This window comes from Streptomyces sp. NPDC086777 (genome assembly GCF_040702065.1).
GTDB lineage: Bacteria > Actinomycetota > Actinomycetes > Streptomycetales > Streptomycetaceae > Streptomyces.
Map to the genome: position 1 here is coordinate 4,870 of NZ_JBFBJI010000055.1, position 48,501 is coordinate 53,370.

Genomic DNA, 48,501 nt, shown 5'->3' on the forward strand with positions numbered 1-48,501 from the left:
CACATAGGAACCGTGAACGCCTCCCGGGACCTGGACGTCATCCGCCAGGCGCTCGGCGACAAGAAACTGAACTACCTGGGTTTCTCACGCGTGCCCGGGGAACCGGCCCCCTCGTGTGTGCCGCCGTGCGTCCTACTGGCCGAAGCCGTAGGCGAACAGGTGGTCGGTGCCGGTCTGGCCGGTCACCGGCAGCGTCACCGACGCCACCTGCTTGGACGGGTCCAGCGCGACCTTCGTCGCGAAGACGTAGGTCTTCACGCCGTCGCGGCCGCCGCTCCCGGTGTTCCGGTAGCCGGTGGTCACGGCCGTCGTGTCACCCGGCAGCGGCTTGCTCGGCCCGCCGTTGAGCGTCCAGTCGGAGAAGCCGACCGTCGCCCGGGAGGTGGTCCCGTCGGTGTAGGTGACGGTCAGGGTGCCCGAGACCCCGCTGCCGTCGGTCGGGGCGTTGACCGCGGAGCCCAGCAGGCCCAGTGACGACCCCGAGGTCCCGGCCGGCATCGGGATCGTCTGCCCGGCCATCTCCAGGTTGTCGAGCTGCCCGGACGTCGCCGTCGGCCAGGTGTAGGAGATTCCGTCCACCGTGAGGGTGGAGCCGCTGCTGACGCCGGCCGCCGACAGCGCGTTCTGCGAGTAGGCCCAGCCGCCGCCGTCGAACCCGCCCGAGTAGGTGGAGCCGTCGGGGTAGATGCCCTCGTTGGTGTTGTACGGCCACAGCGCACCGGCCTTGGCCACCGCCACCCGCAGGCTCGCCCCGGACAGTGCCGTACCCGTGCCGTGGTCGGTCAGGGCGAAGGTGACCGGGTAGGTCCCCTCCGTCGCGCCGGCCGTGACGTGCACCTTGGCCTCCGCGCTGCCCGAGGCGGGCACCGTCAGTGAGCCGGAGGCGGTGTCCAGGGTGACGCCGGAGGGCGCGGTCGCCGTCCAGTCGACCGTGACGGCCTTGCTGCCGAGGTTGGTCAGGTCGAGGGTGGCGTTGTCGCCCGCGCCCGGCTGGAGGACCAGGCCGTTGCTGGGACCGGTCGCCGCCAGCACCCGGCCGCCGCCCGTGGTGTCCGACGGCGGCACCGCCGACGGGCCGGACGCCCAGGAGGTGTTCGGCCGGCTGCCGAGCGTGTAGTCGAGCGTGCCCGCGCCCTTGAACTGCGGGAGCGACAGCCAGGAGGTGTTCCAGGCCTTGCCCTTGACGTTCAGGGACTGCACGTACGGCGCGTCGGGCGCGGCCTGCGGCGCGTTGATCCGGACCGTCCTGCCGTTGCCGAGGGTCACCTGGGCGGCCGGGAACGCCGGGCTGCCGAGCACCAGCGTGTCGGTGCCCGGGGTCTCCGGGTACATGCCGAGCTCGGACCAGACGTACCAGGAGCTCATGGCGCCGAGGTCGTCGTTGCCGAAGGAGCCGACCGGGGCGTTGAAGTAGAGGCCCTGCTGGGCCGTGCGGACGGCCGCCTGGGTCTTCCAGGGCTCACCGGTGTAGTTGTACTCCCAGGGGATCTCGACGCTGGGCTCGTTGCTCAGGTCGGCGTCGGTGCCGCCGGGGCTGGTGATGTCGTCGAGGAGGCTGTCCAGGTAGGACGAGTACGCCTTGGTGCCGCCGCGGGCCTGGATGAGCTGTTGCAGGTTGAAGGGGACCATGGGGGTGTACTGGGCGGAGGTGCCCTCCACGAAGCCGTTGGAGGTGCCCGGGGTGAAGCCGCCGGCGAACTGGCCGTTCTTGTTCTTGGCCTGCATGTAGCCGGTCTGCGGGTTGAAGACGTTCATCCAGTCCTGGGCGCGGGTGGCGAACTTGGTGTAGACGTCCGTCCTGCCGAGCGACTTCGCGAAGGCGGCGAGGGCGTAGTCGGCGCTGTCGTACTCCAGCTGGGTGGAGACCGGGCCGTAGAAGTTGCAGCAGTTGTAGTCGTTCTCGTCGAGCGGGAGGTAGCCCTTGGCGTCCCGCACGGACTCGCCGGGGCGGTCGTTGTTCGGGACGGTGGCCTCGTGCTGGAGGGCGGCGAGGGCCTTGGCCGTGTCGAAGTCGGTGGCGCCGAAGGCGTACGCGTCGGCGATGATGCCGGCGGCCGGGTCGCCGACCATCACGTAGCTCTCGCCGTTGTTCGAGGCCCACTTGGGCAGCAGGCCCGTCTGGTCGTAGCCGTTGAGCATCGAGGTGACGACGTCACTGGCGACCTTGGGCTCGACCAGGGCCATCAGCTGGGTCTGGGAGCGGTAGGTGTCCCAGCCCGAGTAGTTGGCGTACTGGGCCTGCTGGCCCTTGGCCAGCTTGTGGACCTGGTTGTCCATGCCCATGTACTGGCCGTTGGCGTCGGAGAAGACGTTCGGGTGCAGCAGGGCGTGGTAGAGCGCGGTGTAGAACTGCGTCTGCTGGTCGGCGGATCCGCCGCCCACCTCGATCTTCTTCAGCACCGCGTTCCAGGCGTCGTGGTTGGCCTTCTCGACGGCGCCGACGTTCCAGTTCTTGATCTCGGTGGTGAGGTTGGCCGCCGCGTTGGCGTCGCTCGTGTACGAGATGCCGACCTTCGCCGTGACCGTGGTGTTCGCGGAGGTGTCGAAGGTCAGGTACATGCCGTTGGCGCCGGTCGTGGGCGGCTGGGCGGCCCGGGCGGCCTTCGACAGCCGGGACGCCGGACCGGCGCTCGGTGCTGCGGAGGCCGTGGCGGAAGCCTTGGCAGTGCTCCCGTGAATCGTCGGGGCCGGCTTCGCCGGGACGGTGAAGTGCTTCTCCTTCAGCGGCTTCGACGTGGACTTCTGCGGGGTCTGGCCGACCTTGCCCGCCTTCAGCGACTTCGCGTCGGGGGTGATGGTGGAGCCGACCCAGGTGCCGCTCGCGGCGAACGGCCGGTCGAACTTGATGTCGAAGTGCAGCGTGTACCGGTTGCCCGCGCCGCAGAAGTGGCCGCTGTCGATCGCTCCGCTGATCTCCTTGCCGTTCACCACCTGGACGCGGGTCCCGTCCACCTGGGTGGCGCCCCCGCTGAGCTTGAACAGCAGGTTGGCCTGCTGTCCCGCCGGGAAGGTGAAGGTGCCGATCCCGGCGCGGGTGGTGTCGGTCAGCTCGGTCTTCACGCCGCTCGCGTCGGTGACCTTGTACGACCCGACGGCGGCCTGCTCGTCGGTGTGGCTGAAGCCGACGGAGGTGCCGCCGAGGTCGCCCGAGAGCGCGCCGGTCACCGGCAGCACGGGCAGGTCGCCGGCGACCGGGCAGCCCGGTCCCGAGACGTGGGTGAGGCTGAAGCCGGAGATCTTCTTGTCGGCGTACTCGTAGCCGCCGCCGTCGGGGCGGTTCGGCGTCGTGTCGGGGCCCCACTGCACCATGCCGGCCGGCATGTCGGGGCCGGGGAAGGTGTCCACCGCACCGGAGGTGCCGATGAGGGGGTTGACGAGGGACGCGGGGTCCGTCACGAGGGCGGGCGCCTTGGCACTCGCGGCCACGGCGTTTCCCGTCGCCGTGAGCGGCAGGGCCGCCATGCCCAGGACGCAGGCCACGGCGAGGCGCCTGCGCAATCCCGCTCGGGTGGAGGGTGGAGCGGCTGAACGTCGGGGTCTCACCATCGGTTGCCTCCGCAGCAGTTCGTGCTTCGCACATCAGGTGTCGGCGCGCCGAGAAACACCGGAATGCCGGCGACAGGCAACGAACCCGGTCGCCCCCACGGCGGCCTGACAACGTTGCCATGCACGAGAGTTGAGTGAAACGCCTGCGCTTGCGGGATGTCAACGAGGCCAACAGGACTTTCTGGGTGCGAAGTTCACCGAGAGGCGTGTGCCGGGCCCGATGCCGGTGTCGCTTGCGGGAGTTACGGCCCCCGGGCAACGCCCCTACAGCCCCCGGGTGACCAGGCTGAGCGCGTCGGCGAGCTGTTCGCGGTGCCGGCGCAGCGCCTCGGGGGTGACGCCCTCCGCGGCCACGGCGCGGGCCAGGTCGTCGGTGGCCACCTTGAGGACCGCGCTCATGGTGGCGGCCCGCATCCGCACGTCGAGCGGGCCCGCGGCCCCGCCCGCACGTTCGGCGAGCACGTCGGCGAACGTGTCCTCGGCACGCTCCCGGAGCACCAGGTAGACGGCCCGCAGCGCGGGCTCGTCGTGGGTCAGCCGGACCACGGTGAGCACCGCCTCGGCGTCCCCGCCGGACGACGCGTCGAGCGCGGGCTGGTACGCGGTGCGCAGGTGCTCGGTGAGGTCGACGCCGGGCGGCCAGGCGTGCAGGACGGCCTGGAAGGCCGCGATCGACTGGGTGAGCAGCGGCTCCACACAGCTCTCCTTGCCGGGGAAGTGGCGCCACAGCGTGCGCTCCGAGACGCCGGCCGCCCGCGCGATCTGCTCGCCGGAGGTGGCGGCAACTCCTTGCGCGGCGAACAGCCGGACCGCGTGCCGGGAGATGTCCAGGCGCTGCCGCTGCCGTTGCCGGTCGCTCACCGGGGGCCGTCCCCGGCGGGGCGCCATCTGGCCGCTGTCCACCGTCACGTCCTCCATCGGGCGATCCAACCACGCCGAGGCCGCGGGTCGACTGGCCGAAAACATTATTGGCAGTGACTGACAATAAAATGTTACGGTCGACGTGCCGGAAGATCGCGTTCCGAGGTCCAGGAGGAGGACCATGAACGGTGCCGCCGAGCGTTCCCGACTTCCCTTCGCACGGCCGAACGTGCTCGATCTCGCACCCCTCTACGAGGTGCTGCGCCGGGAGGCGCCGATCACGCCGGTCACCACACCGGCCGGGGATCCGGCCTGGCTGGTCACCCGTTTCGAGGAGGTCCGCGACCTCCTCGGCGACAAGCGGCTGGGCCGCTCCCATCCCGAACCGGAGCGGGCGTCCCGCATCACGAGCGCCGCGGTGCAGGAGGGCCCCTCGGGCAACTACGCCACCGAGGAGGCCGACCACACCCGGATGCGCCGGCTGCTGACCCCGGCCTTCTCCGCCCGGCGCATGGTGATGCTCTCCGATCACGTGCGGCAGCTGGTGGACGGCTGCATCGACCGGCTGCTCGCCGAGCGGGCCGCCGCCCCCGACGGGGTGGTCGACCTGCATGCCGGGCTGGCCTTCCCGGTGCCCGTCGCGGTCATCTGCCGGCTGCTCGGCGCGCCCGAGACCGACCGCGAGTACTTCGCCTCGCTGTCGGAGCGGATGGCCGACCACGCCATCGGCGACGAGGCCGAGCGAGCCCGGGACGAGTTCAACGACTACATGGCCACGCTCGCCGAGGCCAAACGCGCCCGGCCGGGCGAGGACGTCATCTCCGACCTGGTGCGCGCCCAGAGCGCCGACGCGGACTTCGACTACTCGGAGATGATCCGGCTCTGCGTCGGGCTGCTGTTCGCCGGGCACGAGACGACCGTCAACCGCATCGGCCTCGGTACGCTCTTCCTGCTCACCCGGCCCGACCAGTGGCGGGCGCTGACCGCCGACCCGGCCGGCCGCGTCAACGTCACCGTCGAGGAGATCATGCGCCTGGGCGCGCCCGGTGACCTCGGTCTGCTGCGCTACGCCCACACCGACGTCGACGTCGCCGGCGTCACCATCCGCACCGGCGACGCCGTGATCCTCTCCATCAACTCGGCCAACCGCGACGCGTCCGTCTACACCGACGCCGAGACCTTCGACCCCGACCGTCCGGAACGCAACCACCTCGGATTCGGCCACGGCCCGCACTTCTGCATCGGGGCGAGCCTGGCCCGCACCGAGCTGCGCATCGTCTTCGCCGCCCTGGCCGAGCGCCTGCCCGGTCTGCGGCTCGCCAAGGACGTCGACGACCTCGCGCTGCGCACCACCCTCACCGGCGGGGTCCGCGAGCTGCCCGTGACCTGGTGAGGACTCCGCCCGGACAGGGGTGTGGCCACGGGCCGGCCGCCGGGCCGGGCCGCGGCCGCCGGGTCACCCCTCGTCGCGCAGCCGGGCCGCGAGGGTGGTCAGGGGTTCCGTCTCCTCGGTGTGGCCCACGGCGGTGAGCCGGGCGACCGCCCCGTCGATCCGGGCGAGGGCGGGCTCGGGGCGCTCCAGGTAGAGGCCCTCCACGACGGCGGCGAGCCGGACGCACTCGGCCCACTCGCCGACGTGCTCCCTGTCGTGGGACTCCGCTTCGGGTTCGCCGAGCAGGGTGAGGGCCTTGTCCAACGCGGTCAGGGCGGTCTCGTACTCGCGGGCGTAGGCATTGACCCGGCCGTGTTCGTAGGCGAGGGCGCTGTCCAGGTCGCGGCCCTTGGCCCGGTACCCCGAGGCGCGGGCCTCGTCGGCGATCCGGCCCGCCTCGGCGAGCAGGGCCAGCGCGTCGGGCAGGCCCTCGGCTCCCTGGTGCTGGGCCTGCAGGCGGGCGAGTTCGCGCAGGCAGCTGCTGAGCTGCTCGTAGCGCGGGGTCCGGGCGTGCGCGGCGAGGGCCTGGTCCGCGGCCTCGCGGGCGCGGCCGAACGCGCCGGACTCGGCCAGGATCATGGCGGTCTCCGCGGCGATCATGGCGTGGCTCCCGGGGTCGTCGTCCCAGCCGGCCGACTCGGCCGCGAGGGCGGCGTACTCCGCGGCGGCGGCCTTGAGGTCCTCCCCCGCGTGCAGTGCGCGGGCGCGGTTCAGGCGCAGCTGGGCGACGAGCCGGTCGTCCACCTCCCCGGCGGCGATGTCCGGTTCGGCCAGCAGGGAGTCGAGCAGCGCGATGCAGTCCTCGACTCGGCCCAGGTCGAGGCTGAGCTGGGCCGCGTTGCTGTAGGTGCAGAACGCGTCCGTCCGGCTGCCGCGGCGCAGTTCCAGCTCCGCGGAGCGGGTCAGGTGCCGCAGCGCCTCGTCGGGACGGCCCAGGCGCATGGACGCCTCGGCCAGATCGCTGTGGAGGCGGGCGATGCCGCCGGCGTTGGACGGCCAGTCGGCTGCCTGTCGCAGGCCCTCGGTCAGGTCCGCGTGCGCGGCCCGCGGGTCCTTGAGGCCGAGCTGGATCCGGCCGCGCAGGGCGAGCGTGCGGGGCAGGTGCCAGGCCGGACCGGCGGCCTTCAGCAGGTCGAGCAGGGCGTCGATCTCCGCGATCGCGGCGGGCAGGTCGCCGGAGACGGCGTACGTGCTGGCCCGCAGCAGCCGGGCACCGGAGACCTGTCCGGTGATGTCGTGCCGGGTGGCGAAGGCGAGCAGCAGGTCCACCTCGGCGAGGACCGGCGCGACGTGCTCCTCGTCCCTCGACGCCTGCAGCCGCATGCCGAGCGCGGTCGCCCGCAGCCGCAGCAGCCGCGCCTCCTGGTAGGGGGCGAGACCGGCCGCCTCCTCGTGCAGCCGGACGAGGGCCGCGTGGGCGGCGGTCAGCGCGGCGGCCTGCGCCTCGGGACCGTCGCCGTGCTCCCCGGGCAGCCCGCCCGCCGGCAGCAGCGCGCAGGCGCGGGCGAGCGCGGCGTGGCCCGGTGCCCCGGCCTCGTCGTACCGGTCCGCCGCCGCCTCGTACAGGGCGGCCGCCGCGTCGAACTCCTCCTTCTCGCCCGCCCGGCCCGCCTCGTCCGCCAGCAGGTCCGCACGCAGCCGTGCCGGCGGTCCCGCGGCCGGGTCGTCGGGGTGGGCGTAGCCGGGGGCGGCCACGAGGGTGCGCAGCCGGTCCCAGCAGGCCGCCGCGTCCGGATGTCCCTCCTCGTCCAGCTGCCGTGCCCGGACGATGAGTTCGGTCAGCGACTCGGGCACGGCGTCGGCCGGGCGGGCGGGGGCGGCCGCCGGGGCCACGTCGTCGAGGCCGCGGGTGCGCAGGGTCAGTTCGAGTGCGTCGAGGAGCGGGGCGCGGTCGAGGCGGGTCCGCCGCCGGTCGGCGTGGGCCGTGGTGCCGTTGCGGGCGTCGAAGCGGGCGGCGAGGTCGTCGGCACGGCCGCGCACCTCGGCGCGCAGGGCGGCCACCGTCCAGGTGCGGCCCGGGTATCCGGCGGCGGGCAGCTCGCCGTGGCCGAGGGATTCGACGCGCTGGAGGAGGACCTCGACGCCGGTGAGGAAGCCGAGCAGGTCCAGCGGCGAGTCGACCTCGTCGAACAGGTTCCGGTTCTCCGCGAGGAGTTCCAGGCCGCGTGCCTCGTTGCCGGTGAGCGCGCAGAACTCCAGGTGGCGGCCGACCTCGCCGGACATCGAGGGGTTGCGACGGCAGGCGCGGTAGCCGGTGAGGTGCAGGGCGCGGGCCCGGTCGGCGGCGCCGGTGCGCAGCAGGGGGAGCAGTGCGTACGAGACGGAGCGGGCGGGCTCCTCCTGGCAGGACTCCTTCCCGTCCAGGACGGGCTCCCAGGTGCGCAGCGACCGCTCGTCGTCGCCGGCGTCGAGGTGGTACAGGGCACGCTCGCAGATCTCGCAGGCCTCGCAGTCGCTGAGCTGGGTACGGGTGCGCCCCGCCCACAGTTCGTAGGCGAGGTCGGTGTCCTCGCCGACGTGGGCGGCCATCCGGTAGGCCTGGGCGTAGCAGGGCTGGAGTTCGAGACCGGCCTTCTCGTAGCGGTCGCGCATCTCGGTCAGCCACTGGCGCAGACTGGTCAGGGGGACCTCGGGCAGCGCGATCAGGGCGTTCGCCACCCACTTGAACCGCCAGAACAGCATGTGCCGCAGCCGCTCGTCGAAGACGTCGGGCTGCTCGTCGAAGAGGGTCAGCAGACGGGCGAAGACGACGGGCGACTTACGCGGTTCGGAGCCGTAGGTGTAGGCCTCCTGCAGTTCGAGGAGGGCGTGGACGAGCGGCCGGGGTTCCGCGAACTGCTCGGCGGCCTCGGCCAGTTCCTCGGCCGTGACGGTGCGGGTACGGCCGTAGGGGCGCCGGTCGTTCTCCTGGAGCGCCTGGTAGAGCTCGTCCGTGTTCTGGGGATTCCGGGAAGTGGGTGCGGTCGGCATCGTCAGCTGTCCTTGCGGAGGGCGTGGGCGAGGAGATCGAGGAAGGAGCGGTTGATGAGGCTCGACTCGGCGGGCCTGAGCGGGCGCCGGGACAGCATCGCGGCCTGCCCGTAGAGGGCTTCGGCGCTGGTCCGGGCCAGTTCGGGCTCGTCGATGGAGACCGCGGTGCGGACCAGCGGGTTGAGCTGGTTGAGGATCAGCTGGGCGCGCGGGGCCTCCTGGCGCAGGTGGCCGAGGATGTCGCCCCACACGCCGCCCTGCTGCTCGCGGGCGAGCTGGGAGCGGGTGCGCTCGTGCCGGGCCTCTCGGCTGTCGAGGAGGAGGGCGGGGGCGGAGGCGGGCTGGAAGGTGCGCAGGGCGACGTCGCAGTCGAAGACGACGAGGGCGTCGCGGGCCTGCGCGAGGTAGGCCGCGGCGGCGAGCTCCGTCTCCCGGTCGACGGGGTCCAGGTGGGCGGTGAGGGTGCCCGGGTCGAGGTCGGCGACGGCGATCTCGGGCCTGATCTCCGGCAGCCGGTGGACGAGTTCGCGGTCGTAGGTGTACCCGCCGTTGACGACACCGAGCCCGGCGGCCCCGGCGATCGCCGCTACCTGCCGGAACTCCTCCACGCTGGAGGTGACGAGGACGGTGCGGTGGGTGCGCGCGAACTCGTCGAGGGTGGCGTGTCCGTCGGTGGTCTCGAACGGCAGCCACGGCAGCAGCATTCGCAGGATCTCGTCGTCGTGCACGGCCAGCGACTTGACGGCCAGGTGGTGGGTCTGCAGGAAGCGGCCGAGGAGTTCGGGGTCGCTGGCGGCGGTCCGGGAGATCCAGCCGCGCAGCCGTTCGGCGAGGGCGTCACGGACCGCGGCGAGGGTGTCGTCCTCGTACAGCGACTCGCGGGACGCGGTCGGGCGCAGGCTCTCGGCGTCGAGGACGCAGCGGACGAAGAACGCCCACTCGGGCAGGATCTCCTCGGCCTGCTCGGACAGCAGCATGCCCTTGACGTGCACGCGATGGCCGTGGCGGCGCCCGGCCGGCACCGCCTCGGGGAGCACGCACGCGATGCCCTTCAGCCCCACGGCCGGCAGGTCCAGCTCGATGGTGTCCAGCGGTGTGAAGCCGAAGACCTCCTCGCCGTAGGCGGCCAGCGCTCGGGAGCGGGCGCCGGGTGTGGGGTAGCCACGCGCCCAGGGTGCGGGCTCGGGGTTGACGGGTGCGGCGGGGCCGCCGGCACCGTCGTCGAAGGTCACGGGGTGGCGCAGCAGGGAACCGAAGTGCCGGGCGAGCGCCTGCACCTCGACCGGCCTGGTCCACTCCCCCGCGTCCGCGCGGGGCGTGAGGGTGACGGTGGTGCCGGGCCGGGGCCGGGCGGTGGCGGGCAGGGTGCGGACGGTGTAGCTGCCGTCGCCGCGGCCCCGCCACTCCACGGCGGGGGCGTCGGGCGTGCGGGCGGACCGGCTGACGACGTGGATCTCGTCGGCGACCAGGAAGCAGGAGAGCAGACCGATGCCGAACTGGCCGATGAAGTCGGCGCGTTGCTCGGCCACCTTCCCCCAGCCTCGAATGGGCTCGGCCGGGGGGACCCCCATGGCGCGCTTGCTGCTGCGGCCGATGGTGGCGAGGAAGGTGTGCACGTCGGCCTCGGTGAGGCCGACGCCGTCGTCCTCCACCCGGACCACCGAACCGTCGGCGTACAGGCGGATGCCGAAAGCGTCGGCGGCGGCGCCCGGTGCGAGGCCGTGCCGGGCGGTCAGCGCGTCCACCGCGTTCTGCAGGAGTTCGCGCAGGTAGACGCGGGGGCTGGAGTAGAGGTGGTGGGAGAGGAGGTCGACGAGGCCGCGCAGGTCCACCTGGAAGGTGCGGTCGGCGCCGGCCGGGCTCGCGGGGGCGTGGGGCAGAGTCATCACAGAGTCCGGGGTGGGGTGTTCGAGGGCTGGCGGGCGGAAGGTGCGCCGAGCGGCGCGAGAGGCGCCGGTGACGGCGGCCGGTTCAGGCACGACGCCGGTGACGGCGGCCGGTTCAGGCGCGGCGCCGGTGACGGTGGCCGGTTCAGGCGCGGCGCCGGAAGCGGGCGTACGTCTTCTCCGGCTGTGCCATGTAGACCCAGGGCCACCGGGTCCAGGCGCCGTCCAGCTCGTGGTAGACGCGGGGGGCCACGACGCTCTCGGCCGACAGCGACAGGGCCATGGCGAAGATGTTGAAGTCCTCCTGCCAGCCCGGGCGCCGCCGGTAGCCGGGGTGGAGGATGCTGCGCTTGGCCGCGTCCCTCAACTCGCTCTGGATCTCGGGGGTGTCGAGGCAGTTCTTGTCGTCCGACTCCACCCAGTCCTCGATATGGGCCATGGCGACGACGCAGCCGAGGTGGTGGCCGTCGGGCGCGCCCGCGGCCGCGGTGCGCGCGAACTCCAGGGCCTGGCCCGGCTTTCCGTGCCACCGGGGCTGGAGGTGCGACACCCACTCGATGTGGGTCGCCAGGTCCAGCGGGTCGCGGCGCAGGGCGGCGTCGAGCCGCGCCTCGTTGACGGCGTCGCCGACCGACATGCCGCGGCCCGAGGTGAGCAGGCGCCGCCACGGCGTGATCCACTCCGGCCGCAGCTCGGCGGCTTCGAGCAGGTGCTCCTCGGCGATCTGCAACCGGTCGTAGAAGACGCGCCACTGCTCCCGCGAGACGTTCGTCGCCCGCGCGGAGGTGCGCGCCTCCCAGCCCCAGCTGACGTGCCGCGCCCCGGATATCAGCAGGGCCGTGGCCCGGTGCTCCTTGTCCTCCTCGACGGCGCGGCCGATCCAGTCCTGCAGGCCGTCCACGTCGGAGAGTTCGCCCAGCACCTGGTGGTCGCGGCCGAGATCGAAGTGGGCCGACGCCATCCTGACCGCGTCCCAGTCACCCGACTCCGCGGCGACCAGCAGCGCCATGACCCGGGTGTCCCCCAGGGACTGCAGCTTGTACACCCCGTTCTGCCTGCGCGGCACGGGAAGTGCGTGCGGATCCGCCGCCGTTCTCTCCCCGCCTCTGCCGAACAGCTTGCCGAACATGCCGCGCCCTCCCCAAGATCCGCGTGATCATCGGGTGCAGCATAAGGGCCACCACCGACAGCACTTCCACAGAGTTTCCACCGGTGGCGCACGGCGACCGGACGGTCGGCGGCGGCGGACGCCGGGCGCACCCGCCACCGCGGGGGCCGGCGTCCGGCAGGGGTCCCCTCGAAGGCTCCGGGAACGAGGCATCGGCCGGTGCTGCCGCCGGGCCCGTGGATCGGGGTCGACCGCGGGTCCAGCCGCCCTCCAGCAGCCGGGACGAGTATCTGATGCTGCCGGGGGTGCCCCGGGAATCGGACGCGGTGCCGCGGAGGTGCATGGCGATGGACGTGACGGCGCTCGAGGTGATCCGCGGACCGGTACCGGCACGGCGGGACGGGTACGGCGACGGCGATCCCCGCCCGGACCGTACGCTCGATCAGGCACAGGCCCCCGTCGGACCGGACCTGGGCGAGCGCACCCTGGCCGGCCTCCTGGGCGGCGTCTTCGACCTCACCCACCGTCAGCTGTCCGGCCTGGCACCGGAGTGAACGGGCGCGAGGTGCGGGAGGCCGCCGAACTGGCCGCCCGGCACGCCGTGTCCGCGGACCGCGCGCGGCGGCTGCCCGGCGAGGTCGTGGCCGCCCTGGTCGCGGCCGGCTTCTCCCGGCACTTCGTGCCGGCCCGCTGGGGCGGACGGGCGGGCGGCTTCGGGGAACTCCTGGACGCGGTGTCCGCGGTGGGCGAGGGCTGCACCTCCGCCGCCTGGATCGCCGCGGTCGTGGCCGGCGCCGCCCGGATGGGCGTGTACCTCCCGGAGGAAGGGCAGCGCGAGCTGTGGTCCACCGGCGCCGAGACCGTGGTCGCGGGCGCACTCAACCCGGGCGGACGCGCCGTCCCCGAGGCCGGTGGCTGGCGGCTCACCGGGGAGTGGCCGCTGGTGAGCGGTGTGGACCTCGCCGACTGGACACTCGTGTGCGCGCTGGTGCCGCGCGGGGAGCGGGCGGTGGCCAGGCTCTTCGCCGTGCCGTGCCGGGACTACCGGGTCGTGGACACGTGGTTCAACGTCGGCCTGCGGGCCACGGGCAGCAACACCCTGGTCGTGGACGGGGTGTTCGTCCCCGGGCACCGGTCCGTCGCGCGCGGGGCCGTCCGGCAGGGCCGGGCCGTCGGCTCCGACGCCCCGTGCCACACCGCCAGGCTGCGCGCGGTCAGCGGCACGTTGTTCGCCGCCCCCGCGCTCGGCGCGGCGCGCGCGGCCGTACGGTCCTGGTCGGCGCGGTCGGCCGGTCAGACCGCCGGGAGGCCGCCCTCGCCCGCCGACGGCCGGCCGGCGCGGAGCGTGCTGGCACGGGCCGAGGGGGAGATCGAGAGCGCGGCCCTGCTGCTGCGCCGCGTGGCACTGGCCGGCGACGGCGGCCCCGGCGGCGGGGGCGAACCGGCCCGCGCCCGGCGGGACTGCGCGCTGGCCGCGGACCGACTGGTCGACGCGGTGGAACGGCTGTTCCGTTCGGCCGGCTGCGGCGCGCAGGCGCAGGACGAGCCGCTCCAGCGCATCTGGCGCGACGTGCACTGCGCGGCGAGTCACACCGCGCTGCGCCTCGACACCGCGGGCAGCGCGTAGGCCGGCCGGTGGGGCGCCGATGACGCGTTCCGTGGACCGCGCACGATCCGGCCGGACGCCGGGCCGGACGCGGCACGATGGGGCGACGGTGCCGGGTCCCGTGCCGTCACCGGTCCCCCGGGCGCCGAACGGGCCGGTCCCGCTGTTCCGTCACGGGATCCGGTATCCGTTCGTGGCGCCCGCCGGCCGGCCGCCGCGCCACGCGGACCACCGGTTCTCCCGCTCGCGCCCACAAGCTCCCTTAATTGCCACTGCAGTAGACTTGGGAACCCGGATTACGGGGATCCAGGGGGAGACGTGGAAATCAGTGGCCTGACGGCCTGTCGCCGCACCAGGTGGAATTCATCTTTCCGTTTCTCCGGGCGTCCGGACCGGCGCGGATTTCGAGCACTCACCGGTTCACCTGGGACGTCTTCGGAGGTTAGGTGACTTCGGAACCTCTGCGGATAGTCGTCGTCGACGACCATCGCCTGCCACGCGAAGCTCTCTGTCATGTTCTGGACTCCCAGCCCGATCTGGAGGCGTACGGCGTCGGCTCCGGTCCGTCCGCGGTCCGGGCGGTCGCCGAGCACCGGCCGGACGTCGTCCTGCTGGACATCGCAACGCCCGGCCCGGACCCGGCGTCGACGGTGAGCGAACTGCTGGGCTGCGGCCACCCGATGGGCATCGTCGTGCTGCACGCGCAGAGCGACCTGACGCTCATGCAACGGCTGCTGGGCCTGGGCGTACGCGCCTACCTGCACAAGAGCGTCAGCCAGGGCCTGCTGCTGTCGACCGTGCGGGACATCGCGGGCGCGCGGCAGCAGACGGTCACCATCACCGTGCCGTCGGGTGCCGCGCGGCAGGCGGCCGCGGTGCCCCAGCCGACCGCGGACCCGGCCCGGGACGCGCCCTCCTCCGACGTGCTGTCGGCGCGGGAGCTGGCGGTGCTGACCCTGGTGGCCGAGGCGCTGACCAACCGTCAGGTCGCGGCCAGAATGGACATCACCGAGGCCACGGTCAAGCGCCATCTGCGCAACATCTTCACCAAACTGGGTGCCACCTCGCGCATCGACGCGGTCAACAAGGCGATCAACGCCCTGGTCATCCAGCCCCCGGCGGCCCGGCGCGGCCGGTGAGCCGCCGCAGCCGTCCGAAGGCTGCCCCCAAAGAGACACGGCCACCCGTCGGCCGCGGTCCGGGAGCACCCCATACGCCACTTTTCGGCACAGTGCTGACATTCCATCCCGGATGACTACTTGAACCGACTTTCCCGGAACACGACCGGGCGGGTAATATGAAATTCACAATTCGAGCACCTGATTTTACCTGCCCATGGCGGAGTTCCGCGACCACGGTATCAAAAGGAGCATTTGACCTACTCCTTTCGGTGTTCCCCGGACTCAAGCAGGGCTCGAGGGGGCCTTGGGAGATTGTGGTGCGCCGCTCGCCAAAAGGGCATTGTTGACCCCGCGGGCTCGGCAGGCAAGTTGTTGAAAGTGAATCGATTCCGCATCGAGGTGAACGAGAAAACTGTGAACGGGGGAAAAGATCGTGATCACATTCCACGTGCTCGGTCAATTGGAGGTCGTCGCCGGCGCGCGCGACCTGGCACCGACCGCGCCGCGGGTGAAGGCGGTGCTGGCACTGCTGGCACTCAACGCGAACCGGGTGGTCAGCACCGACACGCTGTTCGCCGAACTCTGGGACGACCGGCCGCCCCGCAGTGCGGCCACCACCCTGCAGACCTACGTCTACCAACTGCGCCGGATCCTGGACTCCGTGCCGCGGGGTGAGCGGCGCTGCGAGATCGTCACCAAGGCACCGGGCTACGAACTGCGCACCGGGCGGACCGACGCCGAGCGCTTCCTCGCGCTGGCGGAACAGGGGCGCTGCATGTGGCGCCAGGGCCACGTCGCGGAGGCCGCCGAACGGCTGCGGCAGGCACTCGGTCTGTGGCGCGGCGAGGCCCTGGCCGACATCAACCTCGGGCCGGAGCTGACCATGCACAAGGCCCACCTGTGCGAACTGCGGCTGCGCGTGCTCGAACTGCGCATCCAGGCGGACGCACGGCTCGGCCGGCACCAGGAGCTGATCCCGGAACTGCGCTCGCTGGTCGCCGAGCACCGGCTCAACGAACGGCTGCACGCGCAGCTGATCGACTCGCTGCGCGCCGCGGGCTACCGCGCCGAAGCCCTGCGGGCGTACCAGGACCTGCGCAAGGTGCTCAGGACCGAGCTGGGCCTGGAGCCGACGCCGGAGGTGCAGCGGCTGCAGGCCGAGGTGCTCAACGGCGTGCACGGCGGTTCGGTGACCGCCCTGCTCCGCACCGGCTGACCCGTCGTCACCCACCCGCCGGATCCGGGACGGAGCGACCGCTCCGTCCCGGACCGTCGTCCTGTGAGGAGAACCCTGGCAATGGCGCACGATCCGTCCCTGTCCGCCGCGGGAGACCCCGAGGGCGGTCCGCCCCGCTCCCGCGGCACGGCACGTGCCGTGCTCGGCTACGGCCTGCTGGTCCTGATACCGGTGGCGCTGGCACTCCTGATGCTGAGACACGGCGTCGGTCACCCGGTGCAGGAGACCGCCGGAGCACCGAAGCCGACCGAGCCCGCCGACCTGGCCGGGCAGGTGCTGGTGGCCGGGGCCGTGGTGGTCGCGGCAGCAGGGCTGCTGGGCCTGGCGGCCCGTGCGGTCGGCCAGTCGCCGGTGGTCGGCGAGATCCTGGCCGGCCTGCTGCTCGGTCCCTCGGTGTTCGGGGCGCTGGCCCCCGGTGTCTCCAAGGAGGTGTTCCCCGCGACGGTGACGCCGGTCATGAACACCCTGGCCCAGGTCGGCGTCGTCTTCTTCATGTTCCTGATCGGGCTGGAGATGCCCCTGACCATGCTGCGCAGACTCGGCGGCAAGGTGCTCTCCGCCGGGCACGCGGCGCTCGCGGTGCCGTTCCTGCTGGGCATGTTCGTCGCCCTGCGGCTGCGCGGCGACTACCAGCCCGACGGGGTGCGCACCGCGCCCTTCCTGCTCTTCGTGGCGCTGTCGGTGTCGGTCACCGCGTTCCCGGTGCTGGCCCGGATCCTGTCCGACCGCGAGCTGATCGGCACCCGGCTGGGCGCGATGGGCCTGGCGATGGCCGGGGTCGGCGACGTCACCGCCTGGTGCGCGCTGGGCGTGGTGGTCGCCGAGGTGCGCAACGACTCGCCACTGGGCGTCCTGGTCGCCGTGGCCGAGGTGGTGACCTTCACCGCGGTGCTGTGGTTCGCGGTGCGCCCGGCGCTGGCGCACGTGCTGCGGGTGCTGGAGAGCCGACGCGACGGGGTGCTGCCGATCGGCATGCTGATCACCTTCTTCGTGCTGGTCTGCGCGGTGACCACCAACGTGCTCGGCGTACACGCGATCTTCGGCGCCTTCCTGGCGGGCGTGGTGATGCCACGGTCCTCCCGGACGGTGCGGGACTTCGCGCACCGGACCGAGGGCCTGGCCCTGTGGCTGCTGCTGCCGTTCTTCTTCGCCGCGGTGGGCCTGCAGACCCGGCTGCAGTCGGTCTTCTCGCTGTCCGCGCTCGGCGTGCTCGCGCTCGTGCTGCTGGTGGCGGTGGCCGGCAAGATCGGCGGGACCTTCGCGGCGGCCCGGCTGGCCGGCGAGGGCCACCAGGAGTCGCTCGGGCTCGGCGTGATGATGAACTGCCGGGGCCTGACGGAGCTGGTGGTGCTCAATGTCGGCCTCTCCCTCGGAGTGATCGACTCGCGGCTGTTCGCGGTACTCGTGGTGATGACCCTCGTGACCACCGTGGCGACCGATCCGCTGCTCCGTCTGCTGCGGCTCGACCGGCTCCCGGCGCCCCCCGAGGACGGCCTGTCCCACGCCGAAGTGCCCGCCCAGGCCCAGCAGACGGCCGGGTCCCGTCAGCGGTGAGAAGCGGGACGGGGGCTTCGCGCGCGGCGTCCGCGTCCGCGCCCGCGAGGTGGGCCGGGCCGACCCCGGTGCCGCCCCGCGTGGCAGCCGGGGCCGCTTCGAGCGGCCGTCGAGCGCCCCGGACGACAGTGGCCGTATGGCAGCTTTCACCGGTGCACCGAGACTCGAAGAGATCGCCGAAGGGGTCCACGCCTTCCTGCAGCCCGACGGCGGATGGTGCCTCAACAACGCGGGGCTGGTGGTCGACTCCGGCACCGCGCTGCTGATCGACACCGCCGCCACCGAGGCCCGGGCCGGACGGCTGCGCGAGCTGGTCGCGGACACCGCGCCGCGGCTCCCGCGGCTCCTGGTCAACACCCACGCGCACGGCGACCACACCTTCGGCAACCACCTGTTCCCCGAGGCGGTGGTGGTGGCGGCCGAGCGGACGCGGCAGGAGGCGGTCCGCACCGGACTGCACCTGACCACCCTGTGGCCCGACGTGGACTGGGGCGCGGTCGAACCGGCCGCGCCCCAGATCACCTTCGCCGACCGGCTCACCCTCCGCATCGGCGAACGGGAGGCGCGGCTGCGTGCCTTCGGCCCGGCGCACAGCTCCTGCGACACGGTGGTGTGGCTGCCGGACAGCCGGGTGCTCTTCGCCGGCGACCTGGTGATGAACGCGGTCACCCCGTTCGTGCTGACCGGCTCGGTCGGCGGCCTGCGCGACGCGGTGGCCGGGCTGCGGGCGCTCGAACCCGTCACCGTGGTGCCCGGGCACGGACCGGTCGGCGGCCCGGAGCTGCTGGAGACCACCGAACGCTACCTGGCCCGGCTGCTGGACCTGGCCCGGGCCGGCCTCGCCGAGGGGCTGGACCCGCTGACGGTGGCCCGCGCCGCCGATCTCGGCGAGTTCACCGGGTTCCTGGACTCCGAACGGCTGGTGCCCAACCTGTACCGCGCCTACGGCGAACTGCGCGGTGGGCGCCCGGAGGACTTCGCGGGCGTCGACGAGATGGTCCGCGGCATGGCGGAGCTGCACGGCGGCTTCCCCGCCTGCCACGCCTGACGACACAGACGACGACTCCCACGGGACGCCCCGCGGGGAGAGGACGGACACGTGAGCACGGAGCACGAGAGCGGCCCGGTCACCCTGGTCGCGGTACTCGAAGCGCCGGTCGAGAACACCGGGGAGTTCATCGAGGGCTGGCGCGCGCACCTGGAACGGCTGCGCACCGCACCCGGCTTCCGCGGCGCCCGCCTGCACCGGGCGCTGCGCGCCGAGCACCGCTTCCAGCTGGTCGCGGTAGCCGACTGGGCGGACGCCGCGGACCTGGCCGCCGCGGTGGCCGGCGAGCAGGAGGGACCGGGCGCGGAGAAGTACGCCAGGACCGTCCACCGGGGCGTGTACCGGGTGATCGCCGAGGCCGCGTCCGAGGAGCGGCCGGACGGCGCCGGCGTGACCATGGTCAACCTCTTCGAGCTGCCGAACGAGCGGGTCGAGGAGTTCCTGGGTTCCTGGCGGCCCCGGGCGCAGCGGGCCAGCGAGTCACCGGGCTTCGTCGACTTCCGCATGCACCGGGCGGTCGCCGATGCCTCGCTGCCGCTGGTGAACGTCGCGCACTACGCCAGTGTCGAGGTGTGGAAGGCGTTGCAGGCCGACCCGGAGTTCCAGGCCCGCAAGGCCGTCAACCCGCCGTACGCCACGGCCAATCCGGGCCTGTTCGAGGTGGTCGCCGAGGTGCTCTGATCCTCGGCCGGCCGGCTTCCACGCGGCCTTGAGCGGGCCGCGAGAACGCCCCCACAGACTTCTTGACGACTTGTAACCAGCAGGAGGAGCGATGGTGGATCAGGCTACGACCGATGTGGTGATCCTCGGCGGCGGGCTCGCGGGTCTCACGCTCGCGGTCCAGCTCAAGAACGCCCGTCCGGAGACGGACGTGGTGATCCTCGACAAGCGGGAGGGCCTGGCGCCGGAGGCGGCGTTCAAGGTCGGCGAGTCGACGGTGCCGGCGGGCGCGCACTACTTCGCCGAGATCGTCGCGATGAAGGAGCACCTGGAGAAGTTCCATCTGAAGAAGAACGGCCTGCGGTTCTTCCAGCCCGCGGGCGGCAACCAGGACCTCACCAGGCGGATCGAGCTCGGCCCGCGGGAGTTCCCGGCGCACGACAACTACCAGATCGACCGCGGCCGGTTCGAGAACGAGCTGACCCGGATGGCGCTGGACGCCGGCGTGGACCTGCGCCAGGGCGCCTCGATCACCGACGTCGAACTGCGCGAGGGCGACGCGGACCACACGGTGTCCTACACGCAGGGCGGCGCACCGCGCGCCATCAGCGCCCGCTGGCTCGTCGACGCGGCCGGCCGTGCCCACTTCGTCAAGCGCAAGCTGGGCCTGTCCCGCGAGGTGTCGCACACCATCAACGCCTCCTGGTTCCGCCTCTCAGGCGGCATCGACCTGGAGGAGTGGGGCAAGGACGACCCGCGGTGGATGGAGCGGATGAACCGCACCGGCATCCGCAAGTTCTCCACCAACCACCTGATGGGCGAGGGTTACTGGGTGTGGCTGATCCCGCTGGGCTCGGACCACATCTCGGTCGGCGTCTGCGCCGACCCGCGGATCCACCCGTACGACGAGATCCGGACCTTCGAGAAGGTCCAGGAGTGGCTGCGCGCGAACGAGCCGCAGCTCGCCGAGGTGGTCGACGGCCGCACCGGCGACATCGCGGACTTCATCACCCTGAAGGACTTCGCCTTCGGCACCGAGCGGGTGTACTCGCCGGACCGCTGGATGCTGGTCGGCGAGGCCGGTGCCTTCGTGGACGCCTTCTACTCACCCGGCTCGGACATGATCGGCTACGGCAACAGCGTCACCACCGACCTGGTCGTCAGGGACTTCGCCGGCGAGGAGATCGCCGAGCGGCTGGAGTTCTACAACGACTTCCACCTGCGTACCTTCCGGTTCGTGCTCTCCAAGGTCGAGGACCACTACCCGGCCTTCGGGAACCCCGCGGTGATGGTGCCCAAGCTGTGCTGGGACGCCATGCTCAACCACGTCGGCGTGGTGCTGGTCTTCGTCAAGAACCGCTTCCTGGACTACGCGTTCATGCGGCGGGTGCACGGCGACCTCGAGAAGCTGTACGCGGTCAACGACCGGGTCCAGCAGGTCTTCCGCGACTGGAACCAGCTGGAGAAGGTGGTCACGGACGGCCCGGCCAACGCCTACGTGCCGGCCAAGGCGGTCAAGGACAGCCACGCCACCCTCGTGGTCGACTACACCGACGACGAACTGGCCGCCGAGATCTCCCGTGACGTCAGGGTCGCCGAAGCGCTGGCGGTCGCCGTCTTCCACCGGGCCGCCCGCGGACTCGGCATCACCCCGGATCCGGAGGTGCCGGTCAACCCGTACGCGATCAGCCTGCGTCCCGACGACTGGGAGCGCGACGGCCTGTACACCGGGCCGGTCCTGCTGACGCCGGCCCAGGCGGAGGAGATCTCCGAGGGCAGCCAGGGCCTGTTCGCCGATCCGCTGCTCGACGGTGCGGCATGAGCGAGCGCCACGCGGCGGGCCTGCTGCAGCCGGACCCGGCCCTGGTGGACCCGCAGGCGCTACGCAGCGTCTGCGCCAACTGGGCCACCGGCGTCACCGTGATCACCAGCGGCAGCACCGGGCGAACGGCGGGCCTGACGGTGAACTCCTTCACCTCGGTCTCGCTCGACCCGGCCCTGATCCTGGTCTGCATCCACCACGACTCGAACGAACTGCCGGTCCTGCGGCGGACCGGTGCCTTCGCGGTGAACATCCTGGCCGCCGACCAGGAGGAGCTGTGCCGGTCCTTCGCCAGCCGGCACACCCGGCACACCGCGAAGGCCGCCACCCGGCCGGGGATCACCGGCGTGCCCGTGCTCCCCGACGCGCTGGCCTATCTGGAGTGCCGGATCGACCGCGAGGTGGACGGCGGGGACCACGTGATCGTCATCGGCGAGGTGATCGACCTGGCCGTGCAGCGCGAGGCGGGGCCGCTGACCTTCTTCCGCAACGCCTTCCACCGGCTGCCGGCCGCCTCCTGACGGCACCCCGGCAGCACCCGAGCAGTACCCGAGTAGTGAGGAGAAGACCGATGCCCACCGCCGGGTTGTACACCGCCGCGACCGCGATCGCCGCGACCGCCGGCCGCCGGGCCGAGGCCGCCGAACGGGCCCGAGAACTCGATCCCGCCGTGCTGGCGGAGATCGTCCGGGCGGGCTTCGCCCGGCACTTCGCCCCCGCGGCGGTCGGTGGCACCGCCGGTACCTTCACGGAACTGGTGGAGGCCGTCCAGGTGATCGCCGAGGAGTGCCCGGCCAGTTCCTGGTGTGCCTCGCTGATCGCCTCGATCGCCCGGATGGCGGGGGCGTTCCTGCCCGAGCAGGGCCAGGCGAGGATCTGGGCGGCCGGCCCGGACACGGTGCTGGTCGGGTCCGTGACGCCGTTCGGCACCGCCCGGCCCGCCGCCGGGGGCTGGCTGGTCGCCGGCCGCTGGCCGTACATCAGCGGCGTCGCCCACTCGGACTGGGCGCTGGTGTGCGGCCTGGTGGAGTCCGGGACGGGCAGCGAGGCGCGGCTGTTCGCCCTGCCCCGCTCCGCGTACCGGATCGAGGACACCTGGCACAGCGTCGGCATGGCCGCCACTGGCAGCAACACCCTGGTCCTCGACGAGGTGTTCGTGCCCGAGCACCTCTCCTTCGACCGCGCCGACCTGTTCGCCGGGCGCACCGCCGAGGCCTGGGGCGGGGTGCCGGCGGCCTGCCACCGCGCCCCGCTCCAGGCGGTCAACGGGCTGATGTTCGCCGCGCCGGCGGTCGGCGCCGCCCTCGGCATGGTCCGCACCTTCTCGGTGTACTTCGCCGAGAAGGCGGGCCATGCCCCGCAGTTGCCCGGCACCACCGGTGTGCAGGGCGTGCGGGGCTCCGCCGAGCAGGCACTGGCCCGCTCGGCCGGCGAGGTGGACGCGGCCCGGCTGCTGCTGGAGCGGGCCGCCCGGCTCGCCGACGAGGGCGCCGCCACCCACCCGCTGGACACCACCCGCAACCTGCGGGACTGTGCCCTGGCCGTCGATCTGTCGGTGACCGCGGTCGACCGGCTGTTCCGGCAGTCCGGCACCCGCGGGCAGGCGGTCTCCGGTTCGATGCAGCGGCTGTGGCGGGACGTCACCGCCATCTCCACCCACGTGGCGCTGCAGTTCGAGCCCGCCGCCCGCGGCTGGGTCGACCAGGTGCTCAAGGCCTGAACGGGGCCGCCCGTGCCACGTCAGGGCGCCGGGACCTCGGTCGAGGTCCCGGCGCCCTGACGTGGTGGCGATCAGTAGTTGCCCAGGCCGCCGCAGACGTTCAGCGCCTGGGCGGTGACGGCCGCGGCGCCCGGGGAGACCAGATAGGAGACCATCGCGGCCACCTCGCTCGGCTCCACGTAGCGGCCGATCGGCACGCGGGTGGTGATCCGGCTGTGCGCCTCCTGCTCGTCCACACCCCAGATCCCGGCGTAGTGCTCACGCACCCGCTCGGCCATCGGGGTCTCCACGAATCCCGGGCAGACCGCGTTGACGGTGATGCCGGTCCTGGCCAGCTCCAGGCCGAGGGACTTGGAGAAGCCGACCACGCCGTGCTTGGAGGCGGTGTAGGGCGCGGCGTGCACCACGCCCTGCTTGCCGCCGGTGGAGGCGATGCTGACGATCCGTCCGGTACCGCGCTCCAGCATGCCGCCGCGGGTGAGCGCCGCCTTGGTGACCAGGAAGACGCTGTTCAGGTTGGTGTTGATCACGTCGAACCACAGGTCGTCGGGGACCTCGGCGGTGGCGCCGCCGCCCGGCCGGCCGGCGTTGTTGACCAGCACGTCGAGCCGCCCGTAGCGCTCGACGGTGGCGTCGACCAGCGCCCGCACCTGCTCGGACGAGGTGACGTCGCAGGTGCTGCCGTCGACGTCGAGGTCCTCGGCGCGCAGCTCGGTGAGGGTGTCCTCGAGGGTTTTGGCGGTACGGGCGCACAGGTAGACGGCGTGGCCCTGGCGGGCCAGCGTACGGGCGATCTCGTGACCTATGCCGCTGGTGGCGCCGGTGACCAAGGCGACCGGACGCCCGCTGTCGGTGGAAGTGGATGCGTTCATGCACACCACCGTCGCCGCGGCGGCTCGCGCCCCGGTCGAGCCCCGCTCCAGCCCCGCGGGGCGGGCGTCGAGCCCGCCTCGACCGGGGCTCTTGGACGCGCTTGAAGACTGGGCGCAATCAACAGCCGCGTGAAGGAGTCCGAGGAGATGGAGTCGACCGGCATCAGCGCCGAGTTGTACGCAGAGGTTCTTCAGTACTACGCGCGCCAGATGCAGGCGCTGGACGCGGGCAAGGTGGAGGAGTACGCCGCCACCTTCACCGAGGACGCGGTGTTCGGCCACACGCCCGGCCGGGAGCCGGCGCGCACCAGGGCCGGCATCCTGTCCGACCTTTACCAGGTGCGCGAGCGGTTCACCGCCGATCCGCAGCAGCGGCGCCACATGTTCACGATGGTCGACGTGGAGCGGCTCGGCGACGGCAGGCTCCGCAGTACCTGCTACGCGCTGGTGCTGACCACCCGGCCGGGCAACGGTCCGGAGCTGGTCCGCAGTTGCGTGGTGCGCGACGTCCTGGTGCGCGAGGGCGGGCGGCTGCACAACCAGGAGCGGCTCGTCGACCACGACGGTTTCTGAGAGAGGTGGTTGTGATGAGCCGACGAGTGGTCATCACCGGCATCGGCGTGCGCGCCCCGGGCAGCCGGGGCACCAAGGAGTTCTGGGACCTGCTCACCGCGGGACGTACCGCGACCCGCAGGATCAGTTTCTTCGACCCGTCGTCGTACCGGTCGCAGATCGCCGGCGAGGCGGACTTCGAGCCGGTGTGGGAGGGGCTGAGCCAGCGGGAGATCCGGCGCATGGACCGGGCCACCCAGTTCGCCGTGGTCTGCGCCCAGGAGGCCGTGCGGGACAGCGGTCTGGACTTCGCGGGCATCGACCCGGCACGGATCGGGGTCACCCTGGGCAGCGCGGTGGCCGCGGCGACCAGCCTGGAGCGCGAGTACCTGGTGCTGTCCGACTCCGGCCGCGACTGGCTGGTGGACAGCGAGGAGTGGCTGTCACCGCACATGTTCGACTACCTGGCGCCGAGCGTGATGCCGGCCGAGGTGGCGTGGAAGGTCGGCGCGGAGGGTCCGGTGTCGCTGGTCTCCAACGGCTGCACCTCCGGCCTGGACGCGGTCGGACACGCCCTGCAGCTGATCCAGGAGGGGTCGGCCGACGTCATCGTGGCGGGCGCCACGGACACCCCGATCACGCCGATCGTGGTGGCCTGCTTCGACGCGATCAAGGCGACCACCGCCCGCAACGACGAGCCGGAGACCGCCTCCCGCCCGTTCGACCGTTCCCGCACCGGCTTCGTGCTCGCCGAGGGCGCCGCGATGTTCGTCCTGGAGACCCTGGAGTCGGCGCGCCGCCGGGGCGCCCCGGTCTACGCCGAGGTCAGCGGCTACGGCACCCGCTGCAACGCGTACCACATGACCGGCCTCAAGCCGGACGGCCGGGAGATGGCCGAGGCGATCCGGGTCGCCCTGGACCAGGCGCGCGTCGCCCCGACCGACGTGGACTACATCAACGCCCACGGCTCCGGCACCAAGCAGAACGACCGGCACGAGACCGCCGCGGTCAAGCGTGCCCTCGGCGACCACGCGTACCGCACGCCGGTCAGCTCGATCAAGTCGATGGTGGGCCACTCGCTGGGTGCCATCGGCTCGGTGGAGATCGCCGCCTGCGCGCTCGCCATCAAGAACGGCGTGGTGCCGCCGACCGCCAACCTGCACGAGGCCGACCCCGAGTGCGACCTCGACTATGTGCCGCTGACCGCGCGCGAACTGGACGTGCGGACCGTGCTCACGGTCGGCAGCGGCTTCGGCGGCTTCCAGACCGCGATGGTGCTGCGGCGCCCGACCGGGGAGAAGGAATGACCAGGACCGTAGTCACCGGGATCGGCGCGCTCGCCGCCAACGGGCTGGGCACCCAGGACTTCTGGGCCGCCACCCGGGAGGGCCGCCACGGCCTCGGCGAGCTCACCCGGTTCGACGTGGCGAAGTACCCGGCCAAGCTGGCCGGCGAGATCCGCGGCTTCGACGTGGCCGACCACCTGCCGGACCGGCTGCTCCCGCAGACCGACGTCTCCACCCGGTACGCGCTGGTCGCGGCCGGCTGGGCCCTGGAGGACGCCAAGGTCGACCCGGCCAGCCTGGTCGACTACGACATGGGCGTGGTCACCGCCAACGCCCTCGGCGGCTTCGAGTTCACCCACCGGGAGTTCCACAAACTGTGGACCCGGGGCCCGCAGACGGTCAGCGTCTACGAGTCCTTCGCCTGGTTCTACGCGGTGAACACCGGGCAGATCTCCATCCGGCACGGCATGCGCGGCCCCTCCAGCGCCCTGGTCACCGAGCAGGCCGGCGGCCTGGACGCGATCGGCCACGCCCGGCGGACCGTGCGCCGCGGCACTCCGCTGGTGGTCGCGGGCGGCGTCGACTCCGCGCTGGACCCCTGGGGGTGGGCTGCGCAGATCGCCGGCGACCGGCTCTCCACCCGAACCGACCCGGGCCGCGCCTACCTGCCCTTCGACCGGGACGCCGACGGCTACGTCCCCGGCGAGGGCGGCGCGCTGCTGGTGCTGGAGGACGCCGAGGCGGCGCTGCGCCGCGGCGCCCCGGACATCCTCGGCGAGATCGCCGGCTACGCCAGCGGCTTCGACCCCGTGCCCGGCTCCGGCCGTCCTCCGGCGCTGCGCCGCACCGTGGAGGCGGCGCTCGCCGACGCCGGGGTGACGGCCGGTCAGGTCGACCTGGTCCTCACCGACGCGGTCGGTGTGCCCGACCTGGACCGGGCGGAGGCGGCCGCACTGCGCGAGGTGTTCGGGCCGGGCGCGGTGCCGGTGACCGCCCCGAAGGCGGGGTCCGGCCGCACCTACGCGGGCGGCGGCTCGCTGGACACCGCCGTCGCGTTGCTGGCGATCCGCGACGGACTGATCCCGCCCACCCCCGGCACCCGCGAGGTGCCCGCCGAGTACGGCATCGACCTCGTCCGCGACCGGGCCCGGGAGGCGACCGTGCGCACCGTGCTGGTGGTCGCCCGCGGCCTGCGGGGCTTCAACTCGGCCGTCGTCGTCCGCGCCTGGGACGCCGACGCCGCCAACGACCTTTCCTGAGGAGACAGTTGTGAACATCACCGTGGACGAGATCCGCCGTGTCATCGTCGCCAGCGCCGGCGCCTCCGAATCCGGGGTCGCCGACGCCGACTTCGCCGACACCTCCTTCGACGCGCTCGGCTACGAGTCGCTGGCCCTGATGGAGACCGCCACCGCGATCGAGAGCGAGTTCGGCGTGCTGATACCGGACGAGCTGCTCTTCGAGGCCCGCACGCCTCGTGAGCTGGCCGAGCTGGTCCGCTCCGCGAAGGAGGCCACGGCCGCATGAGCCCCCTCACCCGAGAGACGGAGCACAGCAGGGAGGTGCGCGCTCCCGCCGACCGGCTGTACGCGTTGGTCGCGGACGTCAGCCGCTGGCCGGTGCTGCTGGGGCCGTGCGTCCGGGCCGGGCGGATCGAGCAGGACGGCGCCGACGAGCGGATCGAGCTGTGGGCGCGGACCAACGGCACGATGGCGACCTGGACCTCCCGCCGCTCCCTGGACCCCCGGGCCCTGCGGATCTCCTTCCGGCAGGAGCGGTCCACCGCGCCGGTCGCCGCGATGTCCGGCGAGTGGTCCTTCCGCCCGGCCGGCGACGGCCGTACCCGGATCGTGCTGACCCACGCCTTCACCGCCGTGGACGACGACCCCCGGGCGCTGGACTGGATCGCCCGGGCCGTGGACCGCAACAGCGTCGAGGAGCTGACCGCGCTCGGCGACTTCGCCGAACGCCCTTATCCCCTGGACCAGTTGGTCTTCTCGTTCCACGACCGGGTGGCGGCGCCCGGCGCGGACCCGGCCGACGTGTACGACTTCGTCAACCGCTGCGACCTGTGGCCCGAGCGGCTGCCGCACGTCGGCCGGGTCGACCTCACCGAGGACCCGCCGGGCGTGCAGGTGATGGAGATGGACACCCTCACCTCCGACGGCCGCAGCCACACCACCGCCTCGATCCGGCTGTGCGTGCCCGGCGAGCGGATCTCCTACAAGCAGACCGTGCTGCCCGCCCTGCTGTCCGGGCACAGCGGTCTGTGGGAGTTCGAGAAGTCGGGCGGCGACACCGTGATCGTCTCGCACCACACCGTGGCGGTCGACCCGGCCGCGGTGCCGCTCGCGCTCGGCGCGGGCACCACCTTCGAGCAGGCGTGCGCACACGTCCGCGACACACTCGGCGCCAACAGCCGGGCCACCATGGAGGCGGCGTGCGCATACGCGGCATCGGTGGTGCGGCGCCCATGAACCCCACGCGGAAACTGGCCGGCCTCGCCCTCTCGCCGGGCACCGACGCCGACCGGGTGTGCATGGTCGCGGGCGAACTCTCGCTGACCCGGCGTCAGGTCCGCAACGAGGTGGCCCGGGCCCAGGCCGAGCTCCTGGAACGCGGCCTGGGCCCGGGCCGGCGGGTGCTGGCGCTGCTCGACCACGGGCCGGAGGCGGTGTTCTTCCTCGCCGCGGCCAGCTCGCTCGGTCTGCACCTGCTGATGCCCTACGGACTGCAGGCGGCGGCGCTGTCCGAGTGGCTGGCCGTCGCGGACGCCGCCGGGCCCGACGCGGTGGTGCACTTCAAACGGGACCGGACCGGCCTGGACGTGCTGCGCGAGCGCTGCGCCGGCGTGGTGGAGCTGCCGTTCCCGGCCGGCGAGGCGCCCGAGGCGGAGCTGGAGATACGCCACCCCGAGCCGGTGGAGCACTTCCTGGTGCTGTTCACCAGCGGCACCACCGGCAAGCCGAAGGCGATCAGCATCGGCGAGGCGCACATCTGTGCCCGGATCGGCTGGGTCACCCGCACCATGGGCTACGGCCCGACCGCCCGGATCTTCATGACCGGTCTGATGAACAACACCACCGGTGTCATCAACTCCTTCGGTGCGCTGCTGCACGACGGCACCGTGGTCTTCCCGGAGACCCCGGACCCCCGCCAGTGGCCGGCCCAGGTGGCCCGCCACCGGGCGACGCACCTGGCGCTGCGCCCGGTGGCGCTCAAGCAGTTCGTGTCCGCGGCGGGCGCGGGCAGGGACGATCTGTCCTGCCTGCGGGTGGTCTCCTACGGTGGGGCCGCCGTTCCCCGGACGGTGCTCGAACAGGGCCGCGAGCTGGTGCGCTGCGACTGGATCCAGGGCTACGGACTGACCGAGACCTACGGCCCGTTCTGCTTCCTGGCCGAGCAGGGGCACGCCGAGGCGCGCCACCTCAAGCACGTCTACTGCATCGGCAGGCCCGACGACTCCCTGGAGGTGCGGCTGGAGCCGGTGGCCGGCCACCCGGACGGCGTCGGCGAGATCCTGGTCCGCGGCCAATCGGTGATGGAGGGGTACGTGGACGTCGCCACCGGTGTGGTCGAACCGGTCGGCGCGTGGCTGCGCACGGGTGACCTCGCCGAGTGGAGCCCTGACGGCGACCTGGTGCTCAAGGGCCGGCTGGCCGGGGTGCTGCTCAGCGAGAACGGTCACCGCATCTACCCCGAGGAGGTCGAGGCGGTGCTGGCCGGCACCCCGGGAGCGGACGAGGTGGTGCTGGCGGGCCTGCCGAACCCGGACGGCCCGCACGAGCTGCCGGTCGCCTGCCTGTGCGGTCCGATCGGCCTGCACGGCGCCGAGGAGCTGCGCGCACTGGTCACCGCCGAACTGCGCGGCTCGCTGGCACCGGAGAAGTGGCCGGACCGGATCTGGGCGACCCCCGAGCCGTTCGCCCGCAGCGCCAACGGCAAGATCATGCGCGGCGAGGTGGCCGCCGGCGTCGACCCGGCCCGGGTCGTGCTGCTGAAGGGCGGCTCCGATGCGTGAGACCACGGAGCGGCTGCGGGTGCCCGAGCACGTGTACCGGGCGCTCGGCTACCTCTTCCCGCGGCTGATGTTCCTGAACGCGCGCTATGCCCCGCAGGTGCACTGGGGCGACATCGCGGCGGCCCTGGACGGCTTCCCGGCCGACGACCTGGACCTCGCCTCCGCGGGGTTCTGGAACCTCTGGCGCGAGCGCTGGACCGCGCGGGCCGAGGAGTACACCGCCCTCGCCGAGGAGTCCGGTACGACGGCCGGGCGCGGCCGCGCTCTGCGTGGCGCCGCCGCGGCCTACCACTGGGCGGAGTTCCAGTACTTCGACGACCGGGCCGTCAAGCAGCGGTTGCGGCAGCGCATCCGGGACTGCTTCCTGGGCAGTCTCGCGGGCACCGACCTCGACGTCACCGAGGGGGCGCTGCCCGGCACCGGCGCGGGCTACTGGGTGCTGCGCACCGGGGCGATGCGGGCGTCGGGCGAGCCGCTGCCCGCGGTGGTGGTCTCCAACGGCCTGGACTCGGCCACCGAGGTCGAGGTGGTGGCGCTGGCCGAGGCCTACCTGGAGCGCGGTATCGCCGCCGTGCTCTTCGAGGGACCGGGCCAGGGGTCGCGGCTGGGCCGGACCCCGGTGCTGGTCGAGATGGAGCGGGTGGTCGCCGAACTGCTGGAGAGGCTGCGCACCGAACCGGGGATCGCCGCCGACCGGCTGGCCTTCGCCGGGATCAGCTTCGGCGGCTATCTGGCGCTGCGGGTGGCCCGGGAACTCGGCGAGCACTTCCGGTGCGTCGTCAATTTCGGCGGCGGGCCCGCGCTCGCCAAGTTCGACGGTCTGCCACGGCGGCTGAAGGACAACTTCCGGTTCGCCTTCGGCGCGGGGCCGGCTGCCGACCTGCAGCCGCGCTTCGACGAGCTCGCGATCGAGCCCGGCCCGGCACCGGCCACCGAGGTGCTGAGTGTGTCCGGCGCGCTGGACGACATCTTCCCGGTCGGGGGCCTGTACGACCTCGACCGGGCGTGGTCGGGCCGGCACACGCTCGAGGTGCACCCCAGGGAGGCGCACACCAGCCTGAACCTGATCAACTCATACACCCTGCGCACCGCCGACCTGGTCACGGACCGGCTGGCCGGCCGCGCCTGACCACGGCGAGGGGCCTGCCCGGCGAACGGCCGGGCGGGCCCTTCGTGTCCCGCCGGGCACCACCGGGCCCGGGAACCGCCTTCGTCAGCGGCCCTCGGTCAGGGCCGGACCGGACGCGAGCAGTCCGGGGTGCAGGTCGTGGTCGAGTCCGGCGTGCACGAAGACCCGCTTGAGCAGGGCGACGAAGGTCTGCGCCTCGTCCGGCTCCAGCCCGCCGAGCAGCCGGTCCTCGAAGCCGCTGACCAGCGCCTCGGCCTCGGCGTGCAGGCTGCGGCCGGCCGGGAGCAGGTGGACGGCGTGGGCACGGCGGTCGGTGGGGTGGCGGCGGCGCTCCACGAGTCCGCGCCGTTCCAGCTCGTCGACCAGGCCGACCATCACGTTGCGGTGCACGTTCAGCGGTCCGGCGAGCTGGTGCTGGCTGCGGCCGTCCTCCTCGGTCAGCAGGTTGAGCAGGCCGAACTGGCGGGGGTGGATACCCAGCGGTGCGAGCACGTCGACGAGCTGCTCCTGCACGTGGGCGCTGAGGTGGGTCATCACGCAGGCGGGGTGGTCGAACAGCAGTTGAGTACTCACGGCGTCATGATACCCCCACTGAATTATCACCTTGAGGGATAGTCACTCGAAGTGCATACTGGCTCCGTGACTCAAGACATCTCCGCAACCACGCCCGGCGCCCCGCCGCAGGAATCCCCGGGTGGCGCCGCACCCGACCCGAAGCGCCGGCTGGCCTTCGCGGTCGTCCTGATCGCAGGATTCATGGACCTCGTCGACACGACGGTCGTCAACGTCACCGTCCCGAGCATCCAGCGCGACCTGCACGCCGACTACGCGCAGATCGAGTGGGTGATCGCGGCGTACGTGCTCTCCTTCGCCGCGCTGCTGATCCTCAGCGGGCGGCTCGGCGACATCTTCGGACGCAAGCGCGTCTTCCTGATCGGCATGGGCGGCTTCACCGTCGCCTCACTGCTGTGCGGCGTCGCGGTCAACCCCGAGATGCTGATCGTCTCCCGGTTCGTCCAGGGCGCCGCGGCCGGCCTGATGGTCACCCAGATCCTGGCGATCCTGCACGTGGTCTTCCCGCCCGGGGAGCGCGGCAAGGCGGTCGCCGTCTTCGGCGCGGTCACCGGCTCCTCCGCGGTCTTCGGCCTCGCCCTCGGCGGCCTGCTCGTGCAGTGGAACCTCTTCGGCTGGGAGTGGCGCCCGATCTTCCTGGTGAACGTCCCGGTCGGGATCGCCGCGCTGATCGCCGGCGCTCTGGTGATCAGCGAGTCCCGCGCCCCTCAGCGCCCCAAACTCGACCTGCTCGGCATGCCCCTGGCGCTCGCCGCCGTGGTGCTGCTGGTCTACCCGCTCACCGAGGGCCGCCGCCTGGGCTGGCCCGCCTGGACCTACGGCATGCTCGCCGGCGCCCTGGTACTGCTCGCGGTCTTCCTCGCCTACGAGCGGCGCCGCTTCGCCAAGGTCGGCTCCGCGCTGGTCGAGTTCGGTGTGTTCCGCTCCCGGTCGTTCTCGGTCGGGATGGCGGTGTGGTTCCTGTTCTGGATCGCGGTGGGCGGGTTCTTCTTCGTCTGGACGCTCTTCCTGCAGCAGGGCCTCGGCTGGACGCCGATGCACGCCGGCCTGACCGCCGCCACCTTCGCCATCGGTGTCGGCATCGGCGCCGGCAACGCCCCCGACAAGCTGGTCCCCAAGTTCGGCCGCAACGTGCTGGTGGCCGGCGGCATCGTCAACGCGATCGGCTTCATCGCCTTCGCCGTCCTGGTCGCCCACTACGGCCACAGCCTGGCGTCCTGGCAGATCATCCCGGTGCACATCGTCTCCGGCATCGGCTTCGGCCTGATCGTCGCGCCGACCCTGGATCTGCTCCTCGGCCAGGTTCCCGGCGAGCAGGCGGGCAACGCCTCCGGCCTGCTGAACACCGTCCAGCAGCTCGGCATGGCCCTCGGTGTCGCCCTGACGGGCGTGATCTTCTTCGCCCAGGTCGGCAACGCCGCCGGGCACGCCACCGACGAGGCCACCCCCGTACTGAAGTCCGCGCTCGGCGGTGCCGGTGTCACCTCCCAGGACCGGCTCCTCGACGACTTCCGCAGCTGTGTGCGGCAGCGCGCGGACTCGGTCGACCCGAGCAGGGTGCCGGCCGACTGCCTCAGGAGCGACCCGAAGACCGCCGCCGCGTTCGGCCGGGCCGTCGCCCGCGCCGACTCGGTCAGCTACTCGTCGGGCTTCCGAACCGTCCTGCTGCTGGACGCCGGCATCCTGGTGATCGCCGCCGCCGGCTTCCTGACCCTGCCCAAGCACTCGCGGCCCGCCGACGCGACCGCCGTGAGCACCGAACCCACCGAGGTGACGGCATGAGCAACGAGAAGAACGTCCTGGTCCTCGGCCGCGAGCGGCACCTGGTCGACGCCTCCACCGACATCATCGAGGCCAACGGCTTCACCGCGGTCGGCGTGACCCGTGACGCGGAGGCCCTCTCCCTGCTGGACACCGGCCGGTTCATCGCCGTTCTGGTCGGCAGCGGCGTCGAGTGGGAGTCCCGGCCGCCGGTGCGCCGGCACGCGGCCCCGCACGGCACCGTGGTCCTCGAAGCGCAGCGCGTCCCCATGCAGACCGTCCAGGACCACGTCCGCGACGTGATCGTCCCGCGGTTGCTGCAGATCGCCTGACCACCGTCGCACCAGCCCCCGGATCCGGCCTCTCCCCCACCGGATCCGGGGCCGCCGCGAGGCCGGGGGTCAGCGACGGTGGACGCTGACGGCGTACCCGCCGCCGTCATAGGGGTCGGCGTCCCAGGTGGCGAAGCGGTCGACGAGGGTGAGGCCGGCCGCGGCACAGTGGTCGTCGTACTCGGGCAGGGTGATACCGGGCGGCACGGGCAGATGGGCCTCGTCCAGGCCGAATCCGGCGACCAGCAGGCCGCCGGGGCGCAGGGCCGCGGCCAGGCGTCGGGTCACCGCGGCCTCGGTGCCGGCGGCGAGCAACGGGAAGATGTTGCCCGCGGCGACCACGAGGTCGAAGTCGGCCGCGATGCCGAGCCCGCGGGGCTCGAACTCCGTCAGATCCGCCTGGAACCAGGGCAGGTCCGGCGCCTGTTCCCGCGCCACCGCCAGCATCGACGCGTCCAGGTCCACTCCGACGCAGTCGTGGCCGAGCTCCGCGAGCCGGATCATGACCCGTCCGGTGCCGCACCCGGCGTCCAGCACACGCGCTCCGGCGGGCACCAGCGCCGTGCAGAACCGCGCCTCGCCGTGCACGTCCTTGCCGGTCCGGGCCACGGCGGCGAACCGTGCGGCGTACTCCCGTCCGGACGTCCCACCGGTCAGTTCGTGCCAGCGACTCATGCGACGAACTATAGGGCGGCGGCGTGCCGGGTGCGGTCGGCCCTCAGGCGCCGAAGACCTGGAACTCCGAGACCTGCCCGGCCGGCCAGCCGTTGTTGGCGGTGAAGGTGAGCCGCACGTAGCGGGTGGTGACCGTGGCGGGGAGGGTGAGGGCCGCGATGTTCCCGGTCGCCGGGTCGAAGGTGTAGCCCGCCGGGGCGAGCAGCTGCGTGAAGGTGCCGCCGTCCGTGCTGCCCTGGACGGAGATGGTCTGGGTACGGGTGGCCCAGGCGGCCGCCGGGGGCAGATCGAGGACGATCCGCCTGACGCCGGTGCCGGCGCCCAGATCGACCTGGACCCACTGCGGGAAGGCGTTGTTGGCGGACTCCCAGTAGGTGCCGGGGTCGCCGTCGGTCGCGTTGGACGACCCGTAGACCTGGGTGTGGCTGCTCTCCGACGTCGGGCGGTGCAGGGCGAGGTCGGTGGTGCCGGACGGGGGGTCGGTGGTGACGGTGACCTGGTTGGAGGGCTGCGAGACGTTTCCCGCCGCGTCGTGGGCGACGACGTCGAAGCTGTACGCGGTGGACGCGGCGAGTCCGGTGACGGTGAACGAGACGGCGCCGGTGGTGCCGACCTGGGTGCTGGTCGAGCCGGACACCTGCAGGATCCGGTAGCCGGTCACGCCCACGTTGTCGGTGGTCGCGTTCCAGGCCAGTGAGACGGAGTTGGCGGTGTGCCCGGTGACGGTCAGGCCGCCCGGCGCGGCCGGCGCCGTGGTGTCGCCGGTGGGGAGGACCGGCTGGGTGGGCCGGGTGGCGGTCAGCGCGATCTGGCCCTTGAGCATGCGGCCGCCGTCGCCGGTCAGGCGCAGGTAGTAGTCGGCGGAGCAGGCGGTGCCGTCCTCGTCGAGGGCGAGGTAGCCGGAGTCGGCGGGCACCCAGGCCTGGGTCTCGGCGGTCTTGGCGATCTGGTTGCCCTCGTTGTACTCGTCGAACATCGAGATGTAGATGCCCTGCACCCCGGCCCGCACCATGTTGTAGAACTGCCGCCACATGAAGTCGCCGTGCGCGCGCTGGCGGGCGGAGACGTCACCGGGCAGTACGCAGGGCTGGAAGTCGATGCCGTTGGCGTTGCAGTCGGCCTGGTCGGGGACCGTGTACGTGGTGTAGGCGTTGTCGGCCTCGGTGATGTTCCCGATGGCACCGACCATCCACGGCGAGAGCATGTCGAAGGCGTGGTAGACGCCCAGGAAGCCGGACCGGGAGCCGCCGGTACCCGTCCGCCATTCGCGCGGGACGCCGCCGATGACGTAACAGCCCTGTCCCTTGAACCAGTTGACGACGTCGAGGCAGGCGTCGGCGGTGAAGGGGTGGTTGGGGTCGTTGAAGCCGAAGCCCCAGACGCACACGACCGGCTTGCCGTTCTGCCTCGCGTAGGCCGCACTCGCGGTGTGGGCGGACATCTTGTTCGTCCAGTCCGTCTTGATCTCGGACTGCATGTTCGTCCAGTTGGAGACGTCGTACATGAGGTAGAACTTCCGCCCGTACGCCTCGGCGGCGCCGCGCACCCTGGTCGCCATGGCGTCACGGGTGGGGCCCTCGCCACCGGTGGGGTTGAAGCGCTGCAGGGCGGCGGCGTCGATGCCGTTCTGCTGCATCCACAGGAAGTGGGTGTTCACCGTCTGCTGGTCGTACGAGGAGAACAGCCTGGCGGGCTGCCCGTTGCCGAGGGCCGCGTACGACGTCTGGTACGTGCTGGTGTAGTCCCGCACGTCGGGCCAGCACTTGACGGTGGTGTTGGCCGGGGACGGCGACCGGCCCCAGTCCTGGCTCCAGTGCCACCAGCCGTCGATGGGCGCGCCGTCGCCGGTGCAGGCGAACCAGCCCTGGTAGCCGACGGTGATCCTGCCGACCACGTCGCCCGGCGCGCTCGCCGCCGACGCGGCCGGGGCGAGCACGGTCCCGGTGGTGCCCACGGTTCCCACCGCGCCGGCCGCGACCGCGGCCCGTAAGAAGACTCTGCGTGTGACACCCATCTGGATTCCTCCGGTCGCAGTGGTCGAGTGGCCGAATGATCGAATGATCGATTGGCCGGGTGGCCGGGTGGCCTTCCGTGGTCGGTGCCGCCGGGCGCGGGCGCGCCCGGCGGCACCGGCGGGGTGGATCAGGTGTTCCAGACCTGGAACTCGGAGAGCTGGCCGGCCGGCCAGCTGTTGTTCGCCGTGATGTTCACCCGGAAGTACCGCTGGGTGGTCGCGGTGAACGTGATGGTGACCGTGTTGCCGGTGGCGGGGTCGAAGGTGTAGCCGGCCGACGACTTGACGGTGCTGAAGGAGGAGCCGTCGGTGCTGCCCGACAGGGACAGCGTCTGGTTGCGGGCGCCCCAGGTCGCGGGGAGCTGGAGGACGACGCGGCTCGCGCTCTGCGCGGAACCGAGGTCGACCTGCACCCACTGCGGGAAGGCGTTGTTGGCGCTCTCCCAGTAGGTGCCCTGGTTGCCGTCCGTCACGTTCGACGACGGGTATACGTCGGTGTGGCTGGACTCGGTGGTGGCCGCGCCGGCCGCCAGGTTCCTGCTGACCGTGCCGGCGCCGGTGCCGGTGAGCGCGACGGTGGTCGTGCCGTTCGACGCGTTGCTGGCGATGCCGAGATCGCCGGTGCGGGTGCCGGACGCGGTGGGTGTGAAGGTGACGGCCACCGTGCAGGAGGCCCCCGCCGCGATCGACGTCCCGCAGGTGTTGGTCTGTGCGAAGTCACCGGTGACGGTGATGCCGGAGACGGTGGCCGCGGCGGTTCCGGTGTTGGTCACCGTGACCGTCTGCGCGCTGCTGGCGGTGTTGAGCGCCTGGGTGGGATACGTCAGTGACGTCGGGTTGGCGGACAGGGTCGCCGGCGAGGAGCCGCCGGTGCTGGGGAAGACCTCGAAGTCCGACAACTGGGCGGCGTTCCAACCGGTGTTGGCGGTGATGTTCACCCGCACGTATCTCGCGGTGGCGGCGCTGAACGTGATGGTCACCGTGTTGCCGTTGGCGTTCGGGTCGAACGTGTAGCCGGCCGACGCCTTGAGCGTGGAGAAGCTGGAGCCGTCCGTGGACCCCTGCACCGACAGCGTCTGGGTGCGCGCCGACCACGCCGTCGCCGGCGGGAGCTTGAGCACGACCTTGCCGACGCTGTAGTTCTGGCCGAGGTCGACCTGGGCCCACTGCGGGAACGAGCCGTTCGTGCCCTCCCAGTACGTCGACGCGTCCGGGTCGGTGAGGTTCGAGGCGACGTAGGGGCTGTTGCTCGAACTCGCCGTCGCCGGGCGCCCGGCGGCGATGTCGGTGGTGCTGTCGATGCCGCTGCCGGTCAGGGCGACGACGGTGGGGCTGTTGTTGGCGTTGCTGGTGACGGTCAGGTTGCCGGTGCGCGACCCGCCGGTGGTGGGCTTGAAGCCGACGGTCACCGTGCAGGAGGCGCCGACCGCGAGGGTGGAGCAGGTGTTGGTCTGGCTGAAGTCACCGGTCGCCGAGACGCCCGAGACGGTCGCCGACGTGGTGCCCGAGTTCGTCACCTTCACCGTCTGCGTGTCGGCCGAGGAACCGACCACCGTGGCGGGGAAGCCCAGGCTCGCCGGGTCGGTGGTCAGGACCGGGCCGGGCGCGGTGCCGGTGCCGGAGAGGGTGACCGTGTTGGTGACCCCGCCCGCGTTGACGGTCAGCGAGCCGCTACGGGTGCCGGTGGCGGTCGGCGCGAACTTCACACTGACGGTGCACGAGCCGTTCGCCGCGATCGACGAGCCACAGGTGTTGGTCTGGGAGTAGTCGCCGCTGGTGGAGACCGAGGAGACGGACGCCGCGCTGTTGGTCGGGTTGGAGACCGTCACGGTCTGCGCGTCGCTGGTCGAACCGGTCGGGACCGAACCGAAGTTGAGCGCGCCGGGGGTGGCCGTCACGCCCTCCGACGGATAGGGCGGGAAGACCGGGGCCGGCCACCCTCCGCAGTACGGGGTGCCGCTGATACCGGAGTTGCCGCCGCCGTCGGTGACGACGAAGTTGCCGCCCGAGCAGTTGTACACCGGCGAGGAGTAACCGACACCGGTGGCCGTCACGTTGGTGAACTTCGCCGCGCCGCCGGTCTGTTCCTGCAGGGCGAAGGTTCCGGTGCCGGCGATGGTCACGTTGTTGAGGTTGACGCCGCTGATGGTGCCCTCGACCCACTGGACCGCCTCGTACGGGCTCTGCTGGATCAGCGCGTTGGTCACGTTGATCGGGCCGGTGATCGCGCCCTGGCTGCCGTCGAACCACAGGGCGCCCACGCCGAACTGCCAGTTCGGGTCGAGGCTGCCGTCCCGGACCATGGTGTTGTCGGAGATGGTGGTGGTGCCGACCGGCGTGGACGTGAAGCGCTGCCCCACGTGGATACCGCCGCCCTGGGCGATGCCGGAGTCCACCACCCGGTTGCCGCTGACGGTGTTGTCGTGGCCGCCGTAGATCGCGATGCCGTTGGCGAGGATCTGCAGGGAGACGGTGTTGTTGGAGATGGTGTCGTTGGCGTCGGCGCCGATGCCGGAGTCCGCCCAGGTGGCGATGCCGTCGTCACCGGTGTTGCGGATGTCGCTGTCGGTGACCTTCGAGTTGGTGACGCCGCCGTGGAAGTTGATGCCGTCGGCGGTGGTGTCGCGGATGCGCATGCCGCTGAACGTCAGCCCGTCCATCGGCCCGTCCATCCAGGCGCCGACCTTCATGTGGTCGATCCACAGGCTGGACACGGTCGAGTTGCTCATCGCGCCGCCGATGCCGTTGACCTGGGCGCTGTCGTTGCGCTCCTGCACGTTGCCGAAGATCGCGAAGTTCTGCAGGTGCACGCCGGTGCTGGGCGAGGGCGCGGAGTTGCCGTAGAAGCCGGGTGCCGTGCCGGTGACGGTCGAGTACCACATGCCGGCGCCGGCGATCGTGACGTTGTTGACGCTGATGTGGCCCGGGATGTTGAAGGTGCCCGGCGGGATCCACACGGTGCCGCCGGGGCCCGCCGCGCTGATCGCGGCGTTGAACGCGCTGGTCGCGTCGGCCGCGCCGGTCGGGTCGGCGCCCTTGCTGGTCACCGACACCGACCCCGAGGGGGCGCTCAGGGCGGCGCCGACCTGCTCGAAGTCGGCGAAGTCGATCGTGTACGAGGAGGCGGTGTCGCCGGAGTCGACCTGCAGCTTGAAGGTCGTACCCGCCGGATATGTGGTGGAGAACAGGCGGTGGGCCTCGTCGTAGAAGTGGTGCGGGTTGCTGCCCGGCGTGTTGGTGAAGGGGTAGCTGCCGTAGTACCAGCTGTAGGCGTTGGTCAGGGTGAAGTCGGGCTGCTTGACTCCGTTGACGTACAGGGAGAGCGCGGCGGTGTAGACCGAGCCGCCCGAGGTGTCGGGGATGCTGTAGCGGAAGTTGATCGAGTTGGTCGCCACCGGCGTGGTGAACGTGACGTACTGGCCGGTGCCCTGGAGGGTGGTCGCCTTGCGGTAGGACGCCTCGTCGGCCAGCTGGCCCTGGGTGTAACTCGGGCCGATGGTGGTGCCGTTGGTGGCGGAGTTCTCCGCCTGCACCTCGACGTACGGCAGGCTCGCGCCGCTGCCGCCGGTGGCGGCGGCCGCCGCCGCGGCCGGCTGGACGGCCAGCGCGAAGACGCCGGCGACCGCCAGCATCGCGGTGCTGACCGCCCAGACGAGCGCTCGTCTCAGATCTCGGATGGAATGGATCACTTACCACTCCTTTCATCACGGGACGCCCGGGCTGTTCCGCTGACAGCGCCCGGGGCGGTAGGGGAGATGGAGGAAGGTGATGACGCACGGGGGACCGTAATGTCGCCGACATCGGCGCGCAATAACTAGACAGAGCATTGCAACAATAAAAATTTGGCATGCAAGATCTAATGTGGGGTCACGGGACGGGTGGCCACGGCGAAGGTGGCGAGGTCGGCGCCGCCGCCGAGGGCCAGGGTCCGGGCGCGGGCGCCCCCGCCGACGGACAGGTGGCGACGGTGGCGACGCGGGTGGCGACGTCGGTGGCGATGCCGAACAGAGGGCCGACGGCGGCGTGCCGTCGAGGCCCCCGACGCGCCGGTGGACCGTGCCGTACCGCAGGCCGGCGCCCGCGATGACGCCGCCCTCCACCCGCAGCCCGGTGACACCCTTCGCGCAAGAGGCGCTCCACGGGATCCACAGGCCCCGACCCGATCCCGACGAAGCAAAGCATGAAACACGCAAGTTCTTGCAATTTTTTTGCCGATATACGCAAATAATCGATTGTGGAGGCCTCGGCTCCGCCTCTCCTCGGATGCGGCGCATGCCACCCCGTACGGCGGGAACAGCCTGTCCGGCCGACGCTGTTGCACCCGCCGAGGGACCGGCATCGCGCGGGTGGGGACGGCACCGACCAGAGGTCCTCCGACCCGGCGTGATCCGGCACCCTCTCGTCCGCGGTGCACCCGGTGATCTGCTATTCAGGGACGCCCGCGCAGGTACCCGCCGCGGACTCGGACCGAGGCCTTGCCACACAGGAGGACTGTTTTCATGAACGACCGGCCCTTGACGCTCATGGCGGTACACGCCCACCCCGACGACGAGGCCACCGGAACCGGAGGGGTCCTCGCGCGGTACGCGGCGGAGGGCGTACGCACGGTCCTCGTGACGTGTACCGACGGCGGCTGCGGTGACGGACCGGGAGGCGTCAAGCCGGGCGAGCCCGGGCACGATCCGGCCGCCGTCGCCGCGATGCGCCGCCAGGAGCTGGAGGCGAGCTGCGAGATCCTGAAGATCAGCCACCTGGAGACGCTGGACTACGCCGACTCCGGAATGATGGGCTGGCCGGCCAACGACGCCCCCGGCTCCTTCTGGCGGACGCCCGTGGCGGAGGGCGCCGCCCGGCTCGCGGAACTCATGCGGCGCTACCGGCCCGACGTGGTCGTCACCTACGACGAGAACGGCTTCTACGGCCACCCCGACCACATCCAGGCCAACCGCATCACGATGGCGGCGCTGGCGATGACCGAACCGACCCCGAAGGTGTACTGGACGACGGCGCCGCGCTCGATGATGCAGCGGTTCGGAGAGGCCATGCGCGAGTTCGGTGAGGACGTGCCGGAGCCGGATCCCGCGGAGGCCGCCGCGATCGCGGAGATCGGGCTGCCCGACGACGAGATCAGCACCTGGGTGGACACCACCGCGTTCGGTGGCCAGAAGTTCGACGCGCTGGCCGCGCACGCCAGCCAGGGCGAGAACATCTTCTTCCTCAGGATGGGCCGGGAGCGGTTCACCGAGCTGATGGGCGTGGAGACCTTCGTCCGCGTCCAGGACACCACCGGCGCGGCCGTACCCGAGAACGACCTCTTCGCCGGACTGCGCTGACCAGCCCGCCGGCACGGCCGTGACGGCGCCGAAAGTGCAGGTCAGCGAATCGGAAGGGGTGATAACCCCCCGGGATTTCGGAGGAAGTCCCCCTGCGGATCCGGTGGCTGGCCCGCTGTCGGCGCGGTCAGGCCGTGCCCAGACTCGGCGGCATGACGTTCTCCATCGACGCTCCCGTCGCGGCCGCGACGACCACCGACCCGGCGCGGACCTCCGGTCCCGGCAGCGACTTCGCCAGGCTCTCCCGGCGCATCGCCGAGGCGGGCCTGCTGGACCGGCGCCCGGGCTACTACGCCGTACGGCTCGGCCTGGTGATCACGGCCCTGCTGGGTGGCACGGCGGCCTTCCTCGCGCTCGGCGACACCTGGTGGCAGCTGGCCGTCGCCGCCGCCATGGCCCTCGTCTTCGGCCAAGTTGCCCTTGTGGCACATGATCTGGCGCACCGTCAGGTCTTCCGCCGACGCCGCCCGAGCGAGACCTGGGGCCGGCTCTTCGGCAACCTCGCCATCGGCATGAGCTACGGGTGGTGGATGAACAAGCACACCCGTCACCACGCCAACCCCAACCACGAGGAACTCGACCCCGACGTCGCGCCGGACATCCTGGTGTGGTCCACCGAGCAGGCGCGCGGCAGCAGCGGCCTGGCCCGGCTGGTCGGCGGCCACCAGGCGTTCCTGTTCTTCCCGCTGCTGACACTGGAGGGTTTCAACCTGCACGTGTCGAGCGTGCGGGCGCTGCGCTCGCCGACCATGAGGAACCGGGTGGCGGAGGGCACGCTGCTCCTGCTGCACTTCGCCGCCTACCTGTCCGCGCTGTTCCTGGTCCTCTCCCCCGGCAGGGCCGTGGCGTTCATCGCCGTGCACCAGTGCCTCTTCGGCGTCTACCTCGGCTGCACCTTCGCCCCGAACCACAAGGGCATGCCCACCTTCACCGGCGACCAGCGGCCCGACTTCCTGCGCCGCCAGGTACTCACCTCCCGCAACGTGCGGGGCGGCCGGTGCACGGACGTGCTGCTCGGCGGCCTCAACTACCAGATCGAACACCACCTGTTCCCGAGCATGCCCACCCCGCATCTGCGCCACGCCCAGGTGATCGTGCGCGAGTACTGCGCGGAGATCGGTGTGCCATACCACGAGACCGGGCTGCTGCGGTCCTACCGCGAGGCCCTCACCCACCTGCACCGGGTGGGAGAACCCATCAGGCGCGGGTGCGGGGCGTCCTGACGCCGAGGCGGACGCGGCGGATGTGGCGGACATGGCGAACGCAGCGGATGTGGCAGACATGGCGAACGTGGCGCAGGCACCCGGTATCACGTGCGGCGGTGCCCGGCCTCACCTCGGGTGCCGCCGCTCAGCCGAGGGTGTCCAGCAGGGCGGTGACGTAGGCGTCCAGCCTCCCCTCCACCGTCCGCGTCGTCAGTTCCGTCCGGCCCGCCTCCTGCCACGGCCGCGCCACCGTCCGCACCTCGGTGGAGAACGCCAGCGCGTCCAGCAGCCGCCAGTACAGCCGTTCGGTCGCGGTCCTGGCCGGCACCCCGCCGGCCTCCTCGTACGCCTCGGCGAACCGCAGACCCCACGCCGGGCCGTGCAGCATCGCGAGATTGGTGGAGCAGTGCGCCACATCGAGGTCGGCCGGCCCCCAGGAGGTCTCCACCCAGTCGACGACCCCGGTGATCCGGGGACCGGCCGGGCCCGGCGGCGCCGTGTCGAACAGCACGTTGCCGGGGTGGAAGTCGCGGTGCAGGAACCGCCCTTCGTAGGGAGGCGCCGGCTTGCGGATCACGTCGGCCGCCGCGGCCCACGCCACTCGGTCGGCGCCGTCCGGCGGGACGACGGCATCGGCGGTCGTCCACGCCGTGTACCGTCGGGGTCGCTCGGCGGGGCGCACCGCGTGGATCGCCACCAGCTGACGGGCCAGCAGGGGAACGCGCGCCTCCAGTCCCCGGTCTTCGAGGACCGTCCGGCCCGGCAGATGCGTCATCAGGAGTGACGGGTACTCGCAGTGCGCGGCGGATGGATCGACCGCGACCGGTCCGGGAGCCGGCACACCTGTCCCGGCGAGCAGGGCGAGGACGCCGGCCTCGCGGTTCAGCAGATCCCCGGCCTGCTCCGCGAAGTAGGGGTCGGCAAAGGTCCGCAGCACCAGGTGGCGGGTGGCCCCGTCCCGGGTGCCGACGGTCAGCCGCCGCATCTCGGCGGTGATACCGCCGTGCAGTGCCTCGACCGCGACGACCCGTTCACCGGCCGCCAGCTGCCGGCCCACCCAGGCCAGTGCCGACGGCCCCAGGGCCGCTGCCTCGTCGTCGTGGGACACCGTGCCACCCCATCATCCGCCCGGCGGCCCGCGCAACGGCTTTCCCCGCGGAGGCGACGGCGCGGGGCGGGGACTCAGGCGGCGGGCGCCGGGGTCACCGGGCGCTGCTCGGGGGCCGCAGGGCGGCGGCGCCTGCCCGCATCATCGCGGACACCGGTGACCTCGCCCATTGCACGAGGTCCCGCGGCAGGCCGGTGTCGAGCTCGATGGTCACCCGCACGTAGCGGGTGTGCAGCCGGTTGACCTTGACGGGACGCGGTACGACCGCCTCCGGTCCGCGCTGCAGGGCGGCCCGGTAGGTGTCCTTGCGCTGGTTCATGCCTTGTCCTGTCGTTTGACGAGTTCGTTCGCGAGGTCCATGTACGCCGAGCCCTTGGCCTCCACCGGGCTTCCGAACGACTGCGCGTACAGGTCGAGGCGCGGAATGTGGGTGGACAGCACGTCGAAACCCCGCTCGGTGAGGGCTTCACGGGCGTCGGCGTCGGGACCCGTGCGCGTGGCGTCGGCGCGGTTGGTCCGGTTGAGCAGCACGGCGGCGTGGGCCGGTTGGACGCGCAGCGACTGTACGTCGCCCATCTCGCCGCCGATGGGCGCCATGCGGTCCAGCTCGATGGGGGCCGGAGTGACCGGCACGATCCATTCGCCCGCGTATCTCATGATGCTGCGGGCGATGTGCGCGTGGTCCTCCATCTGCGGAGCGTCGAACACGACGGCCTGCCGCTCGCCCAGGAAGTCGTTCACGCGCCGGTGCACGTCGCCCACCGGCAGGGCGACCACGGGAAACGGGAAACCACCGGCCAGTTCGCTCCACCGCAGCGCGGAGGAGGCGGGGTCGCTGTCGACCAGCAGCGGTGGGATGCCCGACTCGTGAAGCGCGTGGGCCAGCCAGACCGCGCTGGTCGTCTTGCCCACCCCGGGCTTCAGGTTCACAAAGGCATAACTCAGCGGCACACCGGACAACGTAGGGCCGCTAGCGCCCGCCGACCGCCGAGTCGGCCCACAGCATGCCGTCGTTCACCCTGCGGCACCGGCGAATCATCCGTCTGGGCCAGTCCCCCCGGGGACGAGCCCGACGACGCCACCGCCGCCGCGCACGCCGTCACGGGGCGCCGTCCCCCGTCTCGACCACTCCTGAACCACCGCCGAACCTCGGCCTGCCCTGGGGCCCCGGCGGGCTGACGGTGACCTGAAACAGGGGGGTGTGACGGAGGCCGAGGAGGCGTGATGCGACCAGCGACGAGATCTGTCACGGATCCGCCGGGACCCATGGTTCGACCCGGCCCGGTTCGTGCCGGGGAGCGGTCGGCGCGGGGGTGGCTGCACGCGCGTCCCACTGCCGTACCTCGTGCCGGGAGGCGTCATCCCGTGTCACCCGGTGATGTTCATCGAGGCGGGCGGCGAGGTGGTCTGGGACCGGGCCACGGGCGTGAACCGCGTCGACGTGTCGAGCGTCGGTGATCTCTCGCTTCCCCAGCCGAATCCAGCCGGATCTCCCTGACCTGCGGTCATGCCTCGAAGGCCTGGCCGTCCGATCGGCCGGCAGTACCTCGGCGACGCTCTCGCGACGCGTGTAATTCGCCACAAGTCCTGTCTTCAGGGCGCATGAATCCATAAAAGTAGTCCTTTACAGCTGGTTGCACTCGGCGGGCAACCAGCTCCAGGGATTCACCGACCGGCGTCACGGGAGAAGCGTTTGATCACGGCACGTAAGCGAACCACCGGGCTGACGGCCACGGCCGGCGTACTGGGCGGTGTCCTCGCGCTCACGGTCCTCGGCGGCACCAGCAACGCTGCCACCAGCGGGAACGACACCGGGAGCCACCCGAAACCGCCGGCGCGGGCGCAGCCGAGCGAGGCGGGCGCCCAGGACGTTTCCGACGCCCGAATAAGGATCACGCCCGGACAGGGCGCCTACCGCGTCGGAGTCGACGGCCCCGTCGACGTCACCGTCAGCAACGGGAAGCTCACCAAGGTGACCATGACAGCCACCGCGACCGGCGCCGAGGTTCCCGGCACCCTGTCCGCGGACGGCACGTCCTGGAAGCCGAACGGCCCGCTGGAACGGGCCACCAGATACCAGATCGCCGCGGAGGCCCAGGACGCGCAAAACCGCTCCGCCACCGCGAACGCCACGATCACCACGGTCTCCCCGGCCAACGACTTCGTCGGGCACCTCTTCCCCGAGGACGGCTCGACCGTCGGCGTGGGCATGCCGGTGTCGGTCAGCTTCGGCAAGGCGGTCGGCGACCGGGCCGCCGTGCAGTCGGAGATCCGGGTCAGCTCCAGCAGCGGGCAGCGGGTCGTCGGCCACTGGCTCAACGACACCCGGCTGGACTTCCGCCCCGAGAGCTACTGGAAGCCCGGCTCCACCGTCACCGTCGACCTCACCCGGAACGGCATCCGGAAGACGGTCACCTTCCACGTCGGCCGGAGCCAGATCAGCACCGTGGACGCCAGGACCAAGCAGATGACCGTCGTCCGGGACGGCAAGACGATCAAGACCGTCCCGATCTCGTCCGGCAGCTCGGAGCACCCGACGCACAACGGCACGATGGTCATCTCCGAGAAGTTCACGCAGACCCACATGAACGGTGCGACCGTCGGCCTGACGAAGGACGGCAAGCCCGCGTACGACATCGACGACGTCCCGCACGCCATGCGCCTGACCGCCTCGGGTACGTTCATCCACGGCAACTACTGGGCTGCCGACTCGATCTTCGGCAAGGCCAACACGAGCCACGGCTGCGTGGGGCTCAACGACGTCAAGGGCGGCGGCGACGGCAAGCAGCCCGCCGCGTGGTTCTTCGCCAACTCGATGATCGGTGACGTCGTGGTCGTCAAGAACTCCGCGGACAAGACCGCGCTGGCCCCCGACAACGGGTTCAGCGACTGGAACATGCCGTGGGCCGAGTGGGTCTCGGGCAGCGCGGCCGGCTGACAGATCCCCCGGCGCGCATCGGGGGTGCAGACACCCGTTCGGGCGCGGCCGTCCGAGCCCGGACGCCGACGACGCACGGCGCCTCGTCACTCACCCGGAAAGAGCAATCACGGTCCGTTAACCCCTTGTCCCCACTGGCCCGTCCCCCGTTCGGAGTTGCGTCCGCACGGGGGACATGAGGCCGTGGGAGTCGTGTCCTGCCGGATCTCACCCTCAGGAGGAGACATGGGCACGAGGAACAACGGCCGGCCGGCCGACAAGCTGAGCGTCGTCTTCACCGTCCGAGTGATCGAGGGCGGCGAGCAGGGATTCCTGGACGTGTACGACCAGCTCCGCAAGTCCGTAGCCCGGACCCCCGGCCACATCGTCGAGAGGCTGGGAGCGCCCGTGGACGACTCCCGGCAGTGGGTCATCACCAGCGAGTGGCAGACGGCCGAGCACTTCTTCGCCTGGCAGCAGAGCGCGGAGCACCGCGCGCTGGTGGCCCCGCTGCGCCAGTGGGTCGACTCCACGCAGTCGCTGCGGTTCCGGGTCGTGAAGGAGACGACGGGGGTGACGTCATGACGCGCACCGCCGACGGCCCCGTCGCCGTACTCGGGCTCGGCACGATGGGCTCCGGCCTGGCCGCCCGCCTCCTCGACCGGGGAATGCGGGTCCGGGTGTGGAACCGTACCCCGGAGCGGGCCGAGCCGCTCGCCGAGGCAGGCGCCTTCGTCGCCCGGCACCCCGCCGACGCCGTCGCGGGCACGAGTGCCGCCGTCTGCGTCGTCGCCGACGGCGAGGCCCTCGGCTCCGTGCTGCACGGACCCGACGGCATCCTGTCCCAGGGCTCCTACCCGGGTGTCCTCGTCTGCGCCAGCACCGTCTCCCCCGAAGAGGTCGTCCAGATCGCCGGGGACATCCCGTCGGTCGTGGACGTGGGCATGCTCGGCAACCGCGACCATGCCCGTGACGGCGAGCTCCGGCTCTTCGTCGGCGGCGAGGAGCGCGCGTTCAGCGCCTGCCGCCCGCTGCTGGAGGCGCTGGGCAAGGAGGTCGTCCATCTGGGCGCACTCGGTTCCGGCATGCGGATGAAACTGTGCCTGAACCTCCTGATGGGCATCGAGGTGCAGGCCCTGGCCGAGGTCAGCGAACTGGCGACCGCCTGCGGCCTCGACCGTCAGGCGGTCCTCAAGACCATCGCGGGCAGCGGTTTCGCCTCTCCGGTCATGGCGTTCAAGTCGAGGCGCCTGGGTTCCGGCCGCTTCGAGGAGCCGGACTTCCGGCTGCGGCTGATGGCGAAAGACCTCATGCTCGCTACCAAACAGGCGGCCGCAGTGGGCCTGAGTCTGCCGCTGGCGACCGCCGCGGCAGAGACCCATGTCCGTGCCACCGAGCAGGGACTGGGCGACCAGGACTGTGCCGCGGTCACCCGCGCACTCACACCGAAACCGGGCAGCGACACGTGATCATCGACATCCACGGGCATCTCTCCCCGCCGGAGGCGGCCGAACGCTTCCCCATGCCGCCGAGCCTCACCGACGTCGACGGCATGCTCGCCGCTCGCGCCGAGGCCGGCATCGACCTCACCATCATCGGCAGCCCCGTCGGCGCCGGAGCGATGGCGCGGGTACCGGGCGTGGACAACTACGCGCAACCACGAGACAGGCTGCGCGGTTTCCACGCCTGGATGTCGGGGCTGATCGGCAGGTTCCCCGACCGGTTGCGCGGCTACGTGTACGCCAACCCGTTCGGCGACGACGATCACCTCGAAGGCGTGCGGGAGACCCTGGCGGACCCGGCCTTCGTCGGCCTGATCACCACGTCCAGCGTCCACGGGGAGCTGCTCGGCTCCCCGCGCGCCGACTCCTTCTTCGCGCTGGCCGCGGAGGCGGGCGTACCCGTCCTGGTACACGCCCCGGCCGAACCGGCCGGCACGGAACGGGTCGACGAGATGGGCTTCGTCGAGCAGATCGGCCGGTTCGGCGACGTCACCATGGGCATGGCCATGATCGCCTTCGCGGGGTGGCTGGACAAGTACCCGGAGCTGCGGCTGATCGGCGCGACCGGCGGCGGCGCGATGGCGCTGCTGCCGGAGCGTCTGCAGACGGCGGCGCGGGCCCCCCCCCGGGGCGGGGGGGGGGCGCCCGCC

At 72.1% G+C, this 48,501-nt stretch carries 39 protein-coding genes; 26 read left to right on the forward strand and 13 right to left on the reverse strand.

The annotated features are described in order from the left end of the window. Window positions 1-132: 132 nt before the first annotated feature. The gene (locus AB0472_RS42085) at window positions 133-3,480 is read right to left on the reverse strand and encodes a lectin (protein WP_366364665.1); all 3,348 of its coding nucleotides are present in this window, start codon (window positions 3,478-3,480) and stop codon (window positions 133-135) included. A 330-nt stretch (window positions 3,481-3,810) separates the two neighbouring features. Beyond that, on the reverse strand, window positions 3,811-4,464 hold the full coding sequence (locus AB0472_RS42090; protein ID WP_366364666.1) for a helix-turn-helix domain-containing protein: 654 nt from the start codon (window positions 4,462-4,464) through the stop codon (window positions 3,811-3,813). A gap of 124 nt (window positions 4,465-4,588) precedes the next feature. Between AB0472_RS42090 and AB0472_RS42095 the strand changes: the two genes are divergently transcribed. Beyond that, window positions 4,589-5,800 carry a cytochrome P450 gene (locus AB0472_RS42095; protein ID WP_366364667.1) on the forward strand — a complete coding sequence of 404 codons (1,212 nt, stop codon included), beginning with the start codon at window positions 4,589-4,591 and terminating at the stop codon, window positions 5,798-5,800. A gap of 63 nt (window positions 5,801-5,863) precedes the next feature. Here the strand turns inward: AB0472_RS42095 and AB0472_RS42100 are convergent, their stop codons facing one another. From AB0472_RS42100 to AB0472_RS42110, 3 genes are all read right to left on the reverse strand, one after another. Then, window positions 5,864-8,809 (reverse strand): hypothetical protein, encoded by a 2,946-nt coding sequence (locus AB0472_RS42100; RefSeq protein ID WP_366364668.1) that lies wholly within the window; start codon window positions 8,807-8,809, stop codon window positions 5,864-5,866. Window positions 8,810-8,811: 2 nt separating this feature from the next. Further along, on the reverse strand, window positions 8,812-10,695 hold the full coding sequence (locus AB0472_RS42105; RefSeq protein WP_366364669.1) for an HSP90 family protein: 1,884 nt from the start codon (window positions 10,693-10,695) through the stop codon (window positions 8,812-8,814). A 145-nt stretch (window positions 10,696-10,840) separates the two neighbouring features. Next, window positions 10,841-11,824 (reverse strand): hypothetical protein, encoded by a 984-nt coding sequence (locus tag AB0472_RS42110; protein WP_366364670.1) that lies wholly within the window; start codon window positions 11,822-11,824, stop codon window positions 10,841-10,843. 320 nt (window positions 11,825-12,144) lie between these two features. On the opposite strand from AB0472_RS42110, the gene AB0472_RS42115 reads away from it, so the two are divergent. The 10 genes from AB0472_RS42115 (at window position 12,145) to AB0472_RS42160 (ending at window position 22,571) form a co-directional block, all read left to right on the forward strand. Next, complete coding sequence (locus AB0472_RS42115; RefSeq protein ID WP_366364671.1) at window positions 12,145-12,357, forward strand: hypothetical protein; 213 nt, start codon at window positions 12,145-12,147, stop codon at window positions 12,355-12,357. Continuing rightward, window positions 12,354-13,430, forward strand: a complete 1,077-nt coding sequence (locus AB0472_RS42120; protein ID WP_366364672.1) for a hydrolase — start codon at window positions 12,354-12,356, stop codon at window positions 13,428-13,430. The genes AB0472_RS42115 and AB0472_RS42120 overlap by 4 nt, the downstream gene beginning before the upstream one ends. 425 nt (window positions 13,431-13,855) lie before the next feature. Next, window positions 13,856-14,548, forward strand: a complete 693-nt coding sequence (locus AB0472_RS42125) for a response regulator transcription factor (RefSeq protein ID WP_366364673.1) — start codon at window positions 13,856-13,858, stop codon at window positions 14,546-14,548. A gap of 415 nt (window positions 14,549-14,963) precedes the next feature. Beyond that, a complete protein-coding gene (locus AB0472_RS42130) occupies window positions 14,964-15,746 on the forward strand; it encodes an AfsR/SARP family transcriptional regulator (protein WP_366364674.1) in 783 nt (260 codons plus the stop codon). An 81-nt stretch (window positions 15,747-15,827) separates the two neighbouring features. Then, window positions 15,828-17,321, forward strand: coding sequence for a cation:proton antiporter (locus AB0472_RS42135; protein ID WP_366364675.1), 1,494 nt, complete (start codon window positions 15,828-15,830; stop codon window positions 17,319-17,321). A gap of 136 nt (window positions 17,322-17,457) precedes the next feature. Then, on the forward strand, window positions 17,458-18,369 hold the full coding sequence (locus AB0472_RS42140) for an MBL fold metallo-hydrolase (protein WP_366364676.1): 912 nt from the start codon (window positions 17,458-17,460) through the stop codon (window positions 18,367-18,369). A gap of 51 nt (window positions 18,370-18,420) precedes the next feature. After that, window positions 18,421-19,050 (forward strand): antibiotic biosynthesis monooxygenase, encoded by a 630-nt coding sequence (locus AB0472_RS42145; RefSeq protein WP_366364677.1) that lies wholly within the window; start codon window positions 18,421-18,423, stop codon window positions 19,048-19,050. Between the two features lie 91 nt (window positions 19,051-19,141). Further along, window positions 19,142-20,851: a tryptophan 7-halogenase gene (locus AB0472_RS42150; protein WP_366364678.1), complete on the forward strand. Its 1,710-nt coding sequence runs from the start codon at window positions 19,142-19,144 to the stop codon at window positions 20,849-20,851. Next, window positions 20,848-21,372: a flavin reductase family protein gene (locus AB0472_RS42155; protein WP_366364679.1), complete on the forward strand. Its 525-nt coding sequence runs from the start codon at window positions 20,848-20,850 to the stop codon at window positions 21,370-21,372. Before AB0472_RS42150 ends, AB0472_RS42155 begins: the two co-directional genes overlap by 4 nt. 50 nt (window positions 21,373-21,422) lie before the next feature. Next, on the forward strand, window positions 21,423-22,571 hold the full coding sequence (locus tag AB0472_RS42160; RefSeq protein WP_366364680.1) for a hydrolase: 1,149 nt from the start codon (window positions 21,423-21,425) through the stop codon (window positions 22,569-22,571). 71 nt (window positions 22,572-22,642) lie between these two features. Here the strand turns inward: AB0472_RS42160 and AB0472_RS42165 are convergent, their stop codons facing one another. Beyond that, on the reverse strand, window positions 22,643-23,443 hold the full coding sequence (locus AB0472_RS42165; protein WP_366364681.1) for an SDR family NAD(P)-dependent oxidoreductase: 801 nt from the start codon (window positions 23,441-23,443) through the stop codon (window positions 22,643-22,645). A gap of 129 nt (window positions 23,444-23,572) precedes the next feature. On the opposite strand from AB0472_RS42165, the gene AB0472_RS42170 reads away from it, so the two are divergent. From AB0472_RS42170 to AB0472_RS42200, 7 genes are read left to right on the forward strand one after another with little or no spacing between them, the layout of a single operon-like run. Next, window positions 23,573-24,016, forward strand: coding sequence for a nuclear transport factor 2 family protein (locus AB0472_RS42170; RefSeq protein WP_366364682.1), 444 nt, complete (start codon window positions 23,573-23,575; stop codon window positions 24,014-24,016). A gap of 14 nt (window positions 24,017-24,030) precedes the next feature. Further along, window positions 24,031-25,302 (forward strand): beta-ketoacyl-[acyl-carrier-protein] synthase family protein, encoded by a 1,272-nt coding sequence (locus AB0472_RS42175; protein WP_366364683.1) that lies wholly within the window; start codon window positions 24,031-24,033, stop codon window positions 25,300-25,302. Beyond that, window positions 25,299-26,540 (forward strand): ketosynthase chain-length factor, encoded by a 1,242-nt coding sequence (locus AB0472_RS42180; RefSeq protein WP_366364684.1) that lies wholly within the window; start codon window positions 25,299-25,301, stop codon window positions 26,538-26,540. The genes AB0472_RS42175 and AB0472_RS42180 overlap by 4 nt, the downstream gene beginning before the upstream one ends. Before the next feature lie 10 nt (window positions 26,541-26,550). After that, window positions 26,551-26,808: an acyl carrier protein gene (locus tag AB0472_RS42185; RefSeq protein ID WP_366364685.1), complete on the forward strand. Its 258-nt coding sequence runs from the start codon at window positions 26,551-26,553 to the stop codon at window positions 26,806-26,808. Next, the gene (locus AB0472_RS42190; RefSeq protein WP_366364686.1) at window positions 26,805-27,758 is read left to right on the forward strand and encodes an aromatase/cyclase; all 954 of its coding nucleotides are present in this window, start codon (window positions 26,805-26,807) and stop codon (window positions 27,756-27,758) included. Before AB0472_RS42185 ends, AB0472_RS42190 begins: the two co-directional genes overlap by 4 nt. Continuing rightward, window positions 27,755-29,302 (forward strand): long-chain fatty acid--CoA ligase, encoded by a 1,548-nt coding sequence (locus AB0472_RS42195; protein WP_366364687.1) that lies wholly within the window; start codon window positions 27,755-27,757, stop codon window positions 29,300-29,302. The genes AB0472_RS42190 and AB0472_RS42195 overlap by 4 nt, the downstream gene beginning before the upstream one ends. Continuing rightward, on the forward strand, window positions 29,295-30,431 hold the full coding sequence (locus AB0472_RS42200) for an alpha/beta hydrolase (RefSeq protein ID WP_366364688.1): 1,137 nt from the start codon (window positions 29,295-29,297) through the stop codon (window positions 30,429-30,431). The genes AB0472_RS42195 and AB0472_RS42200 overlap by 8 nt, the downstream gene beginning before the upstream one ends. 84 nt (window positions 30,432-30,515) lie before the next feature. On the opposite strand, the gene AB0472_RS42205 is transcribed toward AB0472_RS42200, so the two are convergent. Next, window positions 30,516-31,004 (reverse strand): MarR family transcriptional regulator, encoded by a 489-nt coding sequence (locus AB0472_RS42205; RefSeq protein ID WP_366364689.1) that lies wholly within the window; start codon window positions 31,002-31,004, stop codon window positions 30,516-30,518. A gap of 66 nt (window positions 31,005-31,070) precedes the next feature. Between AB0472_RS42205 and AB0472_RS42210 the strand changes: the two genes are divergently transcribed. Continuing rightward, on the forward strand, window positions 31,071-32,786 hold the full coding sequence (locus AB0472_RS42210) for an MFS transporter (protein WP_366364690.1): 1,716 nt from the start codon (window positions 31,071-31,073) through the stop codon (window positions 32,784-32,786). Next, a complete protein-coding gene (locus tag AB0472_RS42215) occupies window positions 32,783-33,097 on the forward strand; it encodes a hypothetical protein (RefSeq protein ID WP_366364691.1) in 315 nt (104 codons plus the stop codon). The genes AB0472_RS42210 and AB0472_RS42215 overlap by 4 nt, the downstream gene beginning before the upstream one ends. 69 nt (window positions 33,098-33,166) lie before the next feature. Here the strand turns inward: AB0472_RS42215 and AB0472_RS42220 are convergent, their stop codons facing one another. The 3 genes from AB0472_RS42220 to AB0472_RS42230 all read right to left on the reverse strand — a co-directional run bounded on the left by AB0472_RS42220 (window position 33,167) and on the right by AB0472_RS42230 (window position 39,475). Continuing rightward, on the reverse strand, window positions 33,167-33,772 hold the full coding sequence (locus AB0472_RS42220; protein ID WP_366364692.1) for a class I SAM-dependent methyltransferase: 606 nt from the start codon (window positions 33,770-33,772) through the stop codon (window positions 33,167-33,169). A gap of 43 nt (window positions 33,773-33,815) precedes the next feature. Next, entirely contained in the window at window positions 33,816-35,786 is a 1,971-nt protein-coding gene (locus AB0472_RS42225) for a discoidin domain-containing protein (protein WP_366364693.1), read from the reverse strand. A gap of 128 nt (window positions 35,787-35,914) precedes the next feature. Further along, entirely contained in the window at window positions 35,915-39,475 is a 3,561-nt protein-coding gene (locus tag AB0472_RS42230) for a choice-of-anchor D domain-containing protein (protein WP_366364694.1), read from the reverse strand. An 810-nt stretch (window positions 39,476-40,285) separates the two neighbouring features. Between AB0472_RS42230 and AB0472_RS42235 the strand changes: the two genes are divergently transcribed. Both AB0472_RS42235 and AB0472_RS42240 read left to right on the forward strand, forming a co-directional pair. Beyond that, a complete protein-coding gene (locus AB0472_RS42235) occupies window positions 40,286-41,119 on the forward strand; it encodes a PIG-L family deacetylase (protein WP_366364695.1) in 834 nt (277 codons plus the stop codon). A gap of 152 nt (window positions 41,120-41,271) precedes the next feature. Next, window positions 41,272-42,342: an acyl-CoA desaturase gene (locus tag AB0472_RS42240; RefSeq protein ID WP_366364696.1), complete on the forward strand. Its 1,071-nt coding sequence runs from the start codon at window positions 41,272-41,274 to the stop codon at window positions 42,340-42,342. Window positions 42,343-42,469: 127 nt separating this feature from the next. On the opposite strand, the gene AB0472_RS42245 is transcribed toward AB0472_RS42240, so the two are convergent. The 3 genes from AB0472_RS42245 to AB0472_RS42255 all read right to left on the reverse strand — a co-directional run bounded on the left by AB0472_RS42245 (window position 42,470) and on the right by AB0472_RS42255 (window position 44,383). Beyond that, the gene (locus tag AB0472_RS42245; protein ID WP_366364697.1) at window positions 42,470-43,432 is read right to left on the reverse strand and encodes an aminoglycoside phosphotransferase family protein; all 963 of its coding nucleotides are present in this window, start codon (window positions 43,430-43,432) and stop codon (window positions 42,470-42,472) included. Window positions 43,433-43,526: 94 nt separating this feature from the next. Next, window positions 43,527-43,751 carry a hypothetical protein gene (locus AB0472_RS42250; RefSeq protein ID WP_366364698.1) on the reverse strand — a complete coding sequence of 75 codons (225 nt, stop codon included), beginning with the start codon at window positions 43,749-43,751 and terminating at the stop codon, window positions 43,527-43,529. Then, window positions 43,748-44,383, reverse strand: coding sequence for a ParA family protein (locus AB0472_RS42255; RefSeq protein WP_366364699.1), 636 nt, complete (start codon window positions 44,381-44,383; stop codon window positions 43,748-43,750). The genes AB0472_RS42250 and AB0472_RS42255 overlap by 4 nt, the downstream gene beginning before the upstream one ends. A 742-nt stretch (window positions 44,384-45,125) precedes the next feature. On the opposite strand from AB0472_RS42255, the gene AB0472_RS42260 reads away from it, so the two are divergent. The 4 genes from AB0472_RS42260 to AB0472_RS42275 all read left to right on the forward strand — a co-directional run. Then, the gene (locus AB0472_RS42260) at window positions 45,126-46,370 is read left to right on the forward strand and encodes an Ig-like domain-containing protein (RefSeq protein WP_366364700.1); all 1,245 of its coding nucleotides are present in this window, start codon (window positions 45,126-45,128) and stop codon (window positions 46,368-46,370) included. A gap of 225 nt (window positions 46,371-46,595) precedes the next feature. Beyond that, window positions 46,596-46,934 (forward strand): antibiotic biosynthesis monooxygenase family protein, encoded by a 339-nt coding sequence (locus AB0472_RS42265; RefSeq protein ID WP_366364701.1) that lies wholly within the window; start codon window positions 46,596-46,598, stop codon window positions 46,932-46,934. After that, a complete protein-coding gene (locus AB0472_RS42270) occupies window positions 46,931-47,818 on the forward strand; it encodes an NAD(P)-dependent oxidoreductase (RefSeq protein WP_366364702.1) in 888 nt (295 codons plus the stop codon). Before AB0472_RS42265 ends, AB0472_RS42270 begins: the two co-directional genes overlap by 4 nt. Next, window positions 47,815-48,501, forward strand: a 687-nt coding sequence (locus AB0472_RS42275) for an amidohydrolase family protein (RefSeq protein WP_366364703.1), incomplete at its 3' end; no start/stop codon positions are given. The genes AB0472_RS42270 and AB0472_RS42275, both read left to right, overlap by 4 nt.

Coding starts and splice junctions, on each gene's coding strand:
- AB0472_RS42090 (WP_366364666.1), bottom strand. CDS start 4,464: ATGGAGGACGTGACGGTGGACAGCGGCCAGATGGCGCCCCGCCGGGGA.
- AB0472_RS42095 (WP_366364667.1), top strand. CDS start 4,589: ATGAACGGTGCCGCCGAGCGTTCCCGACTTCCCTTCGCACGGCCGAAC.
- AB0472_RS42100 (WP_366364668.1), bottom strand. CDS start 8,809: ATGCCGACCGCACCCACTTCCCGGAATCCCCAGAACACGGACGAGCTC.
- AB0472_RS42105 (WP_366364669.1), bottom strand. CDS start 10,695: ATGACTCTGCCCCACGCCCCCGCGAGCCCGGCCGGCGCCGACCGCACC.
- AB0472_RS42110 (WP_366364670.1), bottom strand. CDS start 11,824: ATGTTCGGCAAGCTGTTCGGCAGAGGCGGGGAGAGAACGGCGGCGGAT.
- AB0472_RS42115 (WP_366364671.1), top strand. CDS start 12,145: ATGGCGATGGACGTGACGGCGCTCGAGGTGATCCGCGGACCGGTACCG.
- AB0472_RS42135 (WP_366364675.1), top strand. CDS start 15,828: ATGGCGCACGATCCGTCCCTGTCCGCCGCGGGAGACCCCGAGGGCGGT.
- AB0472_RS42140 (WP_366364676.1), top strand. CDS start 17,458: ATGGCAGCTTTCACCGGTGCACCGAGACTCGAAGAGATCGCCGAAGGG.
- AB0472_RS42150 (WP_366364678.1), top strand. CDS start 19,142: ATGGTGGATCAGGCTACGACCGATGTGGTGATCCTCGGCGGCGGGCTC.
- AB0472_RS42155 (WP_366364679.1), top strand. CDS start 20,848: ATGAGCGAGCGCCACGCGGCGGGCCTGCTGCAGCCGGACCCGGCCCTG.
- AB0472_RS42160 (WP_366364680.1), top strand. CDS start 21,423: ATGCCCACCGCCGGGTTGTACACCGCCGCGACCGCGATCGCCGCGACC.
- AB0472_RS42165 (WP_366364681.1), bottom strand. CDS start 23,443: ATGAACGCATCCACTTCCACCGACAGCGGGCGTCCGGTCGCCTTGGTC.
- AB0472_RS42175 (WP_366364683.1), top strand. CDS start 24,031: ATGAGCCGACGAGTGGTCATCACCGGCATCGGCGTGCGCGCCCCGGGC.
- AB0472_RS42180 (WP_366364684.1), top strand. CDS start 25,299: ATGACCAGGACCGTAGTCACCGGGATCGGCGCGCTCGCCGCCAACGGG.
- AB0472_RS42190 (WP_366364686.1), top strand. CDS start 26,805: ATGAGCCCCCTCACCCGAGAGACGGAGCACAGCAGGGAGGTGCGCGCT.
- AB0472_RS42195 (WP_366364687.1), top strand. CDS start 27,755: ATGAACCCCACGCGGAAACTGGCCGGCCTCGCCCTCTCGCCGGGCACC.
- AB0472_RS42200 (WP_366364688.1), top strand. CDS start 29,295: ATGCGTGAGACCACGGAGCGGCTGCGGGTGCCCGAGCACGTGTACCGG.
- AB0472_RS42215 (WP_366364691.1), top strand. CDS start 32,783: ATGAGCAACGAGAAGAACGTCCTGGTCCTCGGCCGCGAGCGGCACCTG.
- AB0472_RS42220 (WP_366364692.1), bottom strand. CDS start 33,772: ATGAGTCGCTGGCACGAACTGACCGGTGGGACGTCCGGACGGGAGTAC.
- AB0472_RS42225 (WP_366364693.1), bottom strand. CDS start 35,786: ATGGGTGTCACACGCAGAGTCTTCTTACGGGCCGCGGTCGCGGCCGGC.
- AB0472_RS42235 (WP_366364695.1), top strand. CDS start 40,286: ATGAACGACCGGCCCTTGACGCTCATGGCGGTACACGCCCACCCCGAC.
- AB0472_RS42240 (WP_366364696.1), top strand. CDS start 41,272: ATGACGTTCTCCATCGACGCTCCCGTCGCGGCCGCGACGACCACCGAC.
- AB0472_RS42250 (WP_366364698.1), bottom strand. CDS start 43,751: ATGAACCAGCGCAAGGACACCTACCGGGCCGCCCTGCAGCGCGGACCG.
- AB0472_RS42265 (WP_366364701.1), top strand. CDS start 46,596: ATGGGCACGAGGAACAACGGCCGGCCGGCCGACAAGCTGAGCGTCGTC.
- AB0472_RS42270 (WP_366364702.1), top strand. CDS start 46,931: ATGACGCGCACCGCCGACGGCCCCGTCGCCGTACTCGGGCTCGGCACG.